This window comes from Sphingomonas parva (ex Maeng et al. 2020) (genome assembly GCF_004564275.1).
In the GTDB taxonomy this organism is placed as follows: Bacteria; Pseudomonadota; Alphaproteobacteria; order Sphingomonadales; family Sphingomonadaceae; genus Allosphingosinicella; species Allosphingosinicella parva.
In genome coordinates this window covers 166,317-223,987 of record NZ_SPDV01000002.1, presented here as the reverse complement: position 1 = coordinate 223,987, position 57,671 = coordinate 166,317, and the positions used below count along the sequence as shown (strand labels likewise).

Genomic DNA, 57,671 nt, shown 5'->3' with positions numbered 1-57,671 from the left:
CGGAGCGGCTCGGTTCACAAGGCCCGGCTTGCCTGGGCGGCGGTTCTGCGCCACCCGGAGCCGATGAAGACGCTGACCCTCGCCCTTGCGCTCGCATTCGCGGCCGATGCCGCGCCCCCGCTGCCGGCCGACGCCCCGTTCCGGGAGGAGATCGCCCGCTTTGCCGAGATCGACGCGATCCAGACTCCGCCCGCGTGCCCGGTGCTGTTCGTCGGCTCCTCCTCGATCCGTCTGTGGACGTCGCTCCGCGAGGACATGGCGCCCCTGCCGGTCATCAACCGCGGCTTCGGCGGATCGACAATCCCGCAGGCCAATCTCCACTTCGACCGGATCGTGACGCCGTACCGGCCGCGGGCGATCGTGGTCTATTCCGGCGAGAACGACATCGACTCGGGCGCCTCACCCGCGCAGACGGTCGCCGCCTTCGAGCAGTTCCTGGCGCTGAAGGACGCGCGACTGGGCGACACGCCCGTCTTCTACATCGCGGCCAAGCCGTCGCGGCTGCGCATCGCGCAGCTGCCGAAGCAGGCGGAGCTCAACCGCGCCGTCGCAGCGCTGGCAACGAAACGAAAGGACCTTCGCTTCATCGATATCGTGCCGGCGATGCTCGAAGGGGGTGCACGAGACCTGTACGTCGCGGACGGCCTGCACATGGCGCCGGCCGGCTATGCGATCTGGCGCGACAAGGTGACGGCCGCCTTGAACGCGGCGGGGATTCCGAAGCGGCGCTGCCGATAACGACGCCCGTCTCACGAGCGATGCCGTACCGTTCGCATCTCGCGCGTGTCGGGCCGGTGCAGGCGATGGTCGCGGTAGATGGCGTTGAGGCAGGCGTTGGTCGACTGGGCGCGGCCGATCGCCGCGGCGCCGCTGCCGTCGTCCGCGCGGGTGACGGCCTGCCAGAAGCCGTCATAGGGCCAGCGCTCGCCGCCGCCGGTCGCGTAGAGGAAGGCGAGGACGAAGCGGAGCATGTGGGCCGGGCGCAACGGCGTCCGCTCCGCATCGCGCGCCGCTTCCTCGAGGGCGGCAAGCGCCTTCCGCTTCAGTTGCTCGGACGAGAATCGCATGCGCGCGATGTGGAACATATAATGAACATCGCGCAAGCCGGTAGATTGACGAGGCGGCGGCTTGAGGCGGCTTGCACCGCCCGGTCCAGGTCCGGTGCCTAAGAGCACGATTTCGCGTGACTCGTGCGGCAGCGATGGTGCCGAAGCGATTCACGGTTGCCGGGGAGGGCACCATCCGCAAGTCTGGCGTGACCTCGTTTCCGGATGGAGATCGCATGCGCCTCGGGATTGCCGCCGCCTTTCTGCTTGCCGCCCCGACGGCCGCGCCCGCCGCTGCCGAGGAGCGCGCCTTCGCCGCCGCCCTGCGCGACTTTCGCGCAGTGCATCGCGCCGAGACGCAGAAAGCGGGGATCGTCGGGAGCAGCTTCTATCTGCTTCGCGACGGCCGCACCGTCGCCGCCGACCATCTCGGCGAGCAGGATGCCGAACGGCACGTTCCGGTCGATGCGCGCACGATCTACCATTGGGCGTCGATCACCAAGACGATGACGGGAATCGCGATCATGCAGCTGCGCGACCGCGGCCTGCTGACGCTCGACGACCCGATCGTCCGCTACGTTCCCGAGCTCCGGCGCGTGCACAATCCGTTCGGCGACACCGGCGCGATCACTCTGCGCCAGCTGATGAGCCACAGCGCCGGCTTCGCCGGCCCGACGTGGCGCTGGCGCGACCGCGACTGGCAGCCGTTCGAGCCGGCCGGCTGGGACCAGCTCGTCGCGATGCTGCCCTATAGCGAGGTGCAGTTCCGCCCCGGATCGCGCTTCAGCTATTCGAATCCCGGCATCGTCTACCTCGGCCAGGTGATCGAGCGGCTCTCGGGCGAGGATTTCGAGGTCTATGTCGACAAGAACATCCTGAAGCCGCTCGGCATGCACGCCAGCTATTTCGACCGGACACCCCCGCACCTGCTGCCCCATCGCGCCCACAGTTACTACATTCGCGACGGCAAGAGGGTGGCGGCACCGTTCGATGCGGACACCGGCGTGACCGTCTCCAACGGCGGGCTGAACGCGCCGATGCCGGACATGGCGCGCTACCTCGCCTTCCTGCTCGGCGACCCTGCGCGAAGCGCCGAATACGATTTGGTGCTGAAACGATCGTCGCTCGAGGAGATGTGGCGGCCGCAGATCCCGGCGGGCGAGGACTTCACCCAGGGCCGCATGGCCGAGACGACGCAGAGCGGCCTTTCCTTCTTCATCGACCAGGCGGGGCCGGTCCGCTTCGTCGGCCACAATGGCGACCAGAACGGCTTCCGCGCCTATCTCAGCCTCTGTCCGGACCAGAAAGCCGGCAGCCTGCTCGCGTTCAACACCGAGACCAAAGGCGTCGAGAACAGCCCTGCCAATCGCGAGACGGCGGAAAGCCGCATCGCGCTGGCGACCGGCAGGCTATGCGAGGCGCTGGCGCGCTGACCGCGCCCGCGCGGCGATCAGCTCTCCGCCGGACGCAAGAAGGTGCGGTTGCCGGCGTGGGCGTCGATCGCGGCGCGACTGAACAGCATCGGCTGCATCTCGCCCCGGATCCAGGGCAGATATTGGTCGCGATAATGGGCTGAGCGCGGGTCGTTCGACTGGCCTGGGAGATTCAGCATCAGCGAATTGTCCCATGCGCCGACGTCGATCACCTGGAGATAGCTGGCGCCGCCGCTGACGTGCCAGCTCGGCGCGTCGCGCAGCCAGCGCGCCATAACGGTGAACGAATCGCCGCCCGATCCCTCACCCTCGATCGGCGGAAAGGCCGCGGCGATCGCCGGGATCCGCGAAAGCGGGTGCGCGATCCGCACCTGATGCAGCGTCCCCCACCGCCAGGCGGCCGGATCCGGGCCGAGCCGTTCGCGGGCGCCGTTCCACGCCGCCGCGAGCGCGGCGTCGAACAAGGCGTCGCGCGTCGTCGCGGGATCGGCGCCAAGCCGCGCGTCCGGCTTCGCCAGCAGGCCGAGCAGGACCGAAGGCGCGATCTCGTTGACCAGCTCCCGCGCCCGTTCCGGCACCAGCGCCGCGATCATGCGCTGGCCGAGCTCGCGCCACAGGATCTCGAACAGGGCAGCCGGGCCGCTGTCCGCATCGAGCCGCGCATCCCAGCCGCGCAGCATCGCGATCGCGGCCTCGGCCGAGGGCGAGCCCCGCGCCGGCAGCAGGGCCTGAAGCTGGCGCGCCGGCGTCGACAGCGTGTCATGCTGGAGCGCGACACTGTCGGCGAGGCTGTGCCGCGGCTGCGCCTCCAGCACATCGGCGACGCGCTGGTAGCGATAGGGATCGCGGAACGAGAAAGCGGGAATGCGGTCGCGGGGCCAATCGGCCGGCAGGTTGTTCTGGTTGGCCGAGGCGAACCAGCCCTTGGCCGGATTGTACTCGCTCGGCAGGGCGCGGAAGTCGCGCAGGCCGGTCCAGTCGTAGCGGCCGTCGCCCGGCACCGGCATCAGCCCCTCGCCCTTGCGGCGCACCGGCACGAAGCCGATCACCTGCCAGCCGTGGTTTCCGTCGACGTCGGCATAATGGAAGTTCGTCGGCGAAGGATGGAAGCGGAACGCCGCCTTCAGGCTCTCCCAGTCGCGCGCCAGGTTGATGGCGATCATCGCAAAGGCGCCGCTGGCGCCCGGCTGCAGCTCGACGACGGCGAGCGCCGTCGCCCGACGCCAGGACGGATCGTGGGAGAGGACCGGGCCGTGCACCGAAAAGCGCATCGTCGCCCGATGCGGCGGGCCGCCGCGGACCGGTATCGAGACCTCGGCCCGCTCGAACCGCTTCCAAGCGCCGCCGTGACGGTAGAGCTCCGGGTCGCTCGCATCGAGCTCGAGGACGAACAGATCCTCCTGATCGATGTGGAAATTGGTCCGGCCGAAGGCGAAGCGATCGGTATGGCCCTGCATGATGCCGGGCAGCCCCGGCGAGCCGGCGCCGATCACGTCCAGACCGGGGGCGCTGAGATGGGCGACGTGGCGCGGACCGAAACCGCCGATGCCGAGATGCGGATCATTGGCGAGGATCGGGCGGCCGGTGGCGCTGCGCGACGGCGCCACGGTCCAGGCGTTGCTGCCGGCATTGCCGCGGTCCTGCGCGGCGCTCGGCGGATCGTTGGGCTCCAGCGCGGGAACGATCGATCCGTACGGCAGGCTGCCCCTGCGCAGCACGCCGAGATCGGCGTCGCTCACCGCGGCGGCGTCGAGCCCCTCGGGGACGGCAAGCGGCCAGGCGGGTCGGAGCGGCGCCATGATCGCGTCGAGCTCGAGCAGCCCCATTCCCGCGAGCCGCGCGCGGCGGATCTCGTCCTCGATGCTTCCACCCTGAATGCCGCGGGAGAGGACCAGATCGCGCAGAGCCCATTTGAGCGGGCGAATTCCGAGGATCGAATATTCGAGCGGGAGCAGGGATGGATCGGCAAGGACCTCGTCGATGCGGGCATTGATGCCGGCGACATAGGCGCGCGCGCAGGCCAGCACGTCCGCCGGGACGCGGGCAAGCTCGGCGTCGAGATCGCCGCGAAAGTGGAACAATCGGGCGGTCGCGTCGTGCGGCGCGAACTCGGCGCCGAAGGCCTCGGCGAGCCGGCCCGTTTCGCGCCGGTGCGAGAGATCGAGCTGAAACAGGCGGTCCCGCGCGACGACATAGCCCTGGCCGAAGAAGGCATCCGGGATCGACCGCGCGCGGATGTGCGGAACGCCCCAGGGATCGTCGACGATCTCGAGCGGGGCGGACAGGCCGGCGGCGCGCACCTGCCGCGCCTGGCGTCCCAGATCCGCGGTGCGGCACCCGGCCGAGGAGAGGGCCAGCGCGGCGGCGGAACCGAGCAGAAAGGAGCGGCGGTCGAGCATCGGCAAACGTCCATGTCGATGGCGGCTCAGGCGGAGGCCCGATCCGCGCTGCTGTGCGGCCGACCAGGTCCTTCGGACAAGGCCGATCCGGAGGGACGGGCCACACAGCGGCAGCCGCCCGGCGCACCAGCTTCCGATGAACGCCAAGCCACTGACGACAGGTGACACCCCTCCCGACGATGCTGACTTAGCGAGGCCCGCGCGCCTGCGTCACATGGCAAAGGCTCGCCCCGCCATAGGCACAAGCTATGGTCATGCCATAATCTCCGTCTATGGCCCAGCAAAGCAATGGAACCCCGTGCGCAATTGACGCTGCTCGGCGGTGCCCGGCACCATCGGGGGAAGCCCGTATCAATCGGCACTCAAGATGCCTAAGCGGGCGTGACAGGTCCAACCGCACCTGCCAGTTTCGCAGGGCGTCAGGGCATCTAGGGGGTTCATATGATCAGCCAGTCGACAGTCGGATTCCGCAAAGCGCCTTTCCTCGCGATCTCCGGCCTGGCCGCGCTCGCCATGGCGAGCGCCGCGTCGGCCCAGACCACGCCGTCCGACGATGCGGCAGCGACCGAGGTTGCGACCGCGCAGACCACCGACGCGCAGCCCGCCGGCGCGCGGACCGACGAGAACATCGTCGTCACCGGCACGCGCATCGCGCGCGACGGCTTCCAGGCGCCGACGCCGCTGCAGGTGCTGAACGAGGACGACATCGAGAATTCCTCGCCGACCAACAACATCGCGGACTTCGTCAACCAGCTGCCCGCGCTTGCCGCATCGATCCGCCCCTCGAACTCGCGCCTCGAGCTCAGCAACGGCCAGGCCGGCATCAACGCGCTCAACCTGCGCAGCCTGGGTACGGTCCGCACGCTCGTGCTGGTCAACGGCCGCCGCTCGGTCGGATCGACCGCCAACGGCATCGTCGACGTCAACACGATCCCCCAGTCGCTGGTCAACCGCGTCGAGGTGGTTACCGGCGGCGCTTCGGCGGCCTACGGCTCGGACGCGGTCGCCGGCGTGACCAACTTCATCCTCAACACCGAATATGAGGGGCTCAAGCTGGAGGCCGATTCCGGGATCACCCAGCGGGGCGACGGCTTCAACTATTCGGCGTCGCTGACCGGCGGCATCAAGTTCGCCGACGGCCGCGCCCGCCTGATCGTGGCGGGCGAGATCGCCCACACCGACGGAATCTTCGAGGTCGGCCAGGATCGCGGCTGGAACCATACCGGCTTCGTTCGCATCCAGAACCCGGCCTGGCCGGCAAACCCGTCCGCGCCGAGGTATCTGATCCGCACCGAGGTGGGCCAGGCCAACTCGACGCCCGGCGGCCTCATCACCGCCTCCACCGGCGGTCTCACCAATCGCCTGTGCGGGACCTATTTCGGCCAGGGCGGATCGGTGAACAGGTATCAATATGGCGCCTTGACCTTCCCCTCGCCGACCTGTGCGCCGACCACCCCCGCCAATGCGAGCAGCCCGTCGCTCAACCAGGGCGGCGACTGGCGGATCAACGACACGGGCCGCCGCATCGGCCTCATCCCCGAGGAAGACCGCCACGGCGTGTTCGCCCGGCTGAGCTTCGACGTCACCGACGGCATCAGGCTCTTCGCCGAAGGGTCGTACAACCGGCAGGAAACCCTGTTCAACGCCGGTCCGAACCTGATGACCGGCCTGTCGATCGCCGCCTCGAACTGCGGCTCGGGCGCGACCGCCCCGACGACCTGCAATGCGTTCCTCTACCAGACGCTCGGCCCGGCGCAGCTTGCCGGCATCACCGGGGTCACGCTGGCCACCAGCGGCGCCGACCTGCCGTTCCGCGGTTCGAACAACGAGCGCGAGGTGCAGCGCTACCTGATCGGCGCCGAAGGCGATTTCGAGGCCTTCGGAAAGTCGGCGCGCTGGGACGTCTATGGGCAATACGGCCGCGCCGACCTGCACGAGCAGCTGATCAACATCCAGCAGACCACGCGGCGCGGCAACGCGCTCAACGCGGTCTTCGCGCCGGCCGGCAACCCCGCCGGCCTGCCGGTCGGATCGATCCAGTGCGCGATCAACGTCGATGCGACCACGGCCAATGACGATCCCGCCTGCCGGCCGCTGAATCTGTTCGGCCTCGGCGTCGCCGATCCCGCCGCGATCGACTACATCCTTGGCGACCCCTATCGCGACCAACTGCTCGAGCAGACGGTGGTCGGCGCCAACCTGTCGCTGACGCCGTTCGCCACCTGGGCCGGCGACGTCAGCGTCGCCGTCGGCGCGGAGTATCGCAAGGAGGAGATCGACGGATTCGTTCCGGAAGAATTCCAGCCGATCTTCAACCCGACGACCGGCGCCTCGACGAGCGTCTGGTCGGTCGGCAACTACCGCCCGAGCAAGGGCAGCTACGACGTCAAGGAAGCCTATCTCGAGACGGTCGTTCCGCTCGGCTTCGGTCTCGAGTTCAACGGCGCGATCCGCGGCACCGATTACTCGACCTCGGGGTTCGTCACGACCTGGAAGGCCGGCGCGACCTGGCAGCCGGTCGACGACATCCTGATCCGCGTGAACCGGTCGCGCGACATCCGGGCGCCGAACCTCAACGAGCTGTACCAGGCGGGCACCGCCAACACCTCGACGGTGACGAACCCCTTCTTCCCTGGAGCGGGACCCGGCACCGGCACCTATGGCGCCAACATCGCCTACCTCGGGACGATCACCGGAAACCTGAACCTGCGGCCCGAGAAAGCGGATTCGTGGAACATCGGCGGCGTACTCGCGCCGCGCTTCCTGCCCGGCTTCAGCGCGTCGGTCGACTACTGGCGCGTCAAGGTGAAGGACGCGATCGACAGCCTCAGCGCCGACGACATCGTCAATCGCTGCTTCGAGGGGCTGGCCGACTTCTGCGCGGCGATCACCCCCGATCCGAACGTTCCGAACCGCGTCCTGATCGCGCGCCAGCCGGTCAATTTCTCGAGCATCCTGATGCGGGGTCTCGACTTCGAAGCGGCCTATCGGGCGCGCCTCGGCAACGGGACCTTCGGCATCCGCGGCCTGGCGACGCGTTACATCGAGAACACCGTCACCACCGGCGTGCCCGGCTTCCAGCCGCTCAACTCGGTCGGAACGCTTGGTGTCGGCACCGGCACGCAATCGATCACGCCCAAGTGGATCTATCGGGTCAGCGCCACCTACGACACCGACGATTACTCGCTGACCGGCGTAGCCCGCGGCGTCGGTGACGGCCGGTACGACGCCACCGGCATCGAGTGCGGCAATTCCTGCCCGATCTCGACCAACCAGTTCCCGACGTACGAGGACAACAGCATCGGCGGCGCGACCTATTTCGACCTGAATGCGACGTTCAAGTTCGACGCGTTCGGAGGCCGCAACGGCGAGTTCTTCATCAACGTGACCAACCTGCTGGACAGCGATCCCATCCTCCTGCCGGAGACGGGCCTCGCCGCGAACAGCACCTACAGCGATCTCCTCGGCCGCAGCTTCCGCTTCGGCGTGCGGATGAAGCTGAAGTAAGAGACGCCGCGCGCAGGCGCGACGGTGATGGCCGGGTCGTCGCCCCCAGCGACGGCCCGGCCATCTTCTTTCCGGCCAAGGCCGGCGACTTGACGCCGGCGGCGCAGCCGTCGAGCGTGCCCGCGACGGGCGGAGGGACAAGGGCCGATGCAGGCAGACGTGCGTGACTGAGCAGGTGGACGCGCCGCCGGCGATCCGGCCCGGCATCGGCCGCCAGGCGCTGTACGTCCTGCTCGGCTTCTCGGCCGGTCTCCCCTTCTACATGTTCTCGACCGTCCTCTCGCTGCGCCTCCAGGCGCACGAGGTGGGGCTGGTGGTGATCGGCTTCTTCGCCTGGGTGCAGCTCCTTCCGACCTTCAAGTTCGTCTGGGCGCCGCTGCTCGACCGCTACCAGGTGCCGGGCTTCAGCCGCTTCTGGGGCAAGCGGCGCGGCTGGATCATGCTCTCGCAGCTCGGCATCTTCACCGCGATGGCGGCGATGGCGCTGACCGCCTCCGATTCCAATCTCCAGATCACCGCCCTGCTGGCGGTGCTGCTCGCCTTCTGGACGACGACCCTGGAGGTCGCGGCCGACGCCTGGCGGATCGAGCTGGCGCCGACGCAGGAGGAGCAGGGCCCGCTCGCGGCGGCCAATCTGTGGGGCTATCGCACGGCGATGGTGGCCGCCGGAAGCGGCGCCCTGCTCGTCGCGGACCAGCCGGGCTGGGGCTGGAGCGCGGCCTATATGGTCATCGCCGCGGCGGCGTTCCTCGCCTTTCCCCTGCTCGTCGCGCTGCCCCGCGATCCGGACACCCATGGCCGGCGAAGCGCAGCGCTGGGCGGCGGGCTGATCGCGAGCCTCGTCATCCTGGCGGTCTTCGCCGTCGCGACGGGGCTGATCGGAGCGCTGCTGCTCGGCGCCGCCGCGGGCGCGGGAATGAGCGCCGAGACCAACGTCACGCCTTATGTGCTGGTGGCCTGCATGCTGCCCTTCCTGGCGATGGCGGCGGCGCTGCCCAGGATCCGCGGCCTGCCGCCGACCTCCCGCGCCCGCCGGTCGGCCGCGATCGGACCCTATGTCGATTTCTTCTGGCGCTATGGCGCCATGGCCCTCGCCCTGCTCGCCTTCGTCTCGATCTACCGGATGGGCGACGTGCTGGCGCTCAACCTCTCGAAGCCGATGATCAAGCAGCTCGGCTATTCGCTGACCGAGATCGGGCGGGCCGATTCCTACGTGGCGCTGATCGCCAGTATCGTCGGCGTCGGGCTCGGCGGCTGGATGGCGGCGCGCTGGCCGCAGGCGCTGACGCTGACCATCGGCGCCTCGTTCGCCGCCTTTGGCAATTTCGGCTTCGTCTGGCTCGCCCACCAGCCGGTCGACGAGGCGCTGCTCTACATCGCGACCGCCGCCGACCAGTTCGGCAACGGCATGGCAGGGACGATCTTCGTCGTCTATCTGTCGCTGCTGGTGAACCCGCGCTATCCGGGTGCGCAATACGCCTTCCTCTCCGGCTTCGCCTTCCTGCTGCCCCGCCTGCTGTCGGGCGCCGGGGGCGCGATGGTCGAGAGCTTCGACCGGGCCGGCTATCGCGGTTTCGACCTGTTCTTCATCCTGTCCGGCGTGCTGAGCCTCGCCGCGCTGCTGTTCCTGCCGCTGATCGCGCGGGCCCGGCCACGCCCGAGCGACATGCCCGAGGAGAGTGACTCGTGACCATCGACGATGCCTTCGCACCGGCGAGGCAGGCCGTGGACGAAGGAAGGATCCCCGGCGCGGCGCTTGGCGTGGTCCGCGCCGACGGGAGCAGCGCCGTGCGCTTCGCCGGCATGGCGGCGCTGCTGCCGGACCGCGAGCCGCTGACCGAGGGCCACTGGTTCGACCTCGCCTCGGTCTCCAAGGTGATCGCCACCACGACGATGGTCCTCAGCCTGGCCGAGCAGGGCCGGATCGATCTCGACCGACCGCTGACCGACGCTATCCCCGACCTCCGGCAATATGACATCGGCGGCGCCGCCGAGCGCCGGCTGACCTTCCGCGACTGTCTCGCCCACCGCACCTTCCTGCCCGCGGTCGAGCCAATCTATACGTATGGCGGCGATCCCGACCGTCTCCGCGCCTTCGTGCTGCAGCGCGCGTGGCGCCATGGCCCCCCGGTCTATTCGGACATCAACTTCATCCTGCTCGGCATCGCCATCGAGCGGGTGACGGGCCGGCCGTTATCGGATTGGCCGCTCGGCCCCGAGCTCGGCTATGGGCCTCCGCCGGGCCCGGCCGTCGCCACCGAAGCCTGCTCGTGGCGCGGCCGGGTGATGAAGGGTGAGGTCCACGACGAGAACGCCTGGGCACTGGGCGGCGCGCCGGGTCACGCCGGTCTGTTCGGTACCGTCGCCGGGGTACTCGGCTTCGCTCGCGGGCTGCTCGACGGCAGCGGCGCGCCGGCGGACAGGCTCCATGCGATCCGCACCCCGGTCCACGAGCACCGCACCTGCGGCTGGGAGCGGCGCTTCGAGGGCTGGCACGGGGGCGACGCCTGCTCCGCCGACACGATCGGCCACACCGGCTTCACCGGCACCGGCCTCTGGGTCGACTTCGGACGCGGTCTCGCCTGGACGCTGCTCACCAATCGCGTTCACCCGACCCGCCACCGCGAGACCGGCATCGCCGAGCTCCGCCGCGCAACCGGCAATGCCGTCGCGGCCGCCTTCGCCTAATTCTCGGCGGCGATCAGCTCGAGAGCGGCGTCAATCGCCCGGGTCGCCGCGACGTCCTCGGGCACGTCGTTGGCGAAGGAGGAGAAAGTGAGCGTCCGCCCGCTGTTCGCGACCAGATAGCCGGACAGCGCATTGGTGGCGTTGATCGAGCCGGTCTTGGCGAAGATCTTCCCTTCGAGCGCGGTACCGCGGAAGCGGCGGGCGAGGGTGCCGTCGACGCCGCCGACCGGCAGGGTCGCGCGCCAGCGTCCGCCCCAGGGCTGGGCGGAGATCCAGCGCAGCAGGCCGACGACGGCCCGCGGCGCCATGCGATTGTAGGTGGACATGCCGGAACCGTCCGAGAGGTCCCATCCTGTGCGAGGCGCGCCGGCCCGCTCCATCATCGCACCGACCGCCGCCACGCCGTCGGGGATCGAACCGGTTCCGTTCACCAGCCCGAGCCGCCGCATCATCAGCTCCGCATGGAGATTCTGGCTCTCCTTGTTGATCCTGACGAGGTCCTGCTCGAGCGGCGACGGGGTAAGCTCGGCGAGCGGCTCCGGCCGCGGCGGCCGCGGCGGCGGCGCACCGTTGCGATGCTTCGGATCGTCCGCGGCGCCGACCGGCCGGTGCCGGACGTCCACCTTGCCGGCGACGCGCACGCCGCGGGCCTCGAGCAGCGACCTGAGACGCCACGCCGCGAAATGCGCCGGATCATCCACGCCGACCCGCAAGGTCTCCGCGGCAGCATCGGCACCGATCGTGCCGGAGAGGCGCAGCAGCCGGCTTCCCGGCATGCGGTCCACGCTGAGATTGCTCGCCCCGCCGGCGACGGTCACGGCCCGATTGTCCACATCGTAATACGGCAGCAGCTCGAGGCGCGGTGGGCCGGCCATGGCGCCGGGGACGATACGGATCGCCAGCTCGTTGTCGTCGACGGTCAGCGCCGAGATGCCGGTGCCGTAGCGGCTGACGATGTTGTTCCAGCTCATCCCCGGGCTCCAGCGCTGGTCCGGGAAGAGGCTGTCGTCGCCGATCACGTCGTCCACCCGCCTGGTCGCGGCGGCCACGGCGTCGGCGAGGGCGGCGAGGCAGTTCGACGCGCAATCCGCCGCGCTCGACAGGCGGGCATCGCCATGGCCGGTCAGCACCACGTCCGGATCGCCGCGCCCCGGGCGCTCCAGCCGCACCGACGCGCCGCCGCTGCGATCCGGCTGGTCCAGCCCGTCGAGCGTCGCGAAAGCGGCGGCGGTGGTGAAGATCTTGGTATTCGAAGCCGGAATGAAGCGCTCGTCCGGGTTGATCGCAACCAGCTCCCGCCCGCTCTCGTCGGTGACGAGCAGGCCGAAACGAAGGCCCGGACCAGATTCCGCGAGGCGCGCCTCGACGCGCTGACGAAGTGGCTGCTGGGACAGCGCGGGCGAGGCGGCCGCCACGAGAAGCAGGAGGGCGAGGCGCGCCGAGCGGCCGGTTCTTGTCATGGGCGGGAAGTATCTCCGGCAGGTGGGGGAGCGAACACCGCGGGGTTCGAATCGGGAGGTCGGCGAAGCGCCGCCTCGTCGAGCTCGCCTTCCCAGCGCGCAACCGTGGTCGCGACGGTCAGATTGGCGCTGGCGCTCGGCACCGTCCGGGTCATGTCGAGCAGGCGGTCGAACGGCAGCACGAAGCCGACGACCAGCGCGGTCTGCTCCGGCGGCACGCCGACCGCGGAGAGAACCGCCGCGAGCATGAACAGCGATGCGGAGGGCACCGGCGCGGTGCCGAACGCGGCCAGCGCCCCGGTGAGCAGCACCAGGAAATAGACCGTCGGCGTCAGCGGCGTGCCGAATGCCTGAAGGCTGAACATGCTGAGCAGGCCGACGTACATCGCGGTGCCGTCCTTGCCGATGCTGGCGCCGAGCGGCAGCACGGTCGAATAGACGGCCCGGCCGACACCGAGATTCTGCTCGGCGACGCGCATCGCGACGGGCAGGGTCGCGGAGCTCGACGCGGTCGAGAAGGCGACGACGAGCGCGTCGACGATGCCGCGGAAGAAGCGCCCGACCGGCACCCGCGCGAGCAGCTTCAGGATCAGGCTGTGGACCAGCAGGATCTGGACGACCGAGCCGAGCACGACCGCGAGCGCGAGCCAGCCGACGTTGACGAACACCTTCGCGCCATTCGCCGCGACCGCGACCGAGATCAGGGCGAAGACTCCGAACGGCGTGGCTTCCATGACGATGCCGACGATCTTCAGCAGCACGGCCGAGGCGGACTGGAGCAGCCCGGCGAGCGGGCGCCCGGCCTCTCCGGCGACGAGCGTACCGACGCCGAGCAGGATCGCGACGAAGATGATCGCGAGCATGTCGCCCCTGGCGAGCGCATCGAAGATGTTCGTCGGAATGATGCCGATCAGCTGGTCATAGGGCGTCGGCGGCGTGCCGATCTCCTTTGCGGTGGCGGTGCCCAGAGGCGCGGCGATTCCGGGACGAACCAGAGCGGCGACCGCCATTCCGACCGAGACGGCGATCGCCGTCGTCACCGCGAACAGGCCGATGGTCCGCGCGCCGAGGCCGCCGATCCTCCTGGGATCACCGAGCGCCGTGATCCCGGAGGCGATCGTCACGAGGACGATCGGCACGACCAGCATGCGAATCGCCCGCACGAAGAGATCGCCGAGAAACTGCACGGCCGGAGTCGCTTCGGGCCACAGCGCGGCGAAGACGAGGCCGAGCGCCAGGGCGCCGAGAACCCGCTTCCACAGCGGGATCGCGAACCAAGAACCGAGTGCGCTCACGGGCAGGTGCCGGCGGGAGGAGTCTGGGCGAGCGCACGCCCGGCGGCAGCGCCGGTGAGCGCGCCCCCGTCGACCGCCAGGACGCCATTCACGACGACGCTGCGCACGCCCTGGGCAAGGAGCGTCGGCTGCTCATAGGTGGCCCGCGCAGCAAAGCTCCCCGGATCGAAGACAACGATATCTGCGAACGCGCCCTGAGCGAGGCGGCCACGCCCGGCAAGCCCGAAGGTCTCGGCGGTCAGCGTGCTGCTGCGGTGGATGAAATCACGCAGGCTCAGCACCTTCCTGCGCACGACATATTCGGAATATTTGCGGGCGAAGCTGCCGTAGGCACGCGGATGGCCGGTGGAGGCGTCGGATCCGGTCATCACCCAGGGACGGCGCATGAACGCGGCGATGTCCGCCTCGGTCTGGTTGAACGAGGCCACGGCCGGGTCCTTGACCCGGATCACGGCCACCGCCGCGGCGACCGGATCCTCGCCTCGCGCACTCGCCACCGCGGCCAGGGTCCTGCCCTTGTGCTCGCCCTCGGTGATCAGCAGCTGATCCGCGCCCCCGCGGCGCCGGAGGTTCTCGATCATGCCCTGCCGGATCCGCGTCATCTCCGCCGCATCGTCGAACCGCCGGAGCATCGCCGACCGGCCGCCGTCCTGCGCCCAGACCGGCACCAGCGAGGCGACCAGGCTCGTGCCCGATGCGGACCAGGGATATTGGTCCGCAGTCACTTTCTGCCCGGCGCGGCGCGCGCGCTCGACCATCGCGATGATCGCCGGCGCCTGGCCGTGCACGTCCACTCCGAGCGCCTTGATATGGGAGATGTTGAGCGGGAGATGGGCTTCGCGCCCGACACCGAGCGCCTCGTCGACCGCGGCGGCAAGCCCGATGCTGTAGGAGGATTCGTCGCGCAGGTGACTGTCGTAGACGCCGCCGCGAATTCCCGCCTCGCGCGCCAGCGCGACGATCTCCTCCTTCGCGGCGAAGCTTTGCGGGGCGTAGAAGAGGCCGGTCGAGAAACCCAGGGCACCATCGCACATCGCCCCGGCGACGAGGCCCTTCATCCGCGCCAGCTCGTCTGCGGACGGCGCGCGGTCCCCTTCCCCGATGACGCGCTTGCGCACCGGGTCGAGGCCGACATAGGTCGCGTAGTTGATCCCGACCGGCTTCGTCGCCGCGCGGCCGAGCACGCCCGCCACGTCCGGATCCCCGCCCCCGTCATTGCCGATGAAGGCGGTGGTCACCCCCTGCATCAGGAAGCCGGGAATGAGGCGAACAGCCGCGTCGTCGGAGGCCAGCTGCGCGCCCGCATGGGTATGCGGATCGATGAAGCCCGGGGCGACGATCAACCCGCCCGCCTCGATGGTCCTGCGTGCCGGCAGCGAGAGACGCCGGCCGACCGCCACGATCCTGTCTCCGGAGACGGCGACGTCGCCGACGAAGGGCGCGCCCGATCCGGGGTAGATCGTGCCGCCGCGAATGAGCAGGTCGATCGGCTGGGGGGGCTTGGCGGCTCCCAGGCACAACGCGCCCAGGGTGGTCAACAAAACCGCATGCCGCACTCTCATCGCGTTCCCCAGAAGCCTTTCGCGGGCGGGACGAGGAAACCGCCTTCATCCCGAACTCCGCCGTCGCGATCCTGCGCGAGCCAGACCGGCCCGTCCAGATCGACGAAGTCCGACATCGCCGCCACGTGCAGGGCGGGTGCGATCGAAAGCGACGAGCTCACCATGCAGCCCGTCATCAGCCCGAGCCCGGCTTCGCGCGCGCCGCGGGCAAGGCGGAGGCCCGCGGTCAGTCCACCGCTCTTGTCCAGCTTCACGTTGACGACCTGATAGCGGGCGGCGATCGTCGCAAGATCGTCCTCGGTGTGAACGGACTCGTCCGCGCAGATCGGCACCGCCGGCTGGAAGCCCTCGAGCCAGGCATCAGCCCCCGCCGGCAGCGGCTGCTCGAGCAGATCGACCCGGCAATCGAGCAGGATTTGCTGCATTCGCTCGACCAAGGCGCGATCCCAGCTTTCGTTGGGATCGACGATCAGCCGCGCATTCGGGGCGGCGTCCCGCACGGCGCGGATCTGCCCTTCCGGCGCGACCCCGTCGACCTTTACCTTGAGGAGCGGCGCATCGGCGACCGCCGCCGCCGCGGCAGCCATGGCCTCAGGCGTATCGATCACGATCGTCAGAGCGCTCGCGAGCGGCGCCAGCGCCGGGGCGCCGATCATGGCGGCGACGCTCGTGTCCTGCTGCCGCGCCTCGAGATCCCACAGGGCGCAATCGAGAGCATTGCGTGCGGCGCCGGCCGGCATGGCGGTGAGCAGCGCCTCGCGATCGCCGCCTGCCTCGATCAACGGGCGAACTTCGTCGATCGCCGCCAGAGTGCTTTCCACGCTTTCGCCGTAACGGGCATAGGGGACGCTCTCTCCGCGACCGATGATGCCGTCCTCCTCGATCGTCACCGTGACGACGTCCGCGGCGACCTTGACGCCGCGGGCGATCCGGAACGGCCGGCTCAGTAGGAAGATATCGTGCTGGGCGTGGAGGCTTCGCATAGCAGCCGATCGATGATGGACTCGACGCCGAGCGCGATCGGGTCGGTACAGGGAAGGCCGAGCCTGTCCTCGGTGGCGGCGCAGAGCCGCAGCGCGTCGTCCCGTTCGATGCCCGACGTATTGAGGCAGATCCCGACGCCGCGAACCTCCGCGCTGGTCAACCGCGCCGCCTCGAGATTGCGGGCAAGGCATTCGGCGAGATCCGGCAGGGCGCGGCCCGGAATGCCGCGCATGTGCGGGCGACCCGGCTCGTGGCAGAGGACAAGTGCTTCGGGCTGGGCTCCGTGAAGCAGGCCGAGCGACACGCCGGCAAAGGAGGGGTGGAAGAGCGAGCCCTGCCCCTCGATCAGATCCCAGCCGCCGTCCTCGCGCGCCGGCGCCAGCGCCTCGATCGCCCCGGAAATGAAATCGGCGACGACCGCATCGACGGGAACGCCCGCGCCCGCGACCAGGATGCCGGTCTGTCCGGTGGCGCGGAAATCGGCGGCGACGCCCCGCTCCCGCAGCCCGCGGGTGAGCGCCAGAGTGGCGTACATCTTGCCGACCGAGCAATCGGTGCCGACGGTGAGCAACCGCCGGCCGGCGCGCGGATAGCCCTTGCCGACCGAGAGATGGGCGGGCGGATCGCGCACGTCGAACAGCTGGAGACCGCGCGCGCTGGCGAGCTCGGCCAGGCGCGGCTGATCGCGCAGCCGCTCGTGCAGGCCGGCAGCGACGTTCATGCCGGCTTCGAGCGCCGCGGCGGCGTCTTCGATGAGATCGGCGGGAAGCCTGCCGCCGGCGCCGGCGATGCCGAGCACCAGCGTCCGCGCGCCCGCCGCAGCCGCTTCGGCCATGCTCATCCGCGGCAGCCCGAGCGTCTGCGGACAATCGTCGTGCCGGAACTCGCCGACGCAGTCGTCGCGGCGAAAGGCCGCGATGCCGCGCGACGTCTTTATTCCAAGCGCGTCGGCACTGCTGCCGAGATAAAGAAGAAAGGGTGCCGGTATCATTGGAAGGGAGCCTATCGGCGCAGCGCTCCCCTCACGAATAGCGAGTAATCCTGCTCCCATAGCCTCGCGTTATGGAGCGTCGAGCACCTGCGCCAAGGTCTTGAGGAAGTCGTTCGCAAGCGCACCGGGCGGTCGATTGATCAGGAACATGGCGTGGATGTCGAAGGCGACGCGTGGCTTGAGCGGCCGCATCGACAGGCCGGGGCCGAGCGCCGACTGGGCGGTGAAGCTGTCGACGACCGTCATTCCGACTCCCTGCCGGACGAGCGCGCTGGCGATGTAGAAGGTGCGGGCCCAGACCACTTCGTCGAGCTCGATCTCGAGCCGCTGGAGCTCCTGGGTGAAGAGCTGCCCGATCGGGCCGCTCGCCGCGAGGCTGATGAACTTGCGGCCGCGCAGCCGCTCGAGCTCGATGCTCGGCGGCGCATCGGGCATGTCCTCCTCGCGATAGAGGACGACCAGCTCGCCCTCGCCGAGCCAGCGGTTGGCGATCGGCGCGGCGGGCGGCACCTGGTAGGCAACGGCGATGTCCGTCTCCCGTTCGTAGAGCTTGCGCAGCAGATCGTCGTGATGGACGGTCTGCAGGTCGAACTTCACGTCGGCGTGGCTCTGCAGGAACCGGGAGACCGCGGTCGGGATTGCGTCGAGCGCGATCGACGGCAGCGCTGACACGCGCAGGATGCCGTCGACTCCGCGACGCAGGTTGCGCGCGGCCTCCCGCAGGGCATGCACCCGGTCCTGGATCTCGCTCACTTCGTTGAACAGGGTGTGGGCGTCATGGGTGGGCACGAGGCCGCCATTGGTGCGCTGGAACAGCTGGAAGCCGAGCAGGGTCTCGGCGTGGCGGAGCATCTTCGAGACCGAGGGCTGGGAAACGTTGAGCGCGCGGGCGGCGGCGCTGACCGACCCGTTGACGTAGACGGCGTGAAATATCTCGATGTGACGAAGGTTCATGCCCGCGAGACTAGAGCCGGATCGCCGCCGGCGGAAGCACTCGCGCGCCTATCCCGCTTCCTTCTCCACCGCCTTGGTCCGTGCCAGCAGGATCGCGCCGTCGAGGGAATCCCCGAGCGGCTCGCTGACCCGCTCGCGGATGCTCGCCGCGAGCCAGTCGCGCATGCGCGCGGCGACGCCGCCCATCAAACAGCAGCTCGGCGCACCGCGATCGAGCAGGGTTCGGATCAGCCGGTCGAGACGCCGGGCGGCGGCCTGAACGATGGGCTCCGCCACCGCATCGCCCTCGGCCGCCCGATCCATGACCATCGGCGCGAAGGCGGCGTAATCGGTCGGGGTCGCGCTGGCGGTCCAGTCGACGATCTCGCCGGCCGAGCCGTGGAAGAGGGCGAGCACCTCGTCGGTCATCGGGCTCGGCGCGATCCGGCCGTCGCGGGCCCAGAGCGCCTGGCGGACCGCACGCAAACCGAGATCGGCCCCGCTCCCCTCGTCGGAGACGGGGAAGCCGTAGCCGCCGATCGTGAACACCTCTTCCCCAACCCGCGCGAAGCCGATGCTGCCGGTGCCGACGATCACGATCGCGCCGTTTTCGCCGGCGTGTGCGCCGAGATTGGCAATGGCCGCGTCGCTCGCGAAAGCGATCGAGCGAAACGGAAAATCGTGCTCCTGAAGACCGGGCAGGACGCCCCGTCGGTTCAATCCGGCGATGCCGAGGCCGGCCCGTACCGACGCCAGATCGGCCTCACCAAGACCACCTTGTGTCATCGCCTCGCGCCAGGCGTGCTCGACCGCCTCGAGCGCGAGCGGCAGGCCGATGCGGGTGTTGGCGGGCCCTCCCTCGCCGGTTCCGAGGACCGTTCCTTCCGCAGTCACCAGGCGGGCCCGCGTATGCGTCCCGCCGGCATCTATGCCGAGGTATAGCTCCATGACACTCACGATCCTAACGCCTCGGCCCTGCTTCCCGGATTAGGAATGTAGCGCAACGCTGCCAAGAAAGTTCATAGCGGGCGCGCAACAGGAGCTTCGAACATGTCCACCGAGTCGATCAGCGCACGTTTTGCCGAGCTCGACCTCTGGCCGACACGAGACGCGGTGCAGGCGATGATGGAAGGCCAGCTCGCCGCTGCCGCGGCGGTGCAGTCGCAGGTCGGCGCGATTGCCGCCGCGGCCGACGCCGCGGCCGAACGGCTGCGCGGCGGCACCGGCCGGCTGATCTACGCCGGCGCCGGCACGTCCGGGCGGCTCGCCGTGCTCGACGGGGTGGAGCTCGCCCCCACCTACGACTGGGGCGGCGATCGGACGGCCTATGCGCTCGCCGGAGGGATGGAGGCGATGCTGGCGAGCGTCGAAGAGGCGGAAGACGACAGTGCTGCCGCGGAGGAGCAGATCAAGGGCCTGGGTGCGCGTACCGATGACGTCGTGATCGGCGTCGCGGCGAGCGGCCGCACCCTTTACACGGTGGCGGCGCTGCGGACCGCCGCGGCCGCGGGCGCCCTCACCATCGCGATCGCCAGCAATTCCGACACGCCGCTCCTCGAGGCGGCCGCGCATCCGATCCTGGTCGACACCGGCCCGGAGGTGGTGGCCGGCTCGACACGGATGAAGGCGGGCACCGCGCAGAAGATCGCGCTGAACCTGCTCTCCACGGCGGTGATGCTTCGGCTGGGCCGGATCTATCGCGGCGTGCTCGTCGACATGCGGCTTTCGAACCGCAAGCTGCGGGCGCGCGCCGCCACCATCGTCGGCCAGATCAGCGGCGTGGATGTGACGCGCGCGCAGGCGGCGCTGGAGCGCTCCGGGGGACGCATCAAGATCGCCGCGCTGATCGCGAGGGGCGTCGAGCCGGGCGCAGCGGAAGCGGCGCTGCGCGCCGCGGGCGGCGATCTGCGCATGGCGCTTGCCGAAAACGGGGCCGCAGCACGGTGACGCCGCCTTTCCCGAGAGGCAAGCTGGCGACGCCCGCGCTGATCGTCGACGTGGCCGCGCTCGAGCGCAACATCGCGGCGATGGCCGAATGGGCGCGGGCGAAACTGATCGCGCTGCGGCCGCACGCGAAGACCCACAAGTCCGGCGAGATCGCGCGGCGCCAGATCGCGTCCGGCGCGGTGGGCATCTGCTGCGCCAAGATCGGCGAGGCGGAGGCGCTCGCGGCCGAGGGCGTCGCCGACATATTGATCACCTCGCCGGTCGTCTCCGTCGCGGCGGTCGAACGGCTCGTGCGGCTGAACCAAGCAATCGAGCGCCTTGCCGTGGTGGTCGATCATCCCGCCAACGTCGACCGCCTGGCCGGAGCGCTGGGCGACGGACGGATGGACGTGCTCGTCGACATCGACACCGGCACCCACCGGACCGGAGTCACGTCACCGGAGGCGGCGGTGGCGCTTGCCCGGCGGATCGCCGGCTCCGACAGCCTCCGCTATCGCGGCGTGCAATTCTACTGCGGCTCGCTGCAGCACATCCGCTCGATCGATGCACGGCGCGCAGCGCTCGCGGAGCGCGCCGATTACCTACGCATCGTCCTAGACGCCCTGCGCAGCGCGGGCCTTGATCCGGGGGCGGTGACGGGGGGAGGCACCGGCAGCTTCGTCGTCGACGCCGAGCTCGGCGTGCTGAACGAGCTGCAGTGCGGCTCCTACGTCTTCATGGATCGGGAATATCGCGACTGCGAGGCCGTGGGCCCCGCGTTCGAGCAGGCCCTGTCGATCGCGACGCGGGTGGTCAGCGCCAATACGCCCGGACGCGTCACGATCGATGCCGGCCTGAAGGCGATGGCGACGGACGCAGGCCCGACCTGCGTGCTCAGCGGCGCGGATCCGGCCTCGGATTATCTGTTCATGGGCGACGAGCACGGCATGCTGGTCACCCCGGACGGCGGCGTCGATCCGGCGCTGGACCAGCTGATCATGCTCGTGCCGCCGCATTGCGACCCGACCGTCAACCTCTACGATCGTTTCACCCTGTGCGACGGCGACACGATCACCGGCTTCTGGCCGGTCTCTGCGCGAGGACGATCGAGTTAGAGCGACGGCTCAGCGGTCGGCGAGCCATTGCTCGAGATCGTCGCTGCCGCCGATCCGCTCGCCGCCGATGAACACCTGGGGCGTCGTCGCCACGCCCTGCTCGGACTTGAAGGCATCGACCTCCTCGCGCGAGCCGAGGACCCGGTCCTCGACCTCGAAGCCGTTCTGCTCGAGCATCTGCTTGGCGCGGACGCCGAACGGACAAATATGGTCGGGCAGCACCATCCGGTAGAGCGTCGCGCTTCGATCGTCGGCCATTCGTCACATCTCCTCTGCCGCGGGCGGCGTTCGCAAGGCAGAGCGCCGCCCGAAGCGGAGGGTTCCCGCGAAATCACATCGCCAGCGCCGGAGCCACGCATCGGAGGACGTCCCGGCGGGCCTCTTCCCGGAGGTCCGCGCGCGGATGGAAGGCCTGGGTGACGTAGACATAGCGGCTCTCGCCCTCGGATTGCGGGCCGACGCACTCCATCCTCTGCCACGCGCCCCGCTCCTCGGTGAAGCCGAGGACGATGACGACGAGGGGTCGTTGCCCGGAGGCGAAATCGTGCGCGCGGCGCAGGCAGGCGCGCCGCTCCGGGTCCGGCTCGGCCGAGCCGGTCAGGCACGACGCCACCTGCTCCCGCGAAACGTCCGCGCGGCGATAGTCGATCAGGCCGAGGTCGGACATGACCGTGAGCAGGTGGTGGGTCTGCTCGGCGAGATCCGGCCCCGTCACACCGTGGCGCGCCTCCGCGCCGAGCTCGAAGACGGCAAAGTCGGCCGCGGCGCGCCTGTCTACCGGTGCGGCGGGCACGATGGCGGCGGCAAGAAGCGCCCATCCAGCGGCGATCATCGGCTTCTCCTGTTCAAGAGCAACGCGACCATTGCGGTAGCGTCATGAACCTGGGCTTGCGGAAGCTGCCCGGCAAGACCGTTGGAACGCGCCCCCGCCCCCGGCGCTTGATCGCGCAGTTCCTCCCCAGCGAACCAGGATGTCGACAATGCCGCTCCCGATCTTCACCATCGGCCATTCGACCCGCACCGTCGCGGCGTTCGTCACGCTGCTGCGTGCCGGCGAGGTCGGAATGGTGATCGACATTCGCAGCGTGCCGCGCTCGCGGACCAACCCCCAGTACAATCCCGAGCCACTGGCCGAGGCGCTGGCGCCGTACCAGATCGCACACACCCGCATCGGCGCGCTGGGCGGTTTGCGCAAGCGATCGCACGAGGTTCCACCGGAGACGAACGGCTTCTGGAGCAACCGCAGCTTCCACAATTACGCCGACTGGGCGCTGACGCCCGATTTCCGGCGCGGGCTGGACGAGCTTCTCACCCTCGCCGACACGCGCCGCTGCGCGATCATGTGCGCGGAGGCGGTGTGGTGGCGCTGCCACCGCCGGATCGTCGCCGACTATCTGTTGCACGAGGGCCGCGAGGTGTTCCACCTGATGGGCGACGATCGCGTCGAGCCGGCGCGGCCGACCCCTGCCGCCGTGCCCGCCGCGGACGGGCTCCACTATCCGGCGCCGGAGTGAGCCGAGGCATCCGCCGCGGCGTCAGCCGACCGCGGTGACCAGAACGTCCGCGGCGTGGGGTTCGGCGGCGGCGACGAGCTCGGGCTGCGGGCGGAACAGCTTGCGAGTGATTGCCACGTCGCGGAGGCCGGTGAGCCGGAACGTGCCGAGCTTCGCCTCGCGCGGCTTCTCTCCGTCGATCTCGACCGTCACCGCACGGACGTGAAGATCGCCGTGACGCTCGAACAGAACGTGCGGCGCGAGGATCATCGTCCGCTTGTTGTACACGCCGCTGACGCAGCGCTTGCGGGCAATGGCCTCCCGGAAGATCTCGCCGGCCGCTTCCTGATCGTTGAACATGTTACTCAACCACGCTTGTTCGAAGAATGCGGCTCAGACGCCGACCGGCGACAGGGTTTCGCGGCGCAGCGGCCGGGCGGTGCGTACCGCGTCGAGCAGATCGCCCACCGTACGGCAGGTGTCCGCCTCGGCCTCGTCGATCCGGACGCCGAAGGCCTTTTCCAGCGCGAGGACGAGCGCGACGACATCGAGCGGATCGGCACCGAGATCGCCGAGTGTCGCGCTCGCCACGACGGAGCCGGACGAAAGGCCGAGCTGATCGGCAATGAGACGACGGGCGAGAGACTCGTCCACGACAAAGGGCCTCCTGACACCAAGTGCGGGAGCGCGGAAGGTGGCGACGGAGGACGAGTCGGTCGAGGTGAAATCTTCGCCGAAATGGTCCATCTCCGCGCCCTTCAGAAATCGACCTGGGCGCGGACGCCGACGCTGTCGACGTCGAAGCCGCGCTCGTTCACGGGCTCGGCGGAGCCCGGCACGACCGTGGCGGCCCGCGGCCCGCCTTGATGATGGGCCCGCCCGTATTGAGCCATGAAGCGCAGATAGTCGGTCGGGTTCCAGATCAGACTGGCCTGGTAGCCGAGCTGCCGGCCGCCGTTGACGAAATCCGGCGCGAGCAGGGATGCCCCGCCGACCCGATCGCCGAGATCGACCCAATCGACCCGCAGATTGGCCTGGAGCGCGCCCCAGCCGCCCCTGTCCACCGGGTTGCTGACCTTGGTGCGGTCCCAGCGGCCGCCCTTGTAGCCGCGGCTCTCCCCGGTGAAGAAGTAGCCGATCTCGCCATAAGCGGAGCGGAAACGCGGATCGCCGCTATAGAAAAGCCCCCCCTCGACACCGTTGTTGGGGCCGAAGGACTCGCCGGGCCGGAAGCCGCGCACCCACAGCTGCTGACCCTCGGCCGCGAAGTGGAACGGGCCGGAGATGGCGGCGAGCTCGAGACCGAGGATATCGTCGCCATCGGCGGCGATGGCGCCGGTGTCGATGAAGCGCTGGTCGGTCAGCTGAGTCAAAGGACGGCTCCGGTAGCGGACGTTCTGCGCATCCTGCTGGGCAACCCGATGCTGGAAATTGGCGCCGAGGTGGAGCCTGGTGTCGCCGACCTCCGGAGAGAAGGTCGCGCGGGCGCTCGCCTGCCAGCCGGTCCGGTTGAAGGCGCTGTTGTTGATCTCCTGGCTGAACAGACCGGCGCTCAGCGTGTAGCGATCGTTCTCCGGATCGGCCCAGGTGAGGCCGACGCCGAGACGGCGATTGTAGTTGAAGGCATCGGTCAGCGAAGCGCGCTCGAGGAAACTGGTAAGCCGAGAGCTGGTCATCGATTCCAGGCTGGAGAAAGGATAGAGATTGCCGATCGTGACGAGCAGAGGCGATTTCGGCCGCTGCCAGGTGAGGACGATGTCCTCGTAATCGATCTGCCCCTGGGCGAAGTTGAACTCGACATTGTAGCCGAAGCCGCCAGGCAGCTTCCCCTGCGCGCCGAGCACGAGCCGGCGCGCCCGGGTGTTCCAGCCCAGATTCCCGTAGTTGAGCCCGCCGACGGTGCCGTTCAGCTCCGGACCCGGCGTGCCGACATAGCCCGCGTCGAACTGCACCAGTCCCTTGGGCTTGAAGCTGAAGCCGTTGCCGCCGGCGAACTCGGGAGCCCCCTTCCAGCTCGGCGCATCGGCCGGTGCTGCCGCCTGCACCGGCGCGCCGCTCGCCGGCGTTGCAGCCACGGCAGGCGGCGCAGCGCCTCCGGCCTTCAGCGCAGCAACCTCACTTTCGAGCTGCGCGATCCGCGCCCGCATCGCGGCGAGCTCGGCGGCGACGTCGGGCGTGCTGCCGCCGTTCTGGGCGAAGGCGGGCGTGGCGAGCGCGCTGGCGAGCAGGGCTGCGGTGAACGTTCTCGTGATCATTCCTGTCTCCCGGGCGATTTCATGACGGCGGTATCGCGGGCGCATTGCGGATCGGAGACAGGAGGATGACAGATATGTGACTCGCCTCCGCGTCGCGCGGTTGCCGCGGGAACGCTCGAGAAGGGGAGAGGGCCGCACGGGGTGACGGGGCCCGCATCACGCTCTACCTGCATTGCATGCGCCTGCCCTTCCGCCCACTTGCCGCCGCCGCGATTGCCGTCGTCGCCGTGGCAGGGTCGGCGATCATGCCATCCTCAGCATGGGCGGCGCTGCTCGGGCTGCTCGGCGGCGCGATCGCGGTACTGGTCGGCTGGAACGCATTCTTCTTTCCGGAAGCGCCGGTGGCGCAGCGCGGCGGCGGGGAGGATGGTCGCCGCCTCGCCGGGGAAATCGTCGCGCCGCTCCCCGAACCGACGCTGCTGCTCGACGGCGGGCGCATCCTGACCGCCAATCCGGCGGCACGTCGGCTGTTCGGCGAGACGATCGAGGGCCAGGACCTGCGGCTGGCGATCCGCCACCCGCTCGCGCTCGAGGCCATCGCGGCCCATGACGGCATCGGAGTGGACGAAATCGAAGTCACCGGTCTCGGGGAAGCCGAACGCCGCTGGCTGCTGACGGTCGCCACCCTCCCCGAAGGCCTGCGGCTGGTGCGCTTCGCCGATCGCAGCGAGGCCCATGCGGCCGAGAAGATGCGGGTCGATTTCGTCGCCAACGCGAGCCACGAGCTGCGCACCCCGCTCGCCACGATCCTCGGCTTCGTCGAGACGTTGCGCGACGATGCTGCCGGCGGCGATCCGGAGCTGCGTGCCCGATTCCTGGGCATCATGGATGGCGAAGCCAAGCGGATGCAGGTTCTGATCGACGATCTGATGTCGCTGTCGCGCATCGAGGCGGAGCGCTTCCGCCCGCCCACCGATCCGATCGATCTCTGCCCCGTGGTGGAGGAGGTTCGCGCCGCCTGCGACGCGGTGCTCGCCGAGCGCGGCAACAGCCTCAAGATCGACAATCGCAGCCATTCCACCGTCGTTGCCGGCGATCACGGCCAGCTGACCCAGCTGATCCGGAACCTGATCGTCAACGCCGTGAAATACGGCCAGGAGGGGGCGCCGATCACCGTCTCGTTCGAGGATGCGCGCGAGATGGTGCGGATGACCGTGACCGATCGCGGCGAGGGCATCGATCCGGTGCACCTGCCGAGGCTCACCGAGCGCTTCTATCGGGTCAACGCCGGCCGCAGCCGGGCGCAGGGCGGCACCGGCCTGGGACTGGCCATCGTCAAGCACATCGTCTGGCGGCACCGCGGCCGGCTCGACATCCGCAGCACCCCGGGGGCCGGCACCTCGGTGCACGTGCTCCTCCCCCGCCCGCCGGCGGAGCCGGTGTCATGAAAGTGTCACGCAAGTGTCACAGGAGCATCTCCGAGCGGTCCTAGGGACGCTTTCGGGCCCCGCTGGGGGGCACGAATGGAGGCCTCGTTGAAGATACAGATTCTCGTCGCGTCGGTCGCGACGCTCGCGCTCGGCGCCTGCGGATCGGGGGAGCCGGGCTCCGGCACCGCGCAGTTGCAGATCGTCGGCTCGTCCACGGTCTACCCGTTCACCACCGCCGTCGCCGAGCAGTTCCAACGCACGAACGCGGGCATGAGCGCGATCGTCGAATCGACAGGGACCGGCGCCGGAATGAAGCTCTTCTGCGCCGGCGTCGGCGACAATTTTCCGGACATGACCAACGCCTCGCGCCGGATCAAGAAGTCCGAATTCGACGATTGCGCGAAGAACGGCGTGAAGACGATCATCGAGGTGCCGGTCGGGATCGACGGGCTGGCGCTGATCGAAGCCAGGAACGCGCCGGGCTTTCAGCTGACGGTGGCCGACGTCTACAAGGCAGTCGCCGCCAATCCGTTCGGTAAGCCGAACACCGCAAGGACGTGGCGCGACGTGAACCCGTCGCTGCCGGCGATCCCGATCCGGGTCTTCGGGCCGCCGTCGACCTCCGGCACGCGTGACAGCTTCGCCGAGCTGATCCTCGAGAAGGGCTGCGAGAGCGATCCGGCGATGAAGGCGCTGAAGGAGAGCGACAAGGACAAGCACAAGGACCTGTGCACCAAGGTCCGCGAGGACGGCGCCTGGGTCGACGCGGGCGAGAACGACAACCTGCTCGTCCAGAAGGTGACCCAGGATCCAGGCGCCGTCGGCATCCTCGGCTACTCGTTCCTCGAGGAAAATGCGGACAAGGTGCGCGGCATTCCGCTGAACGGCATCGCGCCGACCGCGGAGACGATCTCCGCCCTCTCCTATCCGGGCGCGCGGCAGGTCTACGTCTACGCCAAGGGCGAGCATGTGAACGCCGTTCCCGGCATGAAGGAGTTCCTCGCCGAGTACAGCAAGGCCTGGGGCAAGGGCGGCTATCTCGAACGGCGCGGCCTGATCCCTTCGCCCGCCGACGTGCAGGCGAAGGCGGTGCAGGCGGCGACGCAGCTGACCGCGCTCAGCGCCGACGGCCTCAAATAACCACCCGGCATGTCGTCGCTCGCGCTCTTCCTGCTCGTGGTCGCCCTCGCCGCGCTCGGCTGGCTGATGGCGCGCGCGCGGGCGACGGCCTTCCGGCGGGGCGGGAGCGCCCCTCGCGCCCACTCCCTCCCCAGCTATCACGGTTGGTACGTAGCGCTTTGGACCGCGGTGCCGGCGCTGATCTTCATCGCCGTATGGACCCCGCTTTCCGCCAACCTGGTGATGGACGAGGTAATGTCGGCACCGGCAGCCGCGAGCCTACCGCCGTTCGAGATGCAGCGGGTCGCCATCCTGCGCGAAGCGCGCGAGATCGCCGAGGGCATTCGGCCCGGCGGCTTCCATCCCGAAAGCAACGCGCTCGCTCCGGCCTATGCCGACGCCCTGTCGCGGACCCGCACGATGGGCGCCGTCGTCGCCCTGCTGCTCGCCTTCGCCGGCGGCGCCTTTGCCTTCACCCGCGTCTCGCCGCACTTCCGCGCGCGGACGAGGGTGGAGCGATTGGTCATGGCGGCGCTGCTCGGCGCCTCGACCATCGCGATCCTGACGACGTTGGGCATCATCGCCTCGCTGTTGTTCGAATCGGCGCGTTTCTTCTCGCTGGTCGATCCGCTCGAATTCCTGTTCGGCACCCACTGGAGCCCGCAGATCGCGATCCGGGCCGACCAGGCGGGCGCCTCCGGCGGCTTCGGCGCCATCCCATTGTTCTGGGGGACGATCTTCATCGGCGCGATTATCGCGATGCTGGTGGCAATCCCGCTCGGCCTGATGAGCGCCATCTATCTCACCCAATATGCCAGGCCAGCGGTGCGCCGCTGGATGAAGCCCCTGCTCGAGATGCTCGCCGGCGTTCCGACCGTGGTTTACGGCTATTTCGCCGCGCTGACCGTGGCGCCGGCGGTGCGCGATTTCGGCAAGGCGATCGGCATCGCCAGCGCCACCTCCGAGAGCGCGCTCGCGGCGGGCCTGGTGATGGGCATCATGATCATCCCGTTCGTCTCCTCGATGGCCGATGATTCGATCAACGCCGTGCCGCAGGCGATGCGCGATGGATCGCTGGCGATGGGCGCCACCACCTCGGAGACGATCCGCAGAGTGATCGTTCCCGCGGCCCTCCCGGGCGTGGTCGGTGGCGTGCTGCTCGCGGTCAGCCGCGCGATCGGCGAGACGATGATCGTGGTGATGGCAGCCGGCCTCGCCGCCAACCTCACCGCCAATCCGTTCGCCAGCGTCACCACCGTCACCACCCAGATCGTGCAGCTGCTGACCGGCGATCAGGAGTTCGACAGCGCCAAGACCCTCGCCGCCTTTGCGCTCGGCCTCGTGCTGTTCGTCGTCACCCTGCTGCTCAACATCGTCGCCCTGCGCGTCGTGAAGAAGTATCGCGAAGCCTATGAGTGAGATCGCCCCGACCGACTGGAGAGCGGAGGCGATGCGCAGGCGCATCCGCCGCCGCTACGCCGCCGAGCGCCGCTTCCGCCTGCTCGGGCTGGGAGCCATCCTGCTCTCCGCCGCCTTCCTGGCCTTCCTGCTGGTGACGATGGTGTCGAACGGCCTCGGCGGCTTCCGTCAGACCGAGATACGGGTCGACATCGACTTCGCGGCGAACACCCTGTCGGCGGCGAGCGCCGGCGGCGAGATCGAGGCCGCCGTCGCGGCGGCTGCCGAGGCCCAATACGGCCCCGGCGGTGCCCGCGCGCTGTCCGACACCGCCTGGCTTCGCGTCGAGCGAGCGATCGAGGACGATCCGTCGATCCTCGCCCGCAAGAAGGCGCTGTGGCTGCCCGCCGCCAGCGCGATCGACGGTGCGGCGAAGGGTGACGGCGACGGCGAAGCCGAGGCACTGGTGACCCGGCTCGAGCAGGACGACGCCATCCGCACCGGGTTCAACACGGACTTCCTGACCGGGGCCGACGCGACCGATCCGGCCGCCGTGGGGATCTGGGGCGCCTTCAAGGGCTCGCTGCTGACCATGCTGGTCACCCTGGCGATCGCCTTTCCGGTTGGCGTGCTCTCCGCCGTCTATCTCGAGGAATATGCGCCGCGGAACCGCTGGACCGACATGATCGAGGTATCGATCAACAATCTGGCGGCGGTGCCCTCGATCATCTTCGGGCTGCTCGGCCTCGCCGTCTTCCTCAACACCTTCCACCTGCCGCGCTCGGCGCCTTTGGTCGGCGGCCTCACCCTGGCGCTGATGACGATGCCGGTGATCGTCATCGCCGGCCGCAATGCGATCAAATCGGTGCCGCCATCGATCCGCGACGCCGCGCTCGGCATCGGCGCGAGCAAGGTGCAAGTCGTCTTCCACCACGTCCTCCCGCTGGCGCTGCCCGGCATCCTCACCGGCACGATCATCGGCATGGCGCGGGCGCTGGGCGAGACGGCGCCGCTGCTGATGATCGGGATGCGCGCGTTCATCGCCACGCCGCCGGACGGAATCACCTCTCCGGCCAGCGTGCTGCCCGTGCAGATCTTCCTGTGGTCGGACGAGGTCAGCCGCGGCTTCGTCGAGAAGACGTCGGCGGCGATCATCGTCCTCCTCGCCTTCCTTCTGGCGATGAACGGCCTCGCCATCTTCCTCCGCAACAAGTTCGAACGCCGCTGGTGACCTCCGACATGAACAGCATGACCGACACGGTCGCGGCGACGCCGCTCCGCAACGATGCCGCCGCCAAGATGACGGCGCGGGAGGTCAGCGTCTTCTACGGCGCCAAGAAGGCGGTCGATTCCGTCTCGATCGACATCAGCCAGGACAATGTCACCGCCTTCATCGGCCCGTCCGGCTGCGGCAAATCGACCTTCCTGCGCACGCTCAACCGGATGAACGACACGATCGCCAATGCCCGGGTGGAAGGGCAGATCGTGCTCGACGGCGAGGACATCTACGCGCCGGCGATGGACGTGGTGCAGCTGCGCGCCCGGGTCGGGATGGTGTTCCAGAAGCCGAATCCGTTCCCGAAGTCGATCTACGAGAACGTCGCCTACGGGCCGCGCATCCACGGCCTGGCGGACGGCCGCGCCCAGATGGACGAGATCGTCGAGCGCTCGCTGAAGCGCGCCGGCCTGTGGGAGGAAGTGAAGGACCGGCTGCAGGACAGCGGCACCGCGCTTTCCGGCGGGCAGCAGCAGCGGCTGTGCATCGCCCGGGCGATCGCGGTCGATCCGGAGGTGATCCTGATGGACGAGCCGTGCTCGGCCCTGGATCCGATCGCCACTGCCAGGATCGAGGAGCTGATCCACGAGCTGCGCGGCCGCTACGCGATCGTGATCGTCACCCACAATATGCAGCAGGCCGCGCGCGTCTCCCAGCGGACCGCTTTCTTCCATCTCGGCAGCCTCGTCGAATATGGCGAGACCTCCGAGATCTTCACCAATCCGCGGGTCGAGAGGACCAAGGATTACATCACCGGCCGCTACGGCTGAGGAGAGGGACATGCCGACCACCGGCCACACCATCAAGGCGTTCGACCAGGATCTCGACCGCCTCCGCGCCAGCATCGCAGAGATGGGCGGGCTCGCCGAGGCCGCGATCGCCGGCGCGATGCGCGCCCTGATCGACCGCGACGTGAACGCCGCCAATGCGGTGATCGAGAACGACGCCAGGCTCGACGCGCTGGAAGCCGAGGTCGAGCGCCAGGCGGTGCAGGTGATCGCGCTGCGTGCACCGATGGCCAACGACCTTCGCGAGGTGGTGGCGGCGCTGAAGATCGCCGGTGTCGTCGAGCGGATGGGAGACTATGCCAAGAACATCGCCAAGCGGGTCCACGCGATCGAGCCTGGCGCCGATCTCCAGCCGCTGTCGCTGCTTCCCGAGATGGCGCGGATCACCGGCGACATGGTGCGGATGGTGCTCGAGGCGTTCATCCGGCGTGACCCGGAGCAGGCGACGCAGGTGTCCGAGCGCGACCGCGCGGTCGACGATTTCTACAACAGCATCTTCCGGACCTTGCTCACCTTCATGATGGAGCGCCCGCAGTCGATCACCGCGGCGACCCACCTGCTGTTCGTGGCCAAGAACCTCGAGCGGATCGGGGACCATGCGACCAACGTCGCCGAGATGGTCTATTTCGCCGCCACCGGAACCCATCTCGCCGAGCGCGAGAAAGGCGGCGATCCCGCGCGAGGGTGATCAGCCGCAGAGCAGATGCTTCTGCACCTTGCCCGCCGCGGTGCGCGGGAAATCGGGGACGAACTCGAAGCTCCTCGGCACCTTGTAGGCGGCAAGATGGGTGCGGCAGAACGCCGCGAGCTCCTCGGCGCTCGGCGCGGCCGCGCCCGCCACGGGCTGGATGAAGGCGCGGCCGACCTCGCCCCACCGCTCGTGCGGCGCAGGGACAACCGCCGCCTCGCCGACCGCAGGGTGGGCGGCGAGAACATTCTCGATTTCGGCCGGATAGACGTTTTCGCCGCCGGAGATGAACATCTCCTTCCGCCGCCCGACGACATGGTAGAAGCCGTCGGCGTCGCGGCGCGCGAGATCGCCCGAACGCAGCCAGCCGTCGTCGGTGAAGGCGGCGCGGGTCGCCTCCGGGTCGTTCCAATAGCCGGGGGTGACGCCGGGGCCGGCGAACAGGACCTCGCCGACCTCGCCTTCGGCGACGTCTTCGCCCGCCTCGTCGACGATCCGCACACGGACGAGCAGCTGCGGTTTGCCGACGCTGCCGATGCGCTCCCAGGCGTCCTCGGGAGAAGCGAGGAAGGCGGTCGGGCCAGTCTCCGTCATGCCCATGCCGTTGCACACGCGGATACCGAGGGCGCGGCAGCGAAGCGCCAGCCGATCAGGCAGCGGGGCGCCGCCGCAGCCCCAGTGGCGGACATGATCGAGCGGCGCTCGGGTGAAGCGGGGGTGTTCGAGCAGCGCGTGATAGACGGTCGGGACGCCGAAGAAGGTATCGAGCCGCCGCTGTTCGAGCAGGCGCACCACCGCCTCGACATCGAAGCCGTCGAGCACCAGAACGCGCCCGCCCTGCATCAGCGTGGGCAGGGCATGAAGGTTGATGCCGGCGGTGTGGAAATGCGGCAGGAAATGCAGGGTCGTGTCGCTGCCGGCGACATCGATCGCCGTGCCGATGTTGACGAAGTTCGCGATCGCCATGCCGTAGGTGTAGATCACCCCTTTCGGCCGGCCGGTCGTCCCGGACGTGTAGATCAGGTACCAGGGCTCGCCCGCAGGCCAGGATCCGCGCCAGCAGCCCGCGGCCATGGCGTCCACAATCGACTCGTAGCCGGAGTCGAGATCGACCCGCTCGCAGCGGTGACGCAGCGCGCCGGCGGTCTCGGCTTCGCTTGTGCCATGGAAGAGGAGGCGCGGCATGCAATCGGCGAGCAGGAGGTCGAGCTCGATCGGCGGCATGCGCCAGTTGAGCGGCACCAGGATCGCGCCGGCCTTGGCGCAGCCGAACAGCAGCTCCCAGAACGCCGCGCGGTTGCGGCAGAGAATGGCGACCCGGTCCCCGGGCAGCACACCGCGGGTGCGGAGCAGCGATGCGACCCGGGCCGCGCGGCCGTCGAGATCGGCATAGGTGAGGCTGCGGCCGCTCGCCGCCTCCTCCATCGCGATGCGGCCCGGCGCCAAATCGGCGCGCCGGGCAGTGATGTCCGGCAGGCTCTCGATGCCTTCGATCCGCCGCGACCTAGCCGGTTCCATCATTCCTCCCACCCGGGAGAAGGCTAATCCCAAAGCGGGCGGGAAGACAGCCCTACTTGCGCCCCAGCGCCGCCAGAACCGACGGCGTGATGCCGGTCACCATGCGCTTGATGCCCTGGAAATTGGGATGAACCCGGTCAGGCAGGTTCAGCGCCGGAACGCCGGCGACGCCGGAGAGAAAGAAGGGATAAAGCGACGCGCGGTACTTGCCGGCCAGATCGGGAAAGATGGAATTGTATTCCGCCATGTAGCGCTGGCCGAGATTGGGCGGGGCCAGCATCCCGGCGAGGAGTACGGGGATGCCCCGCCGCTGGAATTCGGCAAGGATGACGTCGAGATCCGCCCGCGTCTGCTTCGGCGGCAGGCCGCGCAGCATGTCGTTGGCGCCAAGCGCGACGATGGCGAGATCCGGCTTGGTCTTGAGGCCGTCGAGCGTCCAGGCGAGCCGTGCCCGGCCCTGCGCCGCCGTGTTCCCCGAGACGCCCGCATTGGTGACGAAGGCGCGAACCCCGTTGCGGCGGAGCGAATCCTCGAGTTGCGGGGCAAACCCCTGGCCAGGCGGCAAGCCGTAGCCCGCGGTGAGGCTGTCGCCGAAGGCGAGGATATGCACGTCCTTCGCCTCGGCCGCGCCCGAAATCGACCCGACCATCAGGAGCAGCGCGTAGACAAGGAACCTTGCCGCACCATATGGCAAGCGTAACGACATCGGATCTTCCTCCCCAACATGGCCGGCTCCTACGTTATCGACGCTTCGAATGTCACGCTGTCGCTCGGCTCCGGGGCGGCTCGGGTCGAGATCCTGCGCGGCATCGGCCTTCAAGTCGCGAGCGGCGAAAAAGTCGCACTGCTCGGCCCCTCCGGAAGCGGGAAATCGTCTTTGATGGCAGTGCTTTCCGGGCTCGAAAGGGCCACCGGCGGCACGATCGGCATCGCCGGCGCCGACTTCGGCCGGCTCGACGAGGACGCCCTCGCCAGGGCGCGGCAGGGTCGGATCGGCATCGTGCTCCAGGCCTTCCACCTGCTCCCGACGATGACCGCGCTGGAGAACGTCGCCGTCCCGCTCGAGCTGGCCGGACGCGCCGACGCCTTCGAATTGGCCCGCGCCGAGCTCGAAGCCGTCGGCCTCGGGCACCGCATCCATCATTATCCGGCCGAGCTCTCCGGCGGCGAGCAGCAAAGGGTGGCGATCGCCCGTGCCACCGCTCCGCGTCCGGAAATCCTGTTCGCGGACGAGCCGACCGGCAACCTCGATGCAGCGACGGGTCATGCGATCCTGGACCTGCTGTTCGAACGCCAGCGCGAGACCGGCGCGACCTTGCTGGTGATCACCCACGATCCCACCCTCGCCGAACGCTGCGACCGCGTGCTCGAGATGCAGGACGGCTCGATCGTGCGGGACATGAGGCGGTGAGCGACTCTTCATCGCCTCGCCGGGCTCGGCGAGGATCGATCTCCTTCCGTCTCGCGCTCCGCGACCTGCGCGGCGGGCTGGCCGGGCTCCGACTGCTCGCCGTCTGCCTGTTCCTCGGAGTCGCGGCGCTCGCGGCGGTGGGATCGCTGTCCACGGCGATCGTCACGGCACTCGCGGACCGGGGGCAGGAGATCCTCGGCGGCGACGTGCAGCTGGCCGTCGGCGGGCGCGAGGCGAGCGCCGGGGAGCGCGCCGCCTTCGCGCGGATCGGCACAGTCAGCGAAGTGACGCGGATGCGCGCGATGGCGGCCCGGCTCGACGGCGCCGAGAGCGTGCTGGTCGAGCTCAAGGGTGCCGACGCGGCCTACCCATTGTTCGGCACTTTGCGGCTCCGGCCCGGAGCCCTGTCGAAGCGTCCGCGCGGCGCAGAGGCGGCGATCGGAGAGGAGCTCGGCGACCGGCTCGGAGTGCGCCCCGGAGAGTCCATCCGGGTCGGCAACAGCGAGCTCAAGGTGATCGGCTTCATCGCCGAGGAGCCGGATCGTATCGGCCAGGGATTCACCCTCGGATCTACGGTGCTGGTCGATCGCGCCGGTCTCGCAGCGACCGGGCTGGTCCAGCCGGGCAGCCTCTACACCAGCGCCTATCGGCTTCGCCTTCCCTCGGGCAACGACGTGGCCGCCACAGCGCAGCGGCTGACAGAGCGGTTCAAGGATGCCGGCTATCAGGTGCAGGACCGATCGAACGGCGCGCCGGGCACGCGCCGGTTCATCGAGAGACTGGGCCAGTTCCTGACGCTCGTCGGCCTCGCGGCCCTGATCGTCGCCGGCATCGGTGTCGGCAACGGCGTCACCTCGTGGCTGGAGAGCAAGCGCGCCACGATCGCGACGCTCAAGCTCCTCGGGGCGAGCAGCGCGACGATCTTCCTCTCCTATCTGATCGAGCTGGGTCTCGTCGCCGCCGTGGCCATCGTCGCCGGTCTCGCGGCGGGCGCACTCGTCCCGGCAATGGTCGTGGCGATCGCCGGCGACGCGCTACCGGTGCCGCCCTCTCTTTCGCTCTACCCGCGCCCGCTGCTGATCGCCGCCGCCTATGGCCTGCTGATCGCGATCGTGTTCGCGCTGGTGCCGCTGTCCCGCGCCCGGTCGGTGCCGCCGGCCGCCTTGTTCCGCGGCAGCCTCGAGCCGCCCCGCCGGCCCGCCTGGGCGGCCTTGCTCGGGGCGCTGGGCGCCGCCGCGGCGATCGTCGCGCTGGCGGTGTCGACCGCGGGCGATCCATGGTTTGCCGGCGGCTTCGCAGGCTTCGCGCTGGCGCTTCTGCTGCTCCTCAGCCTGCTCGGGGGCGCGATCCGCTGGATCGCGGCGAAGCTGCCGCATCCGCGCAATCCGCTGTTCCGGCTGGCGCTTGCCAACCTGCACCGACCCGGCGCGCCGACCGCGCGACTGGTGACTGCGCTCGGTCTGGCGCTCACCCTCTTTACGACGCTGGCGGTGATCGAGACCAACCTTGCCGGCCAGATCCGATCGACCATTCCCGCGCGGGCGCCGAGCTTCTTCATGCTCGACATACCGGCGGAGGACGTCGGCCGCTTCCGCGCCATGGCGTCGGGAGCGGCGCCGCGCGGCGCCCTGGTCACCATCCCGTCGCTGCGCGGCTCGGTCGTGGCGGTTGGCGGTCGACGCGTGGCCGAGATGAAGGAGTTGCCACCCGGCGCCTGGTTCCTCCGCGGCGACCGCGGCCTCACCTATGCTGCAGAGCTTCCGGAGGGCTCCCGCATCGTCGCCGGCCGATGGTGGCCGCGCGACTATCGCGGGCCGCCGCTCGTCTCGCTCGACGTGGAGGCGGCGCGCGCGGTCGGCCTCGGCGTCGGCGACACGATCGCCGTCTCGATCCTGGGGCGCGAGATCGAGGCGCGGATCGCATCGCTGCGCGAGATCAACTGGGACACGATGGGCTTCAACTTCGTCATCGTGTTTGCGCCGGGAACGCTCGAGAGCGCGCCGCACAGCTTCATGGCGACGCTGTCGATGCCCGAGGCCGAGGACCGGCCGTTCGCCCCCGCTGTCTCCCGCGCCTTTCCGACCGTGTCGGCAATTCGCGTGAAGGACGTCGTCGAGACGGTCTCGAGCATGCTCGGCCAGCTTTCGGTCGCCGTGCGCGCGGCCGCGTCGGTCGCGATCTTCGCCGGGATCGCCGTGCTGGTCGGTGCGCTCGCCGCCAGCCGGCGGGCCCGGACCTACGACAGCGTGATCCTGAAGCTGCTCGGCGCCACCCGGGGACGAATCCTCGCTGCGCAGGCGCTCGAGTTCGGCCTGCTCGCGCTGATCGTCAGCGGCCTGGCGCTCGCGCTCGGCGCCGCGGCGGGCCATTATGTGGTGGTCGAGGTGCTGGAACTCGCATGGGCTCCGGACTGGACCCAGGTCGCCGCCGTCCTCGCCATTGGCGCGATCGGCACGCTCGTCCTCGGCCTGATCGGCTCCCTTCCGGCCCTTGCCGCGCGGCCGGCGCGAGCGCTGCGCAGCCTCTGACCGGAGGCGCTTGCCCCGCTAGCAGCATTCTGCTGGACTGCCGGCCAGGACGACGGCTGGTGGGGGCCCGGGCGATGCGAATCATGTTGGCGAAGTTCTCGATGGTCGCTGCCGCTTTTGCGGCGGCGATCTGGGCGGGCCCGGCGCCTGCACAATCGGCCAAGGAGGCAGCGCAGATCGAGGCGGCGGTCGCGCGCGGGCGGCTGCTCTACGAGCTCGACGTGGCCGGATGGGTGAGCACCGACCGGATGCGCGCCGACGCGCCCGAGGTGCTGACGTGGCCGGTGCGCGGGTGGATCGTCGAACCGGACGCCGCGACCGAGCACAGCTGGACCGTCACCTATTATCTGCTGCCGCAAGGCGAGGGCGGACCGGCCGTGCCTGCCTATCGCGTCCATGTCTCTAAGGGCAAGGCGACCTCCGGAGAGATCGTGCCGGCGACGGACAGGCAGCCGCTCACGCCCATTCAGAACCGGATCGTGCAGGCCATCGAAGCCGCTCGTAAGCTCGATCTCGCGCCCTGCGCTCCCGCCCGGCTCAACGTCGCGGTCGTGCCGCCTGCCTCCGAGAGTGCGCCGATCGAAGTGTACCTTCTGACGCCGCAGACCAAGGAGAAGGTGTTCCCGATCGGCGGGCATTACAAGGCGGTGTTCGGCAGCGACGGCCGTCTCGTCTCGAAGCGCGCGTTCAGCAAGTCGTGCCTGAACATGGACGCGAGCCAGATTCCTCCGGACGCGAAGGAGGCGAGCCTCTTCGTCACCCATTTGCTCGACGAGGTGCCCACCGAGATCCACGTGCTGAGCGCGATCCAGATCGGCGTGCCGCTGATCGTCGGCACCCGCGACAAGCGCCTGTGGGAAGTGACGCCGCGCGGCATCCGCAAGCTGCGCTGAGGCTTCGCGGAGAGGAGGTGCGGGTGTAAAGGCGCTGTCATGAACGAGATCGCACGCATCGCCGCCCAACCCGCTTATTCGGAAATCGCTCGCAAGACGCTGGAGCGCCGCCCCGCTTTGTTCATCGACGGGGAGTGGGTGGCCTCGAGCGGAGACGCGCTGATCCCCGTCCACGACCCCTCGACCGGCAAGCAGATCGCCTCGGTGGTCGACGCGTCCGTCGAGGACGTCGACCGCGCGGTGGCGGCGGCGCGGCGCGCCTTCGACGATGGCCGCTGGTCCGGTCTTTCGCCCTATCAGCGGGAGCGGGCGATCCACGGTCTCGCCGATTTGATCGAGGCGCACATCCCCGAGCTGGCCGAGCTCGAATCGATTGACAACGGCAAGCCGCGCGCGTCGAGCGAGGGTTACGATCTGCCGCGCAGCGTCTCGACGCTGCGCTACATGGCGGGATGGGCGACGCGGCTGACCGGCGAAACGCTCGACCCAGCCAATTTTCCCTCCGGTGCTGTCCACGCCTACATCCGCCGCGAGCCGATCGGCGTCTGCGCCCAGATCGTGCCGTGGAACTACCCGCTGATGATGGCGGTGCAGAAGATCGCTCCCGCCCTCGCCGCCGGCTGCACGATGGTGCTGAAGCCCGCCGAGCAGACGCCGCTGACCGCACTTCGGCTGGCCGACCTGGTGGCAGAAGCCGGCATCCCCGCCGGCGTGGTGAACATCATCACCGGCTATGGCGAGACGGCCGGCGACCGGATGGTCCGCCACCCCGATGTCGACAAGATCGGCTTCACCGGCTCGACCGACGTGGGGAAGATCATCAGCCGCGCGGCGACCGACACGCTGAAGCGGGTGACGCTGGAGCTCGGCGGCAAGTCTCCGGTGATCGTGCTGCCGGACGTCGACATCGGTCAGGCCGCAGCGGGCGCGGCGCGCTCGATCTTCTCCAATGCCGGTCAGGTGTGCATCGCCGGCTCGCGCCTGTTCGCGCATCGCGACGTCTTCGATCGCTTGCTCGAGGCAGTGGCCGAAAATGCCGGCCGCTTGAAGGTCGGGCCGAGCCTCGCTCCCGAGACGACGATGGGCCCCCTCGTCTCTTCCGAACAGCGCGAGCGCGTGCTCGGTTACATCGAGAGCGGCCGCAAGGAAGGTGCTTCGGTGCTGGTCGGCGGCGACGCGCCGACGACCGACGGGGGCTGGTTCGTCAATCCGACCGTGCTCGTCGACGTGAAGCCGCAGATGCGGGTGGTACGCGAGGAAATCTTCGGCCCGGTGCTCGCGGCCCAGAGGTTCGACGATCTCGACGAAGTGGCGAAGGCGGCGAACGACACACCCTACGGTCTCTCCGCCAGCATCTGGACGCGGGATCTCTCGGCGATGCATCGCCTCGCCGCGAAGCTGAAATCCGGCATGGTCTGGGGCAATTGCACCTCCGCAGCGGACAGCTCGATGCCCTTCGGAGGTGTGAAGCAATCGGGGCTGGGCCGCGAGGGCGGCCGCGCCGGCATCGAGGCCTATACCGAACTGAAGACCGTCGGCATCATGCTCTGAGAGTGGGCATCAGGACCTCTACGGCTCCTGGTCCGGCGGCACGAAGCTCAATTGGGCGAGCCGCCACGATCGCTTCGGATCGCCAGGCCAGAGCGCCTCGAGATCCTGCCGTGCATCAGGAGTGACTCCGCGGACCTCGGCGTGGATGTATCGTCCGGTCTCGCGCAGGCGAATATCGGCCCCGGGATATTGCGCCTCAAGCTTGCGGATCAGCAGGCCCGCTTCCTCGTCGGGGCCGGTGCAGCCGAGGGCGCGCGGGGTTCCGTCGACCAGCTCGGCGGTCGCGACGCGAAGCGCGCGCCAGCCGTCGGCGACAATCCCGAGCGAGATGAACGCGGCGGCGGCGGCATCCGCCCACCACCAGCCGAGGCCCAGGCCGATGATCCCGACGATGCCGGCGGCGCCGGTCTGCCAGTTCGCCTTGTTCATTTTGGAATCGGTGAACAGCACCTCATCCTGCAGCCGCCTGGCGAGCGGCTGCTCCAACCGACCGATGATAAGGGGCGGGATGATCGCATAGGTCTGGGCGGCAATCATCAGCCAGCCAAGCCAGATCTCGCGCCCGAACAGGTCGATCCCGGCGACGGTGGCGTGCTCCCGCGTGAGCAGGGTGGAAATGGCGTCGCGAAGCAGGAACAGGCCTACTCCGCACAGCGCCACGGCCGCGATCAGGAACGCCAGGCTGTGGACGCGCGCATAGCCGAACGGAAAGCCGCCGTCGGCGCCGCGCCGTTCGAACCGGATGGCGACCAGGAATACGGCGGGCGGTATCAGCCCCAGCGTGTCTTCGACCCAGGCAGTCTTCATCGTCTGGCTGTTGCCGAGCACCGCGCCCATCACCGCGACGATGCTGATCGTGAACGCAATGTTCCACCATTCCAGGCGCTCGGCACGCTTCATGTCCGGCCGCAGAACAGAGGGGACGGGAGGAACCTTCCTCACGCGACGCCCCGCACCTTCCTGCCCGCACGCTGGAGCAGCATGATCCAGGCATTCTCGCCATTCCTGGCGATCGGGGTGAGCTCCAGCGGCCGTTCCTCGGAGCCGCGACGCAACGGCTCGATGAACGCGACCTCGTCCTGCCAGGGGCTCTCGGCCGCCGTCTCCCCCAGGATGAGATCGATGCGGCCCTCCTTGAGATCGAGCAGGAGGGGTTCGGCCGGGCCGTCGACGATCGTGACGTGCGCTCCGGTCTCCGCTTCCACGGCACGAAGGAAGGGCGCGACAGCTTGCCGCGTGCCACCGCCCGCGATCATGCCGACGCGAATGACGCCGTCGCGCTCGATTTTGGCGAGCGTGCCGTCGACGTCCTTCGGGAAGGACGAGCAGCCGGCCAGCAGACCGGCGCACAGCAGAGCGAGGCGCCAGTTCATTACGGGTGCAGAACGCCTTGACGTCTCCGACGTTCCGGGAAGGCCGGCCGCCGGAAGCCGCAGGCACATGTCGTGCCTTGATCGCGTCGATGAACACGACCACGGTCTTGCGTCGGGCCGCAGAGGCCGGCGCCCGAGCGGCATGGGAGGGATCATGGCGTCTGCAGCGCCCAACCAGCGCGGACCAGCGCCCGAAGGCTCGGAGGCGGCGCAGCCTCACCTGCGATGGACGCTGGTCGCGACGATCTGCGCGTCGAGCCTCGCCTTTATCGACGGATCCGTGGTCAATGTCGCGCTGCCGGCGATCGGCCGCAGCCTGTCGGCCGGCGCGGCCGCGCTGCAGTGGACGATCAACGCCTATCTGCTGCCGCTTTCGGCCCTGCTGCTGATCGGCGGGGCAGCGGGCGATCATTTCGGACGGCGGCGGATGCTGATCGGCGGCACCCTGTTGTTCGCCCTCGCCTCCTTGCTTTGTGGTCTCGCGCCGCGGCTCGAGATCCTGCTCGCCGCCCGGGCACTTCAGGGCATCGGCGCTGCGATGCTGATGCCGAACAGCCTCGCCATCCTGGGCAACAGCTTCACCGGCGAAGCACGCGGGCGCGCGGTCGGCACCTGGGCATCCGCCGGAGCCATCGCCGCGGCGATCGGGCCGCCGCTCGGAGGATGGCTGGTCGAGAGCGTGGGATGGCGCGCGATCTTCTTCCTGAACCTGCCGGTGGCGGCGGCGGCGATCCTGATCGCGTGGCGCAAGGTGCCGGAGAGCGCGGAGGGAAGACAGCCACTCGACTGGCTGGGCGCGACTCTGGCCACCGCCGCCCTGGGCGCCCTCACCTGGGCGCTCACCCTCTGGTCCAGCGAGGACAGACTCTCCGGGTCGGCCGCGACGGGCGTGATCGCGGGGATCGTCCTCCTCGCGACATTCCTCGCTGTCGAGCACCGCCGCGGCAGTCGGGCGATGATGCCGCTGAGCCTGTTCGGATCGCGGGCGTTCGTCGGCCTGAACCTGCTGACCTTCCTGCTTTACGGCGCGCTCGGCGGGCTGATCCTGCTGCTGCCCTATATTTTGATCGTCGGCGCCGGCTATTCTCCTCTGCAGGCCGGTCTGGCGCTGCTGCCGTTCTCGATCGTCATCGGATCGGCCTCGCGGCTGATGGGCGGACTGGCGGCGCGGATCGGCCCGCGCTGGCCCCTGACCGTCGGCCCGGCGATCGTCGGGGTCGGCTATCTGCTTCTCCTCCGCCTCGACGCCGAGGCGCATTACTGGGGCCAGGTGCTTCCCGGGATTGCCGTCATTGCGCTCGGCATGGCCGGCGCCGTTGCGCCGCTGACCAGCGCCGTCCTTTCGTCGGTCGATGCGGACCACAGCGGCACCGCCTCCGGCTTCAACAGCGCGATCGCCCGCACCGGCGGCCTCGTCGCCACTGCCCTGGCCGGCGCCGTCATCGCGCAATCGGGAGCAGCGCTGTTCGGCGCCTTCCACATCGCTGCCGCGATCGGCGCGACGCTCGCGATGGCAGCGGGCGTGACCGCATTTGCGACCCTGCCGAGGCGCTAGCAGCGCGCCTCCCGCATGTTCACGCTTCCAGATCGAGAAAGGCGACCACGTCATTGTCGGTGGCGAGCCACAGTCCCGCCTGGACGTCCGCAGGCTGCTGACGCGCCACCGCGAGCGCCTCGTCGAGCGAGCCGTAGAACAATGTCTGGGCGACCGGATCGCCTTCGTCGAGATGATAGAGGCGAACGCTGGCGTTGGCGGAGACGGTGCGCATCCAAGAGCGCCTAGCATCCGCGGCGGCGAAACGGGAGGGCAAGCGGATCGGCGGCCGGCACGGAGTGAGCGGTTGCGGAGGGCCTCGGCCTCAGGCACGATGAGGCTGCTTCGTGGGGGAGGCGAATATCCGGATGCAGGACAGCCGAGCGGGATCAGAGGGTTACGTCCCTCAGCCGGCTGGCTCGGCGTTCCGTCCGCGCGGCAGCCGTGCGGCGCGGATCGCGCGATTCTGCCGGCGTCTCGCGATGCTGGCTGCGGCGCTGGCCGCGGCGCCGGCCGCGGCAGCCACCGCCGACGATCTGTGCGGCAGTGCTCCGACGCCGACCGCTTTCCCAAGCGACGACGCTTTGATCGCGGCTGCGGCGCAAGCCGAGACCCTTCTCGCGACTGGGGACGCCGGCGCCCTCGATCAGGCGCTGCGCGTGCTCGAGATCGAAGCCGCCGGCCCGGGCCGCCCCGGCGCACGCGCCCTCGCGGTCTATTGCTCGGCGGCCGGCGAGGTGATGCGACGCTCCCCCTTGGGCAGCCAGGCGCAGGCCCACAGCTTCCTCACCACCGCCTTTCGCAGCGCTACGGACGAACCCCGAGTCTCGGCTCTCTCGGCCTATCGCCTGGCGCTGGTCGCGGTCTCCGCCCCGAGCGCCGGCACGACCCGCGGCAGCAGCGACGAGACTCCGGCGCCGGCGGCCGACGCCGGGTTGACCACGACCTATCTCGCGGCCGCCGCGCGGACCGAGATCGACAGCTGCGGTGACCTGTCCGACCGCAATCTGGCGCGGACGACCAACGCCTATCTGACCGTCATCGCGCTGCAATGCGCCAGCGCGCGCGCGCTGCGCAACGGCGACGCGGAGCTTGCCGGGCTGGCCGGCCTCCGGCTCGCGCGCTACTGGATGGCGCTGAGCCGAAGCCCCGCCGAAGATCGCGAGACGATGCGTCGCGAGGGCGCGGCTGCGGCGCTGGGGGCGGTGCCTGCGGCGGCGGCCATCGCGGCGCCCGGCCTGCGCGGGGAAGTCGTCGGACGCCTGCTCGACACGGCGATCGAGCTCGGGGCAACGGACGGTCCTGCCCTCGCCGATGGACTCGCTGCCATGCGATCCAATGGCAATACGGATCCAGGCGTCCTGGCGCTGGCGGCGGAGATCGAGGCGAAGCTGGCGCTCACCGGCGGCGAGCCGGCACGCGCGGTCGCCCTGGCGGAGCAGGCCCTGCTCCTCGAGAGTCGCCGCGCAATACCCACGCGCCTTCCCGGCCTCTACCTGCTGCTGGCGGCCGCCGACCCCGCCCACCGTGAGCGCCACAGCGCCGCCGCCTATGCGGCGCTCGAGAACCTGCGCCCTTCGCTGCCGCGCCTCGATCCGATCACCGAGGAATCGACCTTCGCCCTCTACATGCGCGACGTCTTCGAGCAGGCCGCGGACGTCGCGCTCGCCGCCGCACAAGGCGATGGCGGCGAGGCGCGGGTGAGCGCCGCGCAGATCATCATCGAAGCCTCGCGCCAGGCGGAGTTGCAGAACGCGGTGGGCAGCGAGTGCCTGCCCCCGCGCGACGCGTTGAAGCCGCAGGATCTCGCCGCCGGCGAGGTCGTGCTCTACCCCCTGCTCCTGCCCGATCGGATCGAGCTCCTCTATCTTTCCGGGGACGAGGGCGGACAGCGCGCCTTCCACCGGCTGCCGCCCGATCGAAGCGCCAATCGCGACGAGATCGCGCGTCTTGTCCAGGCAACGGTGCTTTCCACCACCTACGGCGACGACGAGGCGTGGCGCGTCCCGGCGCAGCGGCTCTACCAGCTGCTGATCGCGCCGATCGAGGGCCGGCTGAAGCCCGGCGCGATGCTGGCGATCATCCCCGATGGCCCGCTTCGGGCGCTGCCCTTCGCCGCCCTGCTCGATGGGCAGGGCCGGTTCCTGATCGAGCGCACCCGTGTCGTCGTGGCGCCGGCGCTCGCCTATCTGCAGGCCGGCACCGCCCGCGGCGAGGACCCCGCGCATGTCGTCGCCGCTTCGCTCCAGCGCCGGGTGCGCCTCCCCGCCGGCTCTTTCCCGGCGCTCAAGAGCACCGCCGTCGAAGCGGAGATCGCCGCCGCCAGCGGCGCTCCAGGCCGCCACATCGCGAACTTCCACCGTGCCGATCTGGTCCGCGAAATGGGCGCCGGCGACGTGGACGTGCTTCACCTCGCCACCCACGCCTCGTTCAACGGCCGCTCCGACCGGGCCTTCATCGTCGCCGACGGAGAGGTGATCCGGCTCACCGAATTGCGCGACATCATCGCGGCGAACCGCAACCGCGGCGAGTCGCTGGACCTGCTCGTGCTCAGCGCCTGCGAGACCGCCGTCGGCGACGACGAGACCAGCATGGGCCTGGCCGGCGCGGCGGTGCAGGCCGGCGCGACCAGCGCGATCGCCTCCCTCTGGCAAGTGGACGATGCCGGCACCGGGAAGCTGATGCGCAGCTTCTATTCCGCTTATGGCGGCGGCGCCTCCCGCTCCGCCGCCCTGCGCGACGCGCAGCTCGCCATGATCCGCAGCGGCGGTGCGGACGCGCGGCCGCACATCTGGGCGGCGTTCACGCTGCTGGGCGCATGGCGTTGAGGAGGCTCGCGCTCCTGCTGCTCGGCGTCGCCGGGGGCGCTACGGCGCAAACCGCGCCACCGGCGGTGACGACCGCCATCGTTCCCGACGGGACCCTCGGCACCAGCGTCTCGAGCGCGGGGAGCGTGCACACGATCGACGGGGGCCGCCAGTCGGGCGGCAATCTCTTCCACAGCTTCGGGCAGTTCGATCTCGCCACCGGCGAGGTCGCGCAATGGACGTTCAGCGCCGGGGAGCCTGGCGCCATCGCGAACGTGATCAACCGCGTCACCGGGGGAGATCCGTCGCACCTTTACGGCACGCTCGACAGCACCGCCCTCCCGAACGCGGATTTCTTCTTCCTCAACCCGGCAGGGATCATCTTCGGCCCGGAGGCGCAGCTGAACGTTCCCGCCGCCGCCCACGTCTCCACGGCGGGCACGCTCCGCTTCGCCGACGGCTCGGCCTTTGCGATCAGCACGCCGGGAGGCTCCACCCTCTCGGTCGCGTCGCCCGAGGGGTTCGGCTTCCTCGGCAACGAGGGTGCGATCCTGATGGCGGGCACCAACGCCGCCTTCCTGCCGGAGCCGGCGACGGTGACGCTGAGCGCGTCGGAGATCCGGATCACCAACGCCACGCTCAGCAGCGCCGGTTTCCAGCTCCACGGCGCCGGAACCGCGCCAGGCACCTTCGTTCCCGGAACGCTTTCGCCCGGCGCCGGGGCGGTAAACCTCGACGGCTCGTTCCTGGTGACGACCTCGACGGCCGGCGCCGACGGCTCGATCCAGGTCTCGGGGGGCGCCGTGCGGCTCGAGGGAAGCGTACTTTCCGCTTTCTCCTCGCCGGACGCGAACAGCGGCGGCATCGATATCCTCGCCGACAGCCTCGCGCTCGACAATGCATCCAACGTGATCACCACCGGCCTTGGGGAACGGTCGGCGGGAGACATCGACGTCGCCGCCCGGGCGATATCGGTGACCGGCGGCGCGGAAATCGCCTCGCGCAGCAGCGATACGGGGGCGCCCGGCGAGATCCTGCTGCGGGGCGAGGACATCCTGCTCTCGAACGGCAGCATCCTCTCGAACCCATTCGGCAGCGGCGACGCCGGTGTGGTCGAGCTCTCGGGGACACGAAGCGTCACCCTCGAGGAATTCTCGTCGATTTCCACCGATTCGAACGGGTCGGGCGATGGCGGCGGCGTGTTCGTGGAAACGCCGCAGCTCCGGCTCCTGGACAGCTTCATCTCGGCCGATGCGCTTGGCGAAGGCGATGCCGGCGGCGTGTTCGTAGCGGCCGGGGACGCAGAGCTGGTCCGCTCGTACATGACCTCGGATGCGTATGACACCGGCGACGGCGGCATCGTCCATCTCGCCGTGCCGGGCACGCTCACCCTGCAGGACGGCAGCTATCTGACGTCCAACGCTTATGCCTCCGGAGATTCGGGGGGCGTGCTGATCGACGGGGGCAGCGTCGTGCTCGACAGAAGCGCCGTCGTGGCGAGTGCGTCCGGTGACGGCGAGGCCTTTCTGATCGCCTTCCAGCTGACCGGCCTGCTGCGCCTCCAGAACGGCTCGAGGATCGCTTCGAACACGCTCGGCAGGGGGAGCGCCGGCGGTGTCGTGGTCAGCGCGCCGAAGGTGGAGATCGTCGCCAGCCAAATCCAGTCGGAGGCCTATGGCGACGGCGACGGCGGGTTCATCGGCTTCGAAGTGGCCGAGCGGATGACGATGGAGGACGGCGCCGAGCTCAGCTCCCGCAGCCTCGGCGCCGGCGACGCCGGCGGGGTCGGTATCGAAGCGCCCGTGCTGCAGCTGGGAATGGGCACCGCGATCACCTCGACCGCCGAGGGTGACGGCAGAGGCGGCGACGTCCGCCTGACGGTCGCGGACAGGCTGGCGATCGACGGCGGAAGGGTGTCGGCCGGCGCGGAAGGCGCCGGCAGGGGCGGCAATGTCGCCGTCGAGGCCAAGACCATCGACCTGGCGTTCGGCAGCATCTCGGCCGACAGCGGCGCCTTCGCGACCGGCGATGCGGGAGACGTGACCGTCGCCGCCGACACTCTGAACATGGGCGCCCTGAGCGCGATCACCTCCAACTCGGGTGACGCCGGCGATGGCGGCAACGTCGATGTCACGGTCGGCCGGTTGAGCATGGCCAGCCAGGCCACGATCACGTCGCGCAGCCATGGCGCGGGCGACGGCGGGTCGGTGACGGTGCGCGGCGGGACCGCCACCCTGGTCGATTCATGGGTCGATTCGGACGCGTTCGGCACCGGCAATGGCGGTGCGGTGACGGTGGCGCTCGATGCACTCGACATGGTCCGCAGCCGCATCAGCTCCGAGGCCGTCGATAGCGGCGATGCCGGCACGGTGGCGGTGAAGGTGACGGGGGCACTCGTCATGCGGAATGCCGAAATCACCACCAACACGTCCGGCCCGGGCTCGGCCGGCGACCTCACGATCGAAGCGGGCAGCTTGCGGATGACCGAGCGGGCATTGATCGGCTCCGAAGCCACCGGCGAGGCAACGGGACCGAGCGGCAACCTGGAGCTGACCGCGGGGCGCCTCGAAATCCTCGACCGATCGACGCTCACCACCTCGACGGTCAACGCCAATCCCGCGGGCAACATCGCGGTCGAAACCGAACGCCTGCTCCTCAGCGGCCAGGGATCGGCGATCTCAAGCGAGAATCTGAGCGACGAAGGAGGGCCGGCCGGCAACATCCTGATCAGCGCCGGCAACGCCACCATCGCGGAAGGGGGCAGGATCACGACGAATTCGCTGCAGGGCGCGGCGGGCAACATCCTGATCGACATGCCGAACAGCGGGTATTTGAGGCTGATCGGCGCGGGTGCGCCCGGGGTCCTCGAAACCTCCTCCGGCCCCGGAACAGGGGGCCTGATCGTCATCGACAATCCGTTCGCCATCGTGTCGCACGGCGGCGACATCCTCGCTCTGGGCCAAAGCGGAGGCGCCAATGTCCGCATCTCGAGCAACTATTTCATCGCTTCCGCCGATCGGCTGAACCGGGTCGAGGTGGACGGCGACCTGCAGTTCGACAACGCAATCTACGACGTCAGCGCCGGCACCGTGTCACCTGACCTGTCGGTGATCGACGCTTCGGGCATCCTGCGGGGCCAGTGCACCGCCGTCCGCAGCGGCAGCCGCCTCAGCCAGTTGGGCATACGGCCGATCGGGCCCTATGGCGTTCGGGCCACGCCAGAGCCAAGCGCGGACGCGGTTGCCCCTCCGGGGACGTGCCAGTGAGGGCAAGAAGCGCCCGCATCGGCGGGCTCGGCCTCCTGCTCGGTCTTGCGGCCGCCGCGCAGGCGCAGACGGCCCCCGCCGGCTCCGTCGGCCAGAGCGATCGCACCGGACCGGGCGCGCGGCCTCCGCAATTGCCCTCCTGGTCCGAGCCGAAGACGAACCCGGACCTCCCCGCCGCCATCGGCGAAACGGCGCGGCCGGGCGAAGGAAGCGGCCGGCTCCGCACGATCCTGATCGAGGCCGACAGCGCGACCGGCGGAGGTGTGCCGCCGCCCCAATGGCGCCCGCCCTCGACCGGCGCCCCCGATCTGCGCCTGGAGCATCGCCCGGGCGAACCGCTGGACGCCAATTGGGTGCGGCGCCAGTTTGCGCTGAACGGGCTTCCCGATACCGATTCGAGCGCCTCGTCCGCCGTCGCCCTGGTCCAGATGATCAACCGGGCCCTCGTCACGGCCGGGTTCGTCAATTCCGGCTTGCTCGTTTCGGACGAGTCCCGCCTCGGCGAAGGGCTGCTCGCATTGCGCCTCGTGCAAGGGCAGTTGAGCGCGGGGCCGGCGGGAGAAAGGATCGTCGTCGAATTCGCGGACGGCGATCCCAACGGCCTGGGCGGCGACTTCATCCGTCACCGTTTTCCGGCCGCGCGGCAGCGTCCGCTCAGCGCGTTCGCGATCGAGCGCGATTTCCGCCTGCTCGCCGAAAGCCAGGCGGTCGAATCGATCAACGCCGACCTGAGGCCGGGCGCGCGTCCGGGCGAGGCGACCCTTCACGTGCTGATCGACCCGGCCCGGCGCGGCGGCCTCTCGCTCGCCTTCGCCAACGATCGATCGCCCGCTGTGGGCGGAGAGCGGCTTTCGGCCGGCGGGTACCTGCGCAACCTGCTTTCCGACGGCGACCTGGTGGCGGGAGAAGTCGGCTATACGAGCGGCGTGGAGGATGCTCAATTATCCTACACCTCACCCTTCTTCTCGCCCAAGACGATGGTGACGTTGCGAGGCAGCTTCAACGATGCCGCGGTAATCGACCGGCCGCTTCTCCCGCTGGATATCCGCGCGGAGGACCGGGCGGTGGAAGGCGGCTTCAGCCGCCGTCTGATCGAGACTCCGCTGATGCCGAGTGGGCCGGGGCGATGGTCACCGTCTCGCACCCTGTCGGTGGGGATCCTGTTCGCGTTTCGCCATCAGCGCAGCTTCCTGTTCGGGGAGCCGTTCTCGTTCGCACCCGGATCGAGGAACGGCCGCAGCGAATATGGAGCGGTTCGCCTGACCGCCGACTATGTGGTGCGTGGCGTGAACCAGGTCCTGGCGCTCTCTGCGACCGGAAGCATGGGGTTGGGCGGCACGCGGTCCGACATTCCCGGCATCCTCAATCCCGACCGCCACTTCCTGGTCGGGCTGGTCCAGGCCAATTATGCCCGCCGCCTCGGTCCGCCCGGGCTCGAGCTGCGTGCGCGCGTGGCTGGGCAGACGGCAAGCAGCATCCTTTATTCGGGGGAACGCCTGTCGATCGGCGGCCAAGGCACGGTGCGGGGCTATCGAGAGAACATCTTCCTCGTCGACAAGGGCGCGATCGGCTCCGCCGAGCTCGCCTGGAGCTTCAGCATCAGCGGCCGCGCGAACCGGCGCCAGGCCTTCGACTGGGGCGGCTTCAGCATCTCGGCCTTCGCCGATGCGGCCCTCGCCGGCACGAACGCTCCGCCCCAGCCCGCGCGCCACTTCATCGCCGGCCTGGGCGCGAGCCTCGCCTGGACGCCCTCCGACGCGCTCAGGCTCTGGGTGGCAAAAGGCGAGGCGCTCCATCAGGTCCCGCGCTCCGGCTCGCGGGACATGCAGGATCGCGGCTGGCATTTTCGGGCGACCGTCGATCCGCTCCGGCTGTTCAGACGAAGGCCCCGGCCGTGAGGCGCGCGGTGTCGAGAAATGCGCTGCTCTTCCCGATGCTGCTCGCCGCCTTCGGATCATGGAGCGCCCAGGCTGCGCCGCGCCCTGCGCCGACCGACGATGACATCGTCGTCACGGCGGACCGCGTCGCCAAGCGTTCACGCTGGCTGAAGGTCGAGACCGCGCACTTCGTGCTCTACGGCATCGATACGGAGAAGGCACTCGTGGTACGCGCGACCGAGCTCGAGAGGTTCGATTCGCTTCTGCGGACACTGACCCGTGTGCCGAACAATGAGCCCGGCGTCCTCGAGCGCCTGCCGGTCTATCTGGTGCGCGGAAGGCCCTCGCTGAACCGGCTCCGGCGCCAATATTACCCGCCGCGATTTTATCCGACCGGCTATTATTCGGCGGCACCGTCCGGCGTCCTTCTCGCCGTCGACGTACTCCTCGACGAAAGCGTGCGCACCCGAGACGACAGCCGCGTCAGCCTCTTCACGGAATATGCGCGCCACTTCCTGCTGCAGCACAGCCGGGGAAACTACCTTCCCGCCTGGTATGTCGACGGCTTCGCATTCTACATGTCGGCGACCAAGTTCTCCGGGGGACGCGTCGAATACGGACGCGCGCATGAGTCGCTCGCCCGCGCCCTCGTCTCCGAACCATGGGAGCCAATGGAGAGGATCATCTCGGGCCGCCTCAACCACGGCTGGATGTACTCCGCACAGAGCCTGCTCCTCGTCCACTACATCTTCGCACGCGACGAAAGAGTCGCCGCCTTCATGCGCTTTCTGGAGGCGGCCCGTGGCGGGGCCAGGCCGGTAGAGGCGTTTACCGCCGCCTTCGACATGGACATGGACGGCCTTCGGGCGGCCTTGAAGCGACACATGACCCGCGCGACTTACGTGCGCGCGGAGACGCCAGCCGCGCCTTCTGCCGATGCTCTCGTCGCCACCCTTCCGCCGTCGGCCGATCAGTTGCTGCTGGACCAGGCCGCGTTGCGCATCGGAGTGCCGCAGCGCGACCGGCTGGACGGCATGCTCAGCCGTGCGCGTTCGGTCGCGGCAGAGCGGCGCGACGGCTTCTCGCAGCGCGTCCTTCTCCACGCGGCGATAGATGCAGGTGCCCCTGATGCCGACGACAAGGCGCTGGACGCGCTGATCGCCGCAAGCCCGGCCGACCCGGAACTCGTATATCTCAAGGGGATGCGGCACCTGACCGCCGGACGTGACGATCCAGCTTCAAGGCCGGCCCATTATCGTGAGGCGAGGCGCTGGTTCGCCCGCGCCTACACCCTCGATCCGGCCTATTATCCGGCGATGTATCGCTATGCCGAGAGCCTAGCGACCGAGCCGAGCTTCATCTCCGCGAGCACCGAGAACATCCTTCTTGGCGCGGTGGAGCTCGCACCTCAGGCGACGCAGATCCGCGTCACCGCGGCCTTGATGCTGATGCTGAACGATCAGCCGGAGCAGGCCGCCCGGCTGCTCGAGGCGATGCCGGTCAGCGGACGGGATCCGCTCTCGGCCAGCATACCTTCGCTGCTCGAGCTCGCGCGTGGCGGGGGACGGCCCAGCCATCAGGCCCTTCTCGGATCCTTCCGGGAGCAGGCGCTCTGGCGCGATCTCAACTGCTGCTGAGCCGCTCCGGCGGGATCAGTCCCGCTCGCACTTCGAATAATCGGGCTCGCGATCATGCTTGCGCGCCTTCTTCTGCTCGCGGCCCATGCATTCTTCCTGCTTGCGGATCTTGCGACCGAGCTTCTGATCGGCCTCGGCCTGGCTGGTCGTGACCGCGTCGACGGCCGAGCCGGCAGCACCCACGGCGGTGCTCGCCGCCTTCACCGGCAGGGTGACGATGTCGGCGGCGGAGCAGCCGGCAAGGCCGAGGGCGAGCAGGGAAAGGGGGAGAGCGACACGCATCGGCAGGTCCTTGCTGGGCAGGCGGCGATCATAAAGCGGGGCGCATGATCGCCGCCTGAACGGCTCACTTCGCCTTGCGCAGGCTCGGTGCATCGAGATCGAGCTCCGCGATCGGGATGACCTCGACGTCGGGACGAAGCGCCTTCAGCTTGTCCAGGAACTTCGCGGAGTCACCGACCACGATCAGGCTGGCGCGTTGCGACGCGGCGATCCTGCCCGCGATCGCCGAGGCCGCCGCCGGCGTGACCTGCTCCATCTGCGCCACGTAGCGCGCCGCTTCGGAAGGCGGCAGCCCCTGCTGGAGCAGGTTGGCAAGCACGCCGCCGAGGCCACCGCTCGTCTCCACCTGACGGCTGTAGCCGCCGGTCAGGAACGCGATCCGCTTCGCGGTCGCGTCCGCGGCGAGAGGCTCCCGACCAAGGCGGTCGAGCTCGTCGAGGAAGATCCTGGCGACGTCCGCTGCGCTCTCGTTCTTGGTCTGGGCGGTGGCGCTGAGCAGGCTCGTCTCCATCCGGGCGGGCAGATTGCTGTAGGCACCGTAGGACAGTGCCCGGTTCACCCGCACCTCCTGGAACAGCCGACCGTTCGAGCCGGCGCCGAGCACCGCGTTCGCGACTACGAGCGGATAATAATCGGCCGAACCGCGGGCGAGCGCGGGCACCGCCGCAGTCACCGCCGCCTGGCCCGCACCCGGGATGTCGATCACCAGCGTGCGCACCTTCTGGGTCTCGCCGGCACGGTTCACGGGCGGCTGCGGCGCCGGTCCTTCCCCCCGCCATCCGCCGAACAGTCGCTGTGCCAGCTCGGCGGAGCGCGCCGCATCGATGCCGCCTGCCACGACGAGAGCGGAGTTCGCCGGATGCCACCATTTCGCGCGGTGCTGCGCCAGATCGTCGCGGGTGAGCGCGGCGAGCGAGGCGGGCGTGCCGCCGGCGACCGTGCCGTAGGGCGCGGCGCCGTAGACGAGCGGGGCGGTGACGAGGCCCGCAACGCTCCCGGGATCGCGCAAGGCAATCGACAGGCCGTCGAGCGCGCGCTTGCGCTCGCGCTCCAGCTCCTCGGCCGGGAAGGTGGCATTCCGAACGATGTCGACCAGGATCCGCCCGGCAGCCTCGAGGTTCGCCGCCGGTGCCGAGACCGAGAGGAACGCGCCGTCGGGGCCTGCGCCGCTGCCGATCTGGGCGCCGAGCGATTCAAGCTCGGCGGCGATCTGCTGCGCATTGCGCGTCGTCGTTCCCTTGGTGGCCAGAGTCGCCGCCATCGTCGCCAGGCCCGCCTTCTCGCGGGGATCGGTCGAGGCGCCGCCCTTCACGACGAGGACCATCGAGGCGAGCGGAACGTCTCCGGTCTTTGCGGTGACGACGCCAAGCCCGTTCGCCAGCCTTGTCTCGGATATCTGCGGCGGCGTCACCGGCACCGCGGCACCCGGCGCCGGCGGCTGCAGGCGATCGGCCTCGGCGGCGAGCTCGTGCGCCGGCCGGGTAGCGGGCGGCACCGACTTGAAGCGCGGCATCGGCACGGGATTGGCCCAGGAATCCGCTGCGCCGGCGGGCCGCTGCGCCTCGTTGAGGTAGCGGAAGTCGACCCGGGCGTCTCGGGCGAGGTATTTGCGCGCGACGCGCTGGACGTCGGCCGCGGTGACCTTCTGGACGGCCGCGAGCCGCTTGTCGGCCGCGCGCGGATCGCCGCTGCGCACCAGCGCCTCGCCGAGCTCGAACGCCCGCCCGCTGAAGGTTTCGCGCTCGCGCAGGGCTGCTGCCAGCAACTCGGTCTTCGCCTCAGCGAGCTCGGCCGCCGTCACCGGCTCGTCACGGACGCGGGCGATCTCGGCCGCGAGCGACGCTTCGACGTCCTCGACCGTCTTCCCCCCCGCGACGATCGCATAAGGCGCATAATAGCCTTGCTCCTCGACGTCGCTGAAGTCCCCCGAAATGGAGGTGGCGAGCTGCTTGTCGTAGACCAGGCTGCGGTTCAGCCGCGAGCTGTCCCCGGCGGTGAGGATGTAATCCAGCACGGACAGCGCGGCCATGTCCGCATGGCTCGATCCCGGAATCCGCCAGCTCGTTCCGGCGACGGGAAGCGGCACGTTCGGCGCGTACATGGTCACGGCGCGTGGCGCCTTCGGAAGCGGATCGCGTTCCTTGATGACGAGCGGGACCTGCTTCGCGCGTGCCGGGATGGCGGCGAAATAGCGATCCACCCAGCCCTGGAGCTGAGCCTCGTCGAAATTGCCCGACACGATCAGGGTCGCGGTATCGGGCCCGTAATAGGCCTCATGGAAGGCACGCGCGTCGGCGAGCGTCGCCGCATCGAGCTGCTCGATGCTGCCGATCCCCGGCCGGCGGTGCGGAAGGCGATCCCAGCCCTGCTCGTTGAGCAGGAGGCGCAAACGGCCGTAGGGCGGCGCGAGCACCCGCTGGCGGAACTCCTCCTTGACCACGTTCCGCTCGGTCTCGAAGACCTGCTCGTCCACCACGGGGAGCGCCATGCGTTCCGCATGAGTCCACAGCATCGTCTCCAGATAGCGGGCGGGGACGATCTCATAATAATTGGTGCGGTCGTACCAGGTCGACGCGTTGCGGGCGCCGCCCACATCCTCCGTCAGCCGATTGATCATGTTGTAGGGCATGTTCCGCGTCTTGCGGGACAGGATGTGCTCGAAGAGATGCGCGAAGCCCGAGCGTCCTTCGGGATCATGCTTGGAGCCGACTTCGTACCAGACGGAGACCGCCACGTTGGGCGTGGTCGTATCGCGCAGCGCGATCACGCGGAGCCCGTTCGGCAGGCGACGCTCGGTGAAGCGGAGCGGCGGCACCTCGATCTTCCCGCGCGCCGATGCTGCGCCCGCCTGCGCCGCAGCAGGCTGGCCGCCGCCGACGATCGCCGTTGCAGCCATTGCCAGCAGTGCCGCCTTGATCGCGTGCCGCATTCCGTTCCCTTTCGCTCAACTCAGATGCGGCATGGATAGAGGCAAGCCGGGCCGGCGGCCAGAGCCGATCAAGTCGCTCCGCCCTGGCGGGGCTTCGCCGCGAAACCATGGTTCGCCCGGTGCAACACCCGAAAAAGGCCGGAGAATCTCGTGCGGCTAATCTAGATAAACGCGCGCGATTCCGCAGGCTCTTATGCAAGCCGGCGAGGGGGACGGTCGCGCCTGTTTTTCGGGATGCGAGCACATGCCCCCCGTTCGAGGAGTGATGGTGCCGGAGATTCATCCGACATTCGAAAAGATGGTGCGTCGTCTGGAGAGCCGATCGCCGCTTGCCGAAGGCGAGCGCGAGGCGCTGCTCGGGCTGCAGCAAAGCATCCGAAAGGTGGCGGCAGGCGCGCATCTCGTGCGCGACGGCGAGCCGCCGGAGCAATGTGCGCTGCTGCTCAGCGGCTTTGCATATCGCTACAAGATCACCGGCGACGGCGCGCGGCAGATCGTCTCGCTGCACATCGCCGGTGAGTTCGTCGATCTTCAGAACAGCTTCCTCTCCATTTCCGATCATAGCGTCCAGACGCTGACCGCGGCCGAAGTCGCGTTCGTGCCGCTGCAGGCGATCCGCGACATCACCTTCGCCTATCCGGCAATTGCCAGGGCGATGTGGATCGACACGCTGGTCGATGCCTCGATCTTCCGCGAATGGGTGGTGAATGTCGGTCGCCGGGACAGCCGGGCCCGCGTCGCCCACATCCTTTGCGAATTCTCTCTCCGCCTCGAGGAAGGCGGTCTGGCGCGCGAGCATCGCTACGAGCTACCGATGACACAGGAGCAGCTGGCCGACGCCGTCGGCCTCACCTCGGTGCACGTGAACCGCGTGCTGCGCCAGCTCGGCGAGGAAGGGCTGATCAGCCGCGATCGCCGTTCGATCACCATCCAGGACTGGCAGCGCCTGCGCGATGCCGGTGACTTCAACGAGCGCTATTTGCACCATGATGGCGAAGCAATCGTCAGAAGCTGATCCATTCTATTGATCAAAAGGCGGTTGACGAGGCAGGCTGGGCTTCCGCCATGTAGAATCCCATTCCCGAGTCGCAGCGGGGTCCCATGTCCAGAAAAGATTCGATGCGGCACCACGCCGATCGCGCATTCCAGGAACTCGACCGTGCCCGCTCGGCATCCTCGGAAGAGGCGGCGATGGCGCATCTCGAGCTGTCCGAGCTTCACCTCGAGAAGATGCACGAATTCTCCGAGGCGCCGCCGACACGGCTTCACGTCGTCAAAGATTAGCTTTTATTTTCTAAGCGCTTCGAAAGCTAACGCACGTAAGCGCGCGGGCGCGTGCGTTACGGCAGGATCGCCGCAGTAAGCGTCCCACCGGTTCGAGCGGGTGCGGCCATGCACGTCGAATTTCGATCTTTATTTCTTCGCGGCAGACGCGGGCGGCACTCGCGCGGCGAAGCTTGCCCGGCGACGGGCCTCCATCGGTAAGACGCAGCGCCCATCCCTCTCCGCTGCGCCTGGGGGGCGTGTCCGCACCGGGCACGCCCCTTTTCTCATCTGCGGTCCGGCAGCCGGATCAGGACGAGGGCCGCCGCAATCAGCACGGCGCCGAGCGCATCCGCCGGGCCCAGCCTCTCGCCATAAGCGAACCAGCCGATGACCGCCGTCGCCGCCGGCTGCGTGAGCAGGGCGAGACCGACCACGACCGGGGAGAGATGCCCCACAGCATAGACGAGGAAGCCCTGGCCGATCAGCTGGCTTCCCGCGGCGAGCAGGATCAGCGGCGTCCAGTCCGAGGGGACGATCGTCTCGCCGGCCGCGGCCGAGAAGAGCAGGAGCGGCACGGCGCCCGCGATGGTGGCCACGGCGAGCACCGGCATCGGCGCCATCGTTCTTCGCGCGCGATCGATGATCACCAGATAGACGGCGTAGAACAGGCCGGCGAGCAAGGCGAAGAGATCGCCGCGGAAGTTGCGCGGGGACATTTCATAGCTCGATCCGAGCAGCAGCGCCGCCCCCGCTCCGGCGCACAGCAGGGCCAGAGCCTGCACACGCCCCGGCAGCCGGCGCAGGACGAGGAAGCCGTAGAGCATCAGCAGGAAGCTCGAGCAATTGCCGAACAGGGTGGCATTGGCCAGCTTGGTGAGGTGAATGCCGACGTGCCAGGCGGCGAGATCGGCGGCGAAGAACAGGCCGCCGAAGCCGATGATCACGATCAGGCCGGCGGACGGCGCGGCGGGCGCTCGCAGGCCAGGGCGCGCGAGCAGCAGCAGGAACGGAGCGGCGAGCGCCAGGCGCCAGAAGCCGGCGGCGATCGGCCCGACGTCCGCGAGCCGGACCAT

At 69.4% G+C, this 57,671-nt stretch carries 46 protein-coding genes and 2 pseudogenes (1 of these 48 only partly in view); 25 read left to right on the top strand and 23 right to left on the bottom strand.

Annotation, left to right across the window (positions count from 1 at the left end; translation table 11 throughout):
* Positions 1 to 63 precede the first annotated feature (63 nt).
* Positions 64 to 738 (top strand): GDSL-type esterase/lipase family protein, encoded by a 675-nt coding sequence (locus E2493_RS02225; protein ID WP_135083273.1) that lies wholly within the window; start codon positions 64 to 66, stop codon positions 736 to 738.
* Between the two features lie 11 nt (positions 739 to 749).
* Here E2493_RS02225 and E2493_RS02220 read toward each other — a convergent pair whose 3' ends face one another.
* Positions 750 to 1,067 carry a hypothetical protein gene (locus E2493_RS02220; protein ID WP_135083271.1) on the bottom strand — a complete coding sequence of 106 codons (318 nt, stop codon included), beginning with the start codon at positions 1,065 to 1,067 and terminating at the stop codon, positions 750 to 752.
* Between the two features lie 215 nt (positions 1,068 to 1,282).
* Between E2493_RS02220 and E2493_RS02215 the strand changes: the two genes are divergently transcribed.
* Positions 1,283 to 2,479, top strand: a complete 1,197-nt coding sequence (locus E2493_RS02215; RefSeq protein WP_135083269.1) for a serine hydrolase domain-containing protein — start codon at positions 1,283 to 1,285, stop codon at positions 2,477 to 2,479.
* A gap of 17 nt (positions 2,480 to 2,496) precedes the next feature.
* Here the strand turns inward: E2493_RS02215 and E2493_RS02210 are convergent, their stop codons facing one another.
* Entirely contained in the window at positions 2,497 to 4,878 is a 2,382-nt protein-coding gene (locus E2493_RS02210) for a penicillin acylase family protein (RefSeq protein WP_135083267.1), read from the bottom strand.
* Positions 4,879 to 5,319: 441 nt separating this feature from the next.
* Between E2493_RS02210 and E2493_RS02205 the strand changes: the two genes are divergently transcribed.
* The 3 genes from E2493_RS02205 (at position 5,320) to E2493_RS02195 (ending at position 11,073) form a co-directional block, all read left to right on the top strand.
* Positions 5,320 to 8,385, top strand: coding sequence for a TonB-dependent receptor plug domain-containing protein (locus E2493_RS02205; protein WP_135083265.1), 3,066 nt, complete (start codon positions 5,320 to 5,322; stop codon positions 8,383 to 8,385).
* A 163-nt stretch (positions 8,386 to 8,548) separates the two neighbouring features.
* A complete protein-coding gene (locus tag E2493_RS02200; RefSeq protein WP_225421087.1) occupies positions 8,549 to 10,075 on the top strand; it encodes an MFS transporter in 1,527 nt (508 codons plus the stop codon).
* The gene (locus E2493_RS02195) at positions 10,072 to 11,073 is read left to right on the top strand and encodes a serine hydrolase domain-containing protein (protein WP_135083263.1); all 1,002 of its coding nucleotides are present in this window, start codon (positions 10,072 to 10,074) and stop codon (positions 11,071 to 11,073) included. Before E2493_RS02200 ends, E2493_RS02195 begins: the two co-directional genes overlap by 4 nt.
* Here E2493_RS02195 and dacB read toward each other — a convergent pair.
* The 7 genes from dacB to E2493_RS02160 all read right to left on the bottom strand — a co-directional run bounded on the left by dacB (position 11,070) and on the right by E2493_RS02160 (position 19,246).
* Entirely contained in the window at positions 11,070 to 12,533 is a 1,464-nt protein-coding gene (gene dacB, locus E2493_RS02190) for a D-alanyl-D-alanine carboxypeptidase/D-alanyl-D-alanine endopeptidase (RefSeq protein WP_135083261.1), read from the bottom strand. The genes E2493_RS02195 and dacB overlap by 4 nt on opposite strands.
* On the bottom strand, positions 12,530 to 13,828 hold the full coding sequence (locus E2493_RS02185) for a dicarboxylate/amino acid:cation symporter (RefSeq protein WP_135083259.1): 1,299 nt from the start codon (positions 13,826 to 13,828) through the stop codon (positions 12,530 to 12,532). Before E2493_RS02185 ends, dacB begins: the two co-directional genes overlap by 4 nt.
* A complete protein-coding gene (locus tag E2493_RS02180; protein ID WP_225421086.1) occupies positions 13,825 to 15,366 on the bottom strand; it encodes an N-acyl-D-amino-acid deacylase family protein in 1,542 nt (513 codons plus the stop codon). Before E2493_RS02180 ends, E2493_RS02185 begins: the two co-directional genes overlap by 4 nt.
* A gap of 20 nt (positions 15,367 to 15,386) precedes the next feature.
* The gene (gene dgcA, locus E2493_RS02175; protein ID WP_135083256.1) at positions 15,387 to 16,373 is read right to left on the bottom strand and encodes an N-acetyl-D-Glu racemase DgcA; all 987 of its coding nucleotides are present in this window, start codon (positions 16,371 to 16,373) and stop codon (positions 15,387 to 15,389) included.
* Positions 16,334 to 17,365, bottom strand: coding sequence for an N-acetyltransferase DgcN (dgcN, locus tag E2493_RS02170; protein WP_135083254.1), 1,032 nt, complete (start codon positions 17,363 to 17,365; stop codon positions 16,334 to 16,336). The genes dgcA and dgcN overlap by 40 nt, the downstream gene beginning before the upstream one ends.
* A 69-nt stretch (positions 17,366 to 17,434) precedes the next feature.
* The gene (locus E2493_RS02165; RefSeq protein WP_135083251.1) at positions 17,435 to 18,319 is read right to left on the bottom strand and encodes a LysR family transcriptional regulator; all 885 of its coding nucleotides are present in this window, start codon (positions 18,317 to 18,319) and stop codon (positions 17,435 to 17,437) included.
* A 48-nt stretch (positions 18,320 to 18,367) separates the two neighbouring features.
* Positions 18,368 to 19,246 (bottom strand): BadF/BadG/BcrA/BcrD ATPase family protein, encoded by an 879-nt coding sequence (locus E2493_RS02160; RefSeq protein ID WP_135083249.1) that lies wholly within the window; start codon positions 19,244 to 19,246, stop codon positions 18,368 to 18,370.
* 102 nt (positions 19,247 to 19,348) lie between these two features.
* Between E2493_RS02160 and E2493_RS02155 the strand changes: the two genes are divergently transcribed.
* Both E2493_RS02155 and E2493_RS02150 read left to right on the top strand, forming a co-directional pair.
* The gene (locus E2493_RS02155; protein WP_135083247.1) at positions 19,349 to 20,245 is read left to right on the top strand and encodes an N-acetylmuramic acid 6-phosphate etherase; all 897 of its coding nucleotides are present in this window, start codon (positions 19,349 to 19,351) and stop codon (positions 20,243 to 20,245) included.
* Positions 20,242 to 21,339: a DSD1 family PLP-dependent enzyme gene (locus E2493_RS02150; RefSeq protein WP_225421085.1), complete on the top strand. Its 1,098-nt coding sequence runs from the start codon at positions 20,242 to 20,244 to the stop codon at positions 21,337 to 21,339. The genes E2493_RS02155 and E2493_RS02150 overlap by 4 nt, the downstream gene beginning before the upstream one ends.
* A gap of 9 nt (positions 21,340 to 21,348) precedes the next feature.
* Here the strand turns inward: E2493_RS02150 and E2493_RS02145 are convergent, their stop codons facing one another.
* A complete protein-coding gene (locus E2493_RS02145) occupies positions 21,349 to 21,597 on the bottom strand; it encodes a glutaredoxin domain-containing protein (RefSeq protein WP_135083246.1) in 249 nt (82 codons plus the stop codon).
* Between the two features lie 73 nt (positions 21,598 to 21,670).
* Complete coding sequence (locus E2493_RS02140) at positions 21,671 to 22,171, bottom strand: hypothetical protein (protein WP_135083245.1); 501 nt, start codon at positions 22,169 to 22,171, stop codon at positions 21,671 to 21,673.
* Between the two features lie 148 nt (positions 22,172 to 22,319).
* Here E2493_RS02140 and E2493_RS02135 point away from each other — a divergent pair, with 148 nt between their 5' ends.
* A complete protein-coding gene (locus tag E2493_RS02135; RefSeq protein WP_135083243.1) occupies positions 22,320 to 22,853 on the top strand; it encodes a DUF488 domain-containing protein in 534 nt (177 codons plus the stop codon).
* 21 nt (positions 22,854 to 22,874) lie between these two features.
* Here E2493_RS02135 and E2493_RS02130 read toward each other — a convergent pair whose 3' ends face one another.
* Genes E2493_RS02130 through E2493_RS02120 form a run of 3 tightly spaced genes read right to left on the bottom strand, consistent with a single transcriptional unit; the run spans position 22,875 to position 25,087 of the window.
* Complete coding sequence (locus tag E2493_RS02130; protein ID WP_135083241.1) at positions 22,875 to 23,201, bottom strand: hypothetical protein; 327 nt, start codon at positions 23,199 to 23,201, stop codon at positions 22,875 to 22,877.
* Between the two features lie 24 nt (positions 23,202 to 23,225).
* Entirely contained in the window at positions 23,226 to 23,579 is a 354-nt protein-coding gene (locus E2493_RS02125) for a phosphopantetheine-binding protein (RefSeq protein ID WP_135083239.1), read from the bottom strand.
* Positions 23,580 to 23,590: 11 nt separating this feature from the next.
* Entirely contained in the window at positions 23,591 to 25,087 is a 1,497-nt protein-coding gene (locus tag E2493_RS02120) for an OprO/OprP family phosphate-selective porin (RefSeq protein WP_135083237.1), read from the bottom strand.
* Between the two features lie 176 nt (positions 25,088 to 25,263).
* Between E2493_RS02120 and E2493_RS02115 the strand changes: the two genes are divergently transcribed.
* The 6 genes from E2493_RS02115 (at position 25,264) to phoU (ending at position 31,726) form a co-directional block, all read left to right on the top strand.
* Positions 25,264 to 26,475, top strand: coding sequence for an ATP-binding protein (locus E2493_RS02115; protein WP_135083235.1), 1,212 nt, complete (start codon positions 25,264 to 25,266; stop codon positions 26,473 to 26,475).
* A gap of 75 nt (positions 26,476 to 26,550) precedes the next feature.
* Positions 26,551 to 27,597, top strand: coding sequence for a substrate-binding domain-containing protein (locus E2493_RS02110; RefSeq protein ID WP_135083233.1), 1,047 nt, complete (start codon positions 26,551 to 26,553; stop codon positions 27,595 to 27,597).
* 9 nt (positions 27,598 to 27,606) lie between these two features.
* Entirely contained in the window at positions 27,607 to 28,995 is a 1,389-nt protein-coding gene (gene pstC / locus E2493_RS02105; protein ID WP_135083231.1) for a phosphate ABC transporter permease subunit PstC, read from the top strand.
* Complete coding sequence (pstA, locus tag E2493_RS02100; protein ID WP_135083229.1) at positions 28,988 to 30,205, top strand: phosphate ABC transporter permease PstA; 1,218 nt, start codon at positions 28,988 to 28,990, stop codon at positions 30,203 to 30,205. The genes pstC and pstA overlap by 8 nt, the downstream gene beginning before the upstream one ends.
* A 17-nt stretch (positions 30,206 to 30,222) precedes the next feature.
* Positions 30,223 to 31,020: a phosphate ABC transporter ATP-binding protein PstB gene (pstB, locus tag E2493_RS02095; protein WP_135083372.1), complete on the top strand. Its 798-nt coding sequence runs from the start codon at positions 30,223 to 30,225 to the stop codon at positions 31,018 to 31,020.
* A gap of 10 nt (positions 31,021 to 31,030) precedes the next feature.
* Entirely contained in the window at positions 31,031 to 31,726 is a 696-nt protein-coding gene (phoU, locus tag E2493_RS02090) for a phosphate signaling complex protein PhoU (protein WP_135083227.1), read from the top strand.
* Here the strand turns inward: phoU and E2493_RS02085 are convergent, their stop codons facing one another.
* Positions 31,727 to 33,244 carry an acyl-CoA synthetase gene (locus E2493_RS02085; protein ID WP_135083225.1) on the bottom strand — a complete coding sequence of 506 codons (1,518 nt, stop codon included), beginning with the start codon at positions 33,242 to 33,244 and terminating at the stop codon, positions 31,727 to 31,729.
* Between the two features lie 52 nt (positions 33,245 to 33,296).
* Positions 33,297 to 33,893 carry an arylesterase gene (locus E2493_RS02080; protein WP_225421084.1) on the bottom strand — a complete coding sequence of 199 codons (597 nt, stop codon included), beginning with the start codon at positions 33,891 to 33,893 and terminating at the stop codon, positions 33,297 to 33,299.
* 75 nt (positions 33,894 to 33,968) lie between these two features.
* On the opposite strand from E2493_RS02080, the gene E2493_RS02075 reads away from it, so the two are divergent.
* From E2493_RS02075 to E2493_RS02060, 4 genes are all read left to right on the top strand, one after another.
* The gene (locus E2493_RS02075) at positions 33,969 to 34,655 is read left to right on the top strand and encodes an ABC transporter ATP-binding protein (RefSeq protein ID WP_135083221.1); all 687 of its coding nucleotides are present in this window, start codon (positions 33,969 to 33,971) and stop codon (positions 34,653 to 34,655) included.
* Complete coding sequence (locus E2493_RS02070) at positions 34,652 to 37,183, top strand: ABC transporter permease (RefSeq protein WP_225421083.1); 2,532 nt, start codon at positions 34,652 to 34,654, stop codon at positions 37,181 to 37,183. The genes E2493_RS02075 and E2493_RS02070 overlap by 4 nt, the downstream gene beginning before the upstream one ends.
* Before the next feature lie 74 nt (positions 37,184 to 37,257).
* A complete protein-coding gene (locus tag E2493_RS02065) occupies positions 37,258 to 38,076 on the top strand; it encodes a hypothetical protein (protein ID WP_135083219.1) in 819 nt (272 codons plus the stop codon).
* A gap of 39 nt (positions 38,077 to 38,115) precedes the next feature.
* Positions 38,116 to 39,627: an aldehyde dehydrogenase family protein gene (locus tag E2493_RS02060; protein WP_135083217.1), complete on the top strand. Its 1,512-nt coding sequence runs from the start codon at positions 38,116 to 38,118 to the stop codon at positions 39,625 to 39,627.
* An 18-nt stretch (positions 39,628 to 39,645) separates the two neighbouring features.
* Here E2493_RS02060 and E2493_RS02055 read toward each other — a convergent pair whose 3' ends face one another.
* Both E2493_RS02055 and E2493_RS02050 read right to left on the bottom strand, forming a co-directional pair.
* The gene (locus E2493_RS02055) at positions 39,646 to 40,527 is read right to left on the bottom strand and encodes a cation transporter (RefSeq protein ID WP_135083215.1); all 882 of its coding nucleotides are present in this window, start codon (positions 40,525 to 40,527) and stop codon (positions 39,646 to 39,648) included.
* A gap of 38 nt (positions 40,528 to 40,565) precedes the next feature.
* Positions 40,566 to 41,000 (bottom strand): hypothetical protein, encoded by a 435-nt coding sequence (locus tag E2493_RS02050; RefSeq protein ID WP_135083213.1) that lies wholly within the window; start codon positions 40,998 to 41,000, stop codon positions 40,566 to 40,568.
* 154 nt (positions 41,001 to 41,154) lie between these two features.
* Between E2493_RS02050 and E2493_RS02045 the strand changes: the two genes are divergently transcribed.
* Complete coding sequence (locus tag E2493_RS02045) at positions 41,155 to 42,555, top strand: MFS transporter (protein WP_135083211.1); 1,401 nt, start codon at positions 41,155 to 41,157, stop codon at positions 42,553 to 42,555.
* A 19-nt stretch (positions 42,556 to 42,574) separates the two neighbouring features.
* Here E2493_RS02045 and E2493_RS02040 read toward each other — a convergent pair whose 3' ends face one another.
* Positions 42,575 to 42,769, bottom strand: coding sequence for a hypothetical protein (locus E2493_RS02040; RefSeq protein ID WP_135083209.1), 195 nt, complete (start codon positions 42,767 to 42,769; stop codon positions 42,575 to 42,577).
* Positions 42,770 to 43,016: 247 nt separating this feature from the next.
* Between E2493_RS02040 and E2493_RS02035 the strand changes: the two genes are divergently transcribed.
* Genes E2493_RS02035 through E2493_RS02020 form a run of 4 tightly spaced genes read left to right on the top strand, consistent with a single transcriptional unit; the run spans position 43,017 to position 52,121 of the window.
* A complete protein-coding gene (locus E2493_RS02035) occupies positions 43,017 to 45,362 on the top strand; it encodes a CHAT domain-containing protein (protein WP_135083207.1) in 2,346 nt (781 codons plus the stop codon).
* Positions 45,353 to 48,607 carry a filamentous hemagglutinin N-terminal domain-containing protein gene (locus E2493_RS02030; RefSeq protein WP_135083205.1) on the top strand — a complete coding sequence of 1,085 codons (3,255 nt, stop codon included), beginning with the start codon at positions 45,353 to 45,355 and terminating at the stop codon, positions 48,605 to 48,607. Before E2493_RS02035 ends, E2493_RS02030 begins: the two co-directional genes overlap by 10 nt.
* Positions 48,604 to 50,505 (top strand): ShlB/FhaC/HecB family hemolysin secretion/activation protein, encoded by a 1,902-nt coding sequence (locus E2493_RS02025; protein ID WP_135083203.1) that lies wholly within the window; start codon positions 48,604 to 48,606, stop codon positions 50,503 to 50,505. Before E2493_RS02030 ends, E2493_RS02025 begins: the two co-directional genes overlap by 4 nt.
* 8 nt (positions 50,506 to 50,513) lie before the next feature.
* Complete coding sequence (locus E2493_RS02020; protein WP_135083201.1) at positions 50,514 to 52,121, top strand: tetratricopeptide repeat protein; 1,608 nt, start codon at positions 50,514 to 50,516, stop codon at positions 52,119 to 52,121.
* Positions 52,122 to 52,136: 15 nt separating this feature from the next.
* Here E2493_RS02020 and E2493_RS02015 read toward each other — a convergent pair whose 3' ends face one another.
* From E2493_RS02015 to E2493_RS22195, 3 genes and pseudogenes are all read right to left on the bottom strand, one after another.
* Positions 52,137 to 52,403: a hypothetical protein gene (locus tag E2493_RS02015; protein ID WP_191992951.1), complete on the bottom strand. Its 267-nt coding sequence runs from the start codon at positions 52,401 to 52,403 to the stop codon at positions 52,137 to 52,139.
* A 64-nt stretch (positions 52,404 to 52,467) separates the two neighbouring features.
* Positions 52,468 to 53,754, bottom strand: a pseudogene (locus tag E2493_RS22200) (M16 family metallopeptidase); the annotation flags it as partial.
* Between the two features lie 423 nt (positions 53,755 to 54,177).
* A pseudogene (locus E2493_RS22195) lies at positions 54,178 to 55,299 on the bottom strand (M16 family metallopeptidase); the annotation flags it as partial.
* 301 nt (positions 55,300 to 55,600) lie between these two features.
* Between E2493_RS22195 and E2493_RS02005 the strand changes: the two are divergent.
* Entirely contained in the window at positions 55,601 to 56,347 is a 747-nt protein-coding gene (locus E2493_RS02005) for a Crp/Fnr family transcriptional regulator (protein ID WP_225421082.1), read from the top strand.
* Positions 56,348 to 56,451: 104 nt separating this feature from the next.
* Positions 56,452 to 56,616 (top strand): hypothetical protein, encoded by a 165-nt coding sequence (locus tag E2493_RS02000; protein WP_167737335.1) that lies wholly within the window; start codon positions 56,452 to 56,454, stop codon positions 56,614 to 56,616.
* Positions 56,617 to 56,882: 266 nt separating this feature from the next.
* Here the strand turns inward: E2493_RS02000 and E2493_RS01995 are convergent, their stop codons facing one another.
* Positions 56,883 to 57,671, bottom strand: the 3' portion of a protein-coding gene (locus E2493_RS01995; protein WP_135083195.1) for a DMT family transporter. Its footprint extends 96 nt past the window's final position; 789 of the gene's 885 nt are visible here — the last part of the coding sequence; the start codon falls outside the window, past its right edge; its stop codon occupies positions 56,883 to 56,885.

Excerpts from the sequence above, each read along its gene's own strand:
- E2493_RS02220 (WP_135083271.1), bottom strand. The coding sequence starts at position 1,067 with ATGCGATTCTCGTCCGAGCAACTGAAGCGGAAGGCGCTTGCCGCCCTC.
- pstA (WP_135083229.1), top strand. The coding sequence starts at position 28,988 with ATGAGTGAGATCGCCCCGACCGACTGGAGAGCGGAGGCGATGCGCAGG.
- E2493_RS02080 (WP_225421084.1), bottom strand. The coding sequence starts at position 33,893 with ATGGTCGGGTCGATTTCGGGCGCGGCCGAGGCGAAGGACGTGCATATC.
- E2493_RS02145 (WP_135083246.1), bottom strand. The coding sequence starts at position 21,597 with ATGGCCGACGATCGAAGCGCGACGCTCTACCGGATGGTGCTGCCCGAC.
- E2493_RS02125 (WP_135083239.1), bottom strand. The coding sequence starts at position 23,579 with ATGGACCATTTCGGCGAAGATTTCACCTCGACCGACTCGTCCTCCGTC.
- E2493_RS02210 (WP_135083267.1), bottom strand. The coding sequence starts at position 4,878 with ATGCTCGACCGCCGCTCCTTTCTGCTCGGTTCCGCCGCCGCGCTGGCC.
- E2493_RS02110 (WP_135083233.1), top strand. The coding sequence starts at position 26,551 with ATGGAGGCCTCGTTGAAGATACAGATTCTCGTCGCGTCGGTCGCGACG.
- E2493_RS02000 (WP_167737335.1), top strand. The coding sequence starts at position 56,452 with ATGCGGCACCACGCCGATCGCGCATTCCAGGAACTCGACCGTGCCCGC.
- E2493_RS02065 (WP_135083219.1), top strand. The coding sequence starts at position 37,258 with ATGCGAATCATGTTGGCGAAGTTCTCGATGGTCGCTGCCGCTTTTGCG.
- E2493_RS02055 (WP_135083215.1), bottom strand. The coding sequence starts at position 40,527 with ATGAAGCGTGCCGAGCGCCTGGAATGGTGGAACATTGCGTTCACGATC.
- E2493_RS02140 (WP_135083245.1), bottom strand. The coding sequence starts at position 22,171 with ATGATCGCCGCTGGATGGGCGCTTCTTGCCGCCGCCATCGTGCCCGCC.
- dacB (WP_135083261.1), bottom strand. The coding sequence starts at position 12,533 with ATGACAAGAACCGGCCGCTCGGCGCGCCTCGCCCTCCTGCTTCTCGTG.
- dgcN (WP_135083254.1), bottom strand. The coding sequence starts at position 17,365 with ATGATACCGGCACCCTTTCTTCTTTATCTCGGCAGCAGTGCCGACGCG.
- E2493_RS02205 (WP_135083265.1), top strand. The coding sequence starts at position 5,320 with ATGATCAGCCAGTCGACAGTCGGATTCCGCAAAGCGCCTTTCCTCGCG.
- E2493_RS02030 (WP_135083205.1), top strand. The coding sequence starts at position 45,353 with ATGGCGTTGAGGAGGCTCGCGCTCCTGCTGCTCGGCGTCGCCGGGGGC.
- E2493_RS02160 (WP_135083249.1), bottom strand. The coding sequence starts at position 19,246 with ATGGAGCTATACCTCGGCATAGATGCCGGCGGGACGCATACGCGGGCC.
- E2493_RS02155 (WP_135083247.1), top strand. The coding sequence starts at position 19,349 with ATGTCCACCGAGTCGATCAGCGCACGTTTTGCCGAGCTCGACCTCTGG.
- E2493_RS02050 (WP_135083213.1), bottom strand. The coding sequence starts at position 41,000 with ATGAACTGGCGCCTCGCTCTGCTGTGCGCCGGTCTGCTGGCCGGCTGC.
- E2493_RS02015 (WP_191992951.1), bottom strand. The coding sequence starts at position 52,403 with ATGCGTGTCGCTCTCCCCCTTTCCCTGCTCGCCCTCGGCCTTGCCGGC.
- E2493_RS02225 (WP_135083273.1), top strand. The coding sequence starts at position 64 with ATGAAGACGCTGACCCTCGCCCTTGCGCTCGCATTCGCGGCCGATGCC.
- E2493_RS02040 (WP_135083209.1), bottom strand. The coding sequence starts at position 42,769 with ATGCGCACCGTCTCCGCCAACGCCAGCGTTCGCCTCTATCATCTCGAC.
- E2493_RS02035 (WP_135083207.1), top strand. The coding sequence starts at position 43,017 with ATGCTGGCTGCGGCGCTGGCCGCGGCGCCGGCCGCGGCAGCCACCGCC.
- E2493_RS02215 (WP_135083269.1), top strand. The coding sequence starts at position 1,283 with ATGCGCCTCGGGATTGCCGCCGCCTTTCTGCTTGCCGCCCCGACGGCC.
- pstC (WP_135083231.1), top strand. The coding sequence starts at position 27,607 with ATGTCGTCGCTCGCGCTCTTCCTGCTCGTGGTCGCCCTCGCCGCGCTC.
- phoU (WP_135083227.1), top strand. The coding sequence starts at position 31,031 with ATGCCGACCACCGGCCACACCATCAAGGCGTTCGACCAGGATCTCGAC.
- pstB (WP_135083372.1), top strand. The coding sequence starts at position 30,223 with ATGACCGACACGGTCGCGGCGACGCCGCTCCGCAACGATGCCGCCGCC.
- E2493_RS02045 (WP_135083211.1), top strand. The coding sequence starts at position 41,155 with ATGGCGTCTGCAGCGCCCAACCAGCGCGGACCAGCGCCCGAAGGCTCG.
- E2493_RS02165 (WP_135083251.1), bottom strand. The coding sequence starts at position 18,319 with ATGAACCTTCGTCACATCGAGATATTTCACGCCGTCTACGTCAACGGG.
- E2493_RS02060 (WP_135083217.1), top strand. The coding sequence starts at position 38,116 with ATGAACGAGATCGCACGCATCGCCGCCCAACCCGCTTATTCGGAAATC.
- E2493_RS02135 (WP_135083243.1), top strand. The coding sequence starts at position 22,320 with ATGCCGCTCCCGATCTTCACCATCGGCCATTCGACCCGCACCGTCGCG.
- E2493_RS02120 (WP_135083237.1), bottom strand. The coding sequence starts at position 25,087 with ATGATCACGAGAACGTTCACCGCAGCCCTGCTCGCCAGCGCGCTCGCC.
- E2493_RS02075 (WP_135083221.1), top strand. The coding sequence starts at position 33,969 with ATGGCCGGCTCCTACGTTATCGACGCTTCGAATGTCACGCTGTCGCTC.
- E2493_RS02085 (WP_135083225.1), bottom strand. The coding sequence starts at position 33,244 with ATGGAACCGGCTAGGTCGCGGCGGATCGAAGGCATCGAGAGCCTGCCG.
- E2493_RS02115 (WP_135083235.1), top strand. The coding sequence starts at position 25,264 with ATGCGCCTGCCCTTCCGCCCACTTGCCGCCGCCGCGATTGCCGTCGTC.
- dgcA (WP_135083256.1), bottom strand. The coding sequence starts at position 16,373 with ATGCGAAGCCTCCACGCCCAGCACGATATCTTCCTACTGAGCCGGCCG.